This window comes from Escherichia sp. Lx600-2 (genome assembly GCF_036662595.1).
GTDB lineage: Bacteria > Pseudomonadota > Gammaproteobacteria > Enterobacterales > Enterobacteriaceae > Escherichia > Escherichia coli.
This window is the reverse complement of sequence record NZ_JAYQWM010000001.1, coordinates 1-57671: the sequence shown is the minus strand read 5'-3', so window position 1 is coordinate 57671 and position 57671 is coordinate 1. Positions and strand designations below refer to the sequence as shown.

The 57671-nt window shown below is 52.3% G+C and carries 52 protein-coding genes and 2 rRNA genes (1 of these 54 running past the window's edge); 20 read left to right on the top strand and 34 right to left on the bottom strand.

The features are described from left to right. The 6 genes from hcaE to OQV04_RS00250 all read left to right on the top strand — a co-directional run. On the top strand, window positions 1–1254 hold the 3' portion of the coding sequence (gene hcaE / locus OQV04_RS00275) for a 3-phenylpropionate/cinnamic acid dioxygenase subunit alpha (RefSeq protein ID WP_000211172.1). Its footprint begins 108 nt before the window's first position; 1254 of the gene's 1362 nt are visible here — the last part of the coding sequence; its start codon lies beyond the left edge, outside the window; it ends in the stop codon at window positions 1252–1254. Next, window positions 1251–1769, top strand: a complete 519-nt coding sequence (gene hcaF / locus OQV04_RS00270) for a 3-phenylpropionate/cinnamic acid dioxygenase subunit beta (protein ID WP_001276072.1) — start codon at window positions 1251–1253, stop codon at window positions 1767–1769. Before hcaE ends, hcaF begins: the two co-directional genes overlap by 4 nt. Then, window positions 1769–2089 carry a bifunctional 3-phenylpropionate/cinnamic acid dioxygenase ferredoxin subunit gene (locus OQV04_RS00265; protein WP_001080102.1) on the top strand — a complete coding sequence of 107 codons (321 nt, stop codon included), beginning with the start codon at window positions 1769–1771 and terminating at the stop codon, window positions 2087–2089. The genes hcaF and OQV04_RS00265 overlap by 1 nt, the downstream gene beginning before the upstream one ends. Then, the gene (gene hcaB / locus OQV04_RS00260; RefSeq protein ID WP_001281372.1) at window positions 2086–2898 is read left to right on the top strand and encodes a 3-phenylpropionate-dihydrodiol/cinnamic acid-dihydrodiol dehydrogenase; all 813 of its coding nucleotides are present in this window, start codon (window positions 2086–2088) and stop codon (window positions 2896–2898) included. Before OQV04_RS00265 ends, hcaB begins: the two co-directional genes overlap by 4 nt. Window positions 2899–2907: 9 nt before the next feature. Continuing rightward, a complete protein-coding gene (gene hcaD / locus OQV04_RS00255; protein ID WP_032281435.1) occupies window positions 2908–4110 on the top strand; it encodes a phenylpropionate dioxygenase ferredoxin reductase subunit in 1203 nt (400 codons plus the stop codon). Between the two features lie 96 nt (window positions 4111–4206). Next, window positions 4207–4629, top strand: coding sequence for a DoxX family protein (locus OQV04_RS00250; protein WP_001087250.1), 423 nt, complete (start codon window positions 4207–4209; stop codon window positions 4627–4629). A gap of 47 nt (window positions 4630–4676) precedes the next feature. Here OQV04_RS00250 and OQV04_RS00245 read toward each other — a convergent pair whose 3' ends face one another. The 6 genes from OQV04_RS00245 to OQV04_RS00220 form a co-directional block, all read right to left on the bottom strand. Continuing rightward, window positions 4677–5549: an aldose 1-epimerase gene (locus OQV04_RS00245; protein WP_032281436.1), complete on the bottom strand. Its 873-nt coding sequence runs from the start codon at window positions 5547–5549 to the stop codon at window positions 4677–4679. Window positions 5550–5560: 11 nt separating this feature from the next. Beyond that, complete coding sequence (locus tag OQV04_RS00240; RefSeq protein ID WP_000700809.1) at window positions 5561–6655, bottom strand: zinc-dependent alcohol dehydrogenase family protein; 1095 nt, start codon at window positions 6653–6655, stop codon at window positions 5561–5563. Window positions 6656–6687: 32 nt separating this feature from the next. Then, a complete protein-coding gene (locus OQV04_RS00235) occupies window positions 6688–7686 on the bottom strand; it encodes an ABC transporter permease (protein ID WP_001276664.1) in 999 nt (332 codons plus the stop codon). A 24-nt stretch (window positions 7687–7710) separates the two neighbouring features. Then, on the bottom strand, window positions 7711–9222 hold the full coding sequence (locus tag OQV04_RS00230) for a sugar ABC transporter ATP-binding protein (protein ID WP_000493510.1): 1512 nt from the start codon (window positions 9220–9222) through the stop codon (window positions 7711–7713). Between the two features lie 22 nt (window positions 9223–9244). Then, entirely contained in the window at window positions 9245–10228 is a 984-nt protein-coding gene (locus OQV04_RS00225) for a substrate-binding domain-containing protein (protein ID WP_001124894.1), read from the bottom strand. A gap of 96 nt (window positions 10229–10324) precedes the next feature. Next, window positions 10325–13606, bottom strand: coding sequence for a DUF5107 domain-containing protein (locus OQV04_RS00220; protein WP_032281437.1), 3282 nt, complete (start codon window positions 13604–13606; stop codon window positions 10325–10327). Between the two features lie 117 nt (window positions 13607–13723). On the opposite strand from OQV04_RS00220, the gene OQV04_RS00215 reads away from it, so the two are divergent. Beyond that, the gene (locus tag OQV04_RS00215) at window positions 13724–14917 is read left to right on the top strand and encodes an ROK family protein (RefSeq protein WP_032281438.1); all 1194 of its coding nucleotides are present in this window, start codon (window positions 13724–13726) and stop codon (window positions 14915–14917) included. A gap of 62 nt (window positions 14918–14979) precedes the next feature. Here OQV04_RS00215 and glyA read toward each other — a convergent pair whose 3' ends face one another. Further along, the gene (gene glyA, locus OQV04_RS00210) at window positions 14980–16233 is read right to left on the bottom strand and encodes a serine hydroxymethyltransferase (protein ID WP_000919159.1); all 1254 of its coding nucleotides are present in this window, start codon (window positions 16231–16233) and stop codon (window positions 14980–14982) included. Between the two features lie 327 nt (window positions 16234–16560). Here glyA and hmpA point away from each other — a divergent pair, with 327 nt between their 5' ends. Then, window positions 16561–17751: an NO-inducible flavohemoprotein gene (gene hmpA / locus OQV04_RS00205; RefSeq protein WP_000883120.1), complete on the top strand. Its 1191-nt coding sequence runs from the start codon at window positions 16561–16563 to the stop codon at window positions 17749–17751. A gap of 44 nt (window positions 17752–17795) precedes the next feature. Here the strand turns inward: hmpA and glnB are convergent, their stop codons facing one another. The 5 genes from glnB to purL all read right to left on the bottom strand — a co-directional run bounded on the left by glnB (window position 17796) and on the right by purL (window position 26287). Further along, window positions 17796–18134, bottom strand: a complete 339-nt coding sequence (gene glnB, locus OQV04_RS00200; RefSeq protein WP_000717694.1) for a nitrogen regulatory protein P-II — start codon at window positions 18132–18134, stop codon at window positions 17796–17798. Window positions 18135–18194: 60 nt separating this feature from the next. Then, complete coding sequence (gene glrR, locus OQV04_RS00195) at window positions 18195–19529, bottom strand: two-component system response regulator GlrR (RefSeq protein ID WP_274446507.1); 1335 nt, start codon at window positions 19527–19529, stop codon at window positions 18195–18197. Beyond that, window positions 19519–20232, bottom strand: a complete 714-nt coding sequence (qseG, locus tag OQV04_RS00190) for a two-component system QseEF-associated lipoprotein QseG (RefSeq protein WP_032281439.1) — start codon at window positions 20230–20232, stop codon at window positions 19519–19521. The genes glrR and qseG overlap by 11 nt, the downstream gene beginning before the upstream one ends. 164 nt (window positions 20233–20396) lie before the next feature. Next, window positions 20397–21824, bottom strand: a complete 1428-nt coding sequence (qseE, locus tag OQV04_RS00185; protein WP_099145420.1) for a two component system sensor histidine kinase QseE/GlrK — start codon at window positions 21822–21824, stop codon at window positions 20397–20399. A 575-nt stretch (window positions 21825–22399) separates the two neighbouring features. Then, window positions 22400–26287, bottom strand: a complete 3888-nt coding sequence (gene purL, locus OQV04_RS00180) for a phosphoribosylformylglycinamidine synthase (RefSeq protein WP_247806606.1) — start codon at window positions 26285–26287, stop codon at window positions 22400–22402. 257 nt (window positions 26288–26544) lie between these two features. Here purL and mltF point away from each other — a divergent pair, with 257 nt between their 5' ends. Further along, window positions 26545–28101 carry a membrane-bound lytic murein transglycosylase MltF gene (mltF, locus tag OQV04_RS00175; RefSeq protein WP_000734212.1) on the top strand — a complete coding sequence of 519 codons (1557 nt, stop codon included), beginning with the start codon at window positions 26545–26547 and terminating at the stop codon, window positions 28099–28101. Here mltF and tadA read toward each other — a convergent pair. Together tadA and yfhb are read right to left on the bottom strand one after the other, a co-directional pair. Continuing rightward, window positions 28098–28601, bottom strand: coding sequence for a tRNA adenosine(34) deaminase TadA (gene tadA, locus OQV04_RS00170; RefSeq protein ID WP_001301544.1), 504 nt, complete (start codon window positions 28599–28601; stop codon window positions 28098–28100). The two genes, mltF and tadA, sit on opposite strands and share 4 nt — an antisense overlap. A gap of 57 nt (window positions 28602–28658) precedes the next feature. Beyond that, window positions 28659–29294: a phosphatidylglycerophosphatase C gene (yfhb, locus tag OQV04_RS00165; protein WP_032281442.1), complete on the bottom strand. Its 636-nt coding sequence runs from the start codon at window positions 29292–29294 to the stop codon at window positions 28659–28661. Between the two features lie 208 nt (window positions 29295–29502). Here yfhb and OQV04_RS00160 point away from each other — a divergent pair, with 208 nt between their 5' ends. Beyond that, complete coding sequence (locus OQV04_RS00160) at window positions 29503–30351, top strand: MurR/RpiR family transcriptional regulator (RefSeq protein ID WP_001013779.1); 849 nt, start codon at window positions 29503–29505, stop codon at window positions 30349–30351. A 55-nt stretch (window positions 30352–30406) separates the two neighbouring features. Next, on the top strand, window positions 30407–30667 hold the full coding sequence (gene yfhL / locus OQV04_RS00155; RefSeq protein WP_001196285.1) for a 4Fe-4S dicluster ferredoxin YfhL: 261 nt from the start codon (window positions 30407–30409) through the stop codon (window positions 30665–30667). A 193-nt stretch (window positions 30668–30860) separates the two neighbouring features. Here yfhL and shoB read toward each other — a convergent pair whose 3' ends face one another. From shoB to rseD, 13 genes are all read right to left on the bottom strand, one after another. Then, complete coding sequence (gene shoB, locus OQV04_RS00150; protein ID WP_000128776.1) at window positions 30861–30941, bottom strand: type I toxin-antitoxin system toxin ShoB; 81 nt, start codon at window positions 30939–30941, stop codon at window positions 30861–30863. Between the two features lie 421 nt (window positions 30942–31362). Next, complete coding sequence (acpS, locus tag OQV04_RS00145; protein WP_000986024.1) at window positions 31363–31743, bottom strand: holo-ACP synthase; 381 nt, start codon at window positions 31741–31743, stop codon at window positions 31363–31365. Then, window positions 31743–32474 carry a pyridoxine 5'-phosphate synthase gene (gene pdxJ / locus OQV04_RS00140; RefSeq protein ID WP_001295365.1) on the bottom strand — a complete coding sequence of 244 codons (732 nt, stop codon included), beginning with the start codon at window positions 32472–32474 and terminating at the stop codon, window positions 31743–31745. Before pdxJ ends, acpS begins: the two co-directional genes overlap by 1 nt. A gap of 11 nt (window positions 32475–32485) precedes the next feature. Continuing rightward, the gene (gene recO / locus OQV04_RS00135) at window positions 32486–33214 is read right to left on the bottom strand and encodes a DNA repair protein RecO (RefSeq protein ID WP_032281445.1); all 729 of its coding nucleotides are present in this window, start codon (window positions 33212–33214) and stop codon (window positions 32486–32488) included. An 11-nt stretch (window positions 33215–33225) separates the two neighbouring features. Beyond that, window positions 33226–34131 carry a GTPase Era gene (gene era / locus OQV04_RS00130; RefSeq protein ID WP_000020749.1) on the bottom strand — a complete coding sequence of 302 codons (906 nt, stop codon included), beginning with the start codon at window positions 34129–34131 and terminating at the stop codon, window positions 33226–33228. Then, window positions 34128–34808 (bottom strand): ribonuclease III, encoded by a 681-nt coding sequence (rnc, locus tag OQV04_RS00125; protein ID WP_001068343.1) that lies wholly within the window; start codon window positions 34806–34808, stop codon window positions 34128–34130. The genes era and rnc overlap by 4 nt, the downstream gene beginning before the upstream one ends. A gap of 272 nt (window positions 34809–35080) precedes the next feature. Then, on the bottom strand, window positions 35081–36055 hold the full coding sequence (gene lepB / locus OQV04_RS00120; RefSeq protein WP_032281446.1) for a signal peptidase I: 975 nt from the start codon (window positions 36053–36055) through the stop codon (window positions 35081–35083). A gap of 15 nt (window positions 36056–36070) precedes the next feature. Beyond that, the gene (gene lepA / locus OQV04_RS00115; RefSeq protein WP_000790168.1) at window positions 36071–37870 is read right to left on the bottom strand and encodes a translation elongation factor 4; all 1800 of its coding nucleotides are present in this window, start codon (window positions 37868–37870) and stop codon (window positions 36071–36073) included. A gap of 197 nt (window positions 37871–38067) precedes the next feature. Next, window positions 38068–38547, bottom strand: a complete 480-nt coding sequence (gene rseC / locus OQV04_RS00110; protein ID WP_000589070.1) for a SoxR-reducing system protein RseC — start codon at window positions 38545–38547, stop codon at window positions 38068–38070. Next, window positions 38544–39500 carry a sigma-E factor regulatory protein RseB gene (gene rseB, locus OQV04_RS00105; protein ID WP_000812053.1) on the bottom strand — a complete coding sequence of 319 codons (957 nt, stop codon included), beginning with the start codon at window positions 39498–39500 and terminating at the stop codon, window positions 38544–38546. Before rseB ends, rseC begins: the two co-directional genes overlap by 4 nt. After that, complete coding sequence (rseA, locus tag OQV04_RS00100) at window positions 39500–40150, bottom strand: anti-sigma-E factor RseA (protein WP_001168459.1); 651 nt, start codon at window positions 40148–40150, stop codon at window positions 39500–39502. The genes rseB and rseA overlap by 1 nt, the downstream gene beginning before the upstream one ends. 32 nt (window positions 40151–40182) lie before the next feature. Then, window positions 40183–40758 carry an RNA polymerase sigma factor RpoE gene (gene rpoE, locus OQV04_RS00095; protein WP_001295364.1) on the bottom strand — a complete coding sequence of 192 codons (576 nt, stop codon included), beginning with the start codon at window positions 40756–40758 and terminating at the stop codon, window positions 40183–40185. Continuing rightward, complete coding sequence (rseD, locus tag OQV04_RS00090) at window positions 40755–40910, bottom strand: rpoE leader peptide RseD (RefSeq protein ID WP_001303621.1); 156 nt, start codon at window positions 40908–40910, stop codon at window positions 40755–40757. The genes rpoE and rseD overlap by 4 nt, the downstream gene beginning before the upstream one ends. A gap of 255 nt (window positions 40911–41165) precedes the next feature. Here rseD and nadB point away from each other — a divergent pair, with 255 nt between their 5' ends. Next, a complete protein-coding gene (nadB, locus tag OQV04_RS00085; protein WP_032281447.1) occupies window positions 41166–42788 on the top strand; it encodes an L-aspartate oxidase in 1623 nt (540 codons plus the stop codon). On the opposite strand, the gene trmN is transcribed toward nadB, so the two are convergent. Beyond that, window positions 42773–43510 (bottom strand): tRNA(1)(Val) (adenine(37)-N(6))-methyltransferase TrmN, encoded by a 738-nt coding sequence (trmN, locus tag OQV04_RS00080; RefSeq protein WP_032281448.1) that lies wholly within the window; start codon window positions 43508–43510, stop codon window positions 42773–42775. The genes nadB and trmN overlap by 16 nt on opposite strands. 131 nt (window positions 43511–43641) lie before the next feature. Between trmN and srmB the strand changes: the two genes are divergently transcribed. Continuing rightward, window positions 43642–44976 carry an ATP-dependent RNA helicase SrmB gene (gene srmB, locus OQV04_RS00075; RefSeq protein WP_000219193.1) on the top strand — a complete coding sequence of 445 codons (1335 nt, stop codon included), beginning with the start codon at window positions 43642–43644 and terminating at the stop codon, window positions 44974–44976. Window positions 44977–45008: 32 nt separating this feature from the next. Here srmB and OQV04_RS00070 read toward each other — a convergent pair whose 3' ends face one another. Then, window positions 45009–45890 (bottom strand): LysR family transcriptional regulator, encoded by an 882-nt coding sequence (locus tag OQV04_RS00070; protein ID WP_001383425.1) that lies wholly within the window; start codon window positions 45888–45890, stop codon window positions 45009–45011. A gap of 102 nt (window positions 45891–45992) precedes the next feature. Between OQV04_RS00070 and eamB the strand changes: the two genes are divergently transcribed. Further along, window positions 45993–46580 (top strand): cysteine/O-acetylserine transporter, encoded by a 588-nt coding sequence (gene eamB, locus OQV04_RS00065; RefSeq protein WP_032281449.1) that lies wholly within the window; start codon window positions 45993–45995, stop codon window positions 46578–46580. Window positions 46581–46635: 55 nt separating this feature from the next. Here the strand turns inward: eamB and grcA are convergent, their stop codons facing one another. Beyond that, on the bottom strand, window positions 46636–47019 hold the full coding sequence (gene grcA / locus OQV04_RS00060; protein WP_000627804.1) for an autonomous glycyl radical cofactor GrcA: 384 nt from the start codon (window positions 47017–47019) through the stop codon (window positions 46636–46638). 304 nt (window positions 47020–47323) lie between these two features. Between grcA and ung the strand changes: the two genes are divergently transcribed. After that, window positions 47324–48013 carry a uracil-DNA glycosylase gene (gene ung / locus OQV04_RS00055; RefSeq protein WP_001262720.1) on the top strand — a complete coding sequence of 230 codons (690 nt, stop codon included), beginning with the start codon at window positions 47324–47326 and terminating at the stop codon, window positions 48011–48013. 47 nt (window positions 48014–48060) lie between these two features. Here the strand turns inward: ung and OQV04_RS00050 are convergent, their stop codons facing one another. Beyond that, window positions 48061–49098, bottom strand: a complete 1038-nt coding sequence (locus OQV04_RS00050) for a tRNA/rRNA methyltransferase (RefSeq protein ID WP_000997403.1) — start codon at window positions 49096–49098, stop codon at window positions 48061–48063. A gap of 206 nt (window positions 49099–49304) precedes the next feature. Between OQV04_RS00050 and trxC the strand changes: the two genes are divergently transcribed. From trxC to OQV04_RS00020, 5 genes are all read left to right on the top strand, one after another. Further along, window positions 49305–49724 (top strand): thioredoxin TrxC, encoded by a 420-nt coding sequence (trxC, locus tag OQV04_RS00045; protein ID WP_001098726.1) that lies wholly within the window; start codon window positions 49305–49307, stop codon window positions 49722–49724. A 68-nt stretch (window positions 49725–49792) separates the two neighbouring features. Further along, on the top strand, window positions 49793–50491 hold the full coding sequence (gene tapT, locus OQV04_RS00040; RefSeq protein WP_032281451.1) for a tRNA-uridine aminocarboxypropyltransferase: 699 nt from the start codon (window positions 49793–49795) through the stop codon (window positions 50489–50491). A gap of 31 nt (window positions 50492–50522) precedes the next feature. Then, window positions 50523–53183: a peptidyl-lysine N-acetyltransferase PatZ gene (gene patZ, locus OQV04_RS00035; protein WP_000082981.1), complete on the top strand. Its 2661-nt coding sequence runs from the start codon at window positions 50523–50525 to the stop codon at window positions 53181–53183. A 113-nt stretch (window positions 53184–53296) separates the two neighbouring features. Then, a complete protein-coding gene (gene pssA, locus OQV04_RS00025; RefSeq protein ID WP_000949265.1) occupies window positions 53297–54652 on the top strand; it encodes a CDP-diacylglycerol--serine O-phosphatidyltransferase in 1356 nt (451 codons plus the stop codon). Between the two features lie 45 nt (window positions 54653–54697). After that, the gene (locus tag OQV04_RS00020) at window positions 54698–55021 is read left to right on the top strand and encodes a YfiM family lipoprotein (RefSeq protein WP_001300818.1); all 324 of its coding nucleotides are present in this window, start codon (window positions 54698–54700) and stop codon (window positions 55019–55021) included. On the opposite strand, the gene kgtP is transcribed toward OQV04_RS00020, so the two are convergent. From kgtP to OQV04_RS00005, 3 genes are all read right to left on the bottom strand, one after another. Then, window positions 55018–56316 carry an alpha-ketoglutarate permease gene (gene kgtP / locus OQV04_RS00015; protein WP_000841103.1) on the bottom strand — a complete coding sequence of 433 codons (1299 nt, stop codon included), beginning with the start codon at window positions 56314–56316 and terminating at the stop codon, window positions 55018–55020. The two genes, OQV04_RS00020 and kgtP, sit on opposite strands and share 4 nt — an antisense overlap. Window positions 56317–56641: 325 nt before the next feature. Next, window positions 56642–56757 (bottom strand): 5S ribosomal RNA (gene rrf, locus OQV04_RS00010). A 94-nt stretch (window positions 56758–56851) separates the two neighbouring features. Further along, window positions 56852–57671, bottom strand: a 23S ribosomal RNA gene (locus OQV04_RS00005); the annotation flags it as partial.

The following is a 57671-nucleotide window of genomic DNA, read 5'->3' as shown; positions in this document are numbered from 1 at the left end:
CGTATTTTCGGTCGTTGCTGGCTATTTCTCGCCCACGAAAGCCAGATCCCAAAACCCGGTGATTTCTTTAACACCTACATGGGAGAAGATGCAGTTGTCGTGGTGCGTCAGAAAGACGGCAGCATCAAGGCGTTTCTCAACCAATGCCGCCACCGGGCCATGCGTGTGAGTTATGCAGATTGCGGCAACACTCGCGCCTTTACCTGCCCGTATCACGGCTGGTCTTATGGCATTAACGGCGAGTTGATCGATGTACCGCTGGAACCTCGCGCCTACCCACAAGGGTTGTGTAAATCCCACTGGGGGCTAAACGAAGTTCCTTGTGTGGAGAGTTATAAAGGGCTGATTTTTGGCAACTGGGATACCAGCGCACCGGGCCTGCGTGATTACCTGGGTGACATTGCCTGGTATCTGGATGGCATGCTGGATCGTCGCGAAGGCGGCACCGAAATTGTCGGCGGCGTACAAAAGTGGGTGATCAACTGCAACTGGAAATTCCCGGCAGAGCAGTTCGCCAGTGACCAGTATCATGCTCTGTTCAGCCATGCTTCTGCCGTTCAGGTATTAGGGGCGAAAGATGATGGCAGCGATAAGCGCCTCGGTGATGGACAAACCGCCCGCCCGGTGTGGGAAACCGCCAAAGATGCGCTGCAATTTGGTCAGGACGGTCACGGTAGCGGTTTCTTCTTTACTGAAAAACCGGATGCTAATGTCTGGGTCGATGGCGCAGTTTCAAGCTATTACCGCGAAACCTATGCCGAAGCAGAACAACGTTTAGGTGAAGTTCGCGCCCTGCGCCTGGCGGGTCATAACAATATTTTCCCCACGCTTTCATGGCTCAACGGCACTGCCACGCTCCGCGTCTGGCATCCGCGCGGCCCTGATCAAGTCGAAGTGTGGGCGTTCTGTATTACTGACAAAGCCGCCTCCGATGAAGTTAAAGCCGCTTTTGAAAACAGCGCCACTCGTGCTTTTGGTCCTGCTGGTTTTCTCGAGCAGGATGACTCGGAGAACTGGTGTGAAATCCAGAAATTGCTTAAAGGCCACCGCGCCCGCAACAGCAAACTGTGTCTGGAAATGGGGCTTGGTCAGGAAAAGCGCCGCGACGACGGCATTCCTGGCATTACTAACTATATCTTTTCAGAAACTGCCGCTCGTGGAATGTACCAACGCTGGGCCGATCTTCTGAGTAGCGAAAGCTGGCAGGAAGTGCTCGATAAAACCGCCGCTTACCAGCAGGAGGTGATGAAATGAGTGCGCAAGTTTCACTAGAGTTACATCACCGCATTAGCCAGTTTCTCTTTCACGAAGCCAGCTTACTGGACGACTGGAAATTTCGTGACTGGCTGGCGCAGCTCGACGAAGAGATTCGTTACACCATGCGCACCACGGTTAACGCGCAAACACGCGACCGTCGCAAAGGCGTCCAGCCACCGACAACCTGGATTTTTAATGACACCAAAGACCAGCTGGAGCGGCGAATCGCCCGTCTGGAAACGGGCATGGCATGGGCAGAAGAGCCGCCGTCACGCACCCGCCACTTAATCAGCAACTGCCAGATAAGCGAAACCGACATCCCAAACGTATTTGCCGTGAGGGTGAATTATCTGCTTTATCGGGCACAAAAAGAGCGCGATGAAACGTTCTATGTCGGGACTCGTTTTGACAAAGTTCGCCGTCTGGAAGATGACAACTGGCGCTTGCTGGAACGGGATATCGTCCTGGATCAAGCGGTAATCACTTCCCATAACCTGAGTGTACTGTTCTGATGAATCGAATTTATGCGTGTCCCGTTGCGGATGTGCCGGAGGGTGAGGCTCTCCGGATCGATACCTCGCCCGTCATCGCCCTGTTCAACGTTGGCGGCGAGTTTTATGCCATTAACGATCGTTGCAGCCATGGTAATGCGTCGATGTCAGAAGGGTATCTGGAAGATGACGCCACGGTGGAGTGCCCGCTACACGCCGCCAGTTTTTGCCTGAAAACGGGGAAAGCGTTATGCCTGCCCGCCACCGATCCGCTCACCACTTATCCAGTACACGTTGAAGGTGGTGACATTTTCATCGACTTACCGGAGGCGCAGCCATGAGCGATCTGCATAACGAGTCCATTTTTATTACCGGCGGCGGATCGGGATTAGGGCTGGCGCTGGTCGAGCGATTTATCGAAGAAGGCGCGCAGGTTGCCACGCTGGAACTGTCGGCGGCGAAAGTCGCCAGTCTGCGTCAGCGATTTGGTGAACATATTCTGGCGGTGGAAGGCAACGTGACCTGTTATGCCGATTATCAACGCGCGGTCGATCAGATCCTGACTCGTTCCGGCAAGCTGGATTGTTTTATCGGCAATGCGGGCATCTGGGATCACAATGCCTCACTGGTTAATACTCCCGCAGAGACGCTCGAAACCGGCTTCCACGAGCTGTTTAACGTCAACGTACTCGGTTACCTGCTGGGTGCAAAAGCCTGCGCTCCGGCGTTAATCGCCGGTGAAGGCAGCATGATTTTCACACTATCAAATGCCGCCTGGTATCCCGGCGGCGGTGGCCCGCTGTACACCGCCAGTAAACATGCCGCAACCGGACTTATTCGCCAACTGGCTTATGAACTGGCACCGAAAGTGCGGGTGAATGGCGTCGGCCCGTGTGGTATGGCCAGCGACCTGCGCGGCCCACAGGCGCTCGGGCAAAGTGAAACCTCAATAATGCAGTCTCTGACGCCGGAGAAAATTGCCGCCATTTTACCGCTGCAATTTTTCCCGCAACCGGCGGATTTTACGGGTCCGTATGTGATGTTGGCATCGCGGCGCAATAATCGCGCATTAAGCGGTGTGATGATCAACGCTGATGCGGGTTTAGCGATTCGCGGCATTCGCCACGTAGCGGCTGGGCTGGATCTTTAAGGAAGCACGATGAAAGAAAAAACGATCATTATTGTCGGTGGCGGGCAAGCGGCGGCAATGGCTGCGGCCTCGCTACGCCAGCAAGGGTTCACCGGTGAGCTGCATCTGTTTTCCGATGAGCAACATCTTCCTTATGAACGCCCCCCGCTCTCGAAATTCATGTTGCTGGAAGATTCCCCACAGTTGCAGTCTGTGTTACCCGCTCACTGGTGGCAGGAAAACAATGTTCATCTGCATTCCGGTGTAACCATCAAAACATTGGGTCGCGACACACGAGAGTTAGTGTTAGCCAACGGCGAAAGCTGGCACTGGGATCAGCTTTTTATAGCAACCGGCGCGGCAGCTCGACCGCTGCCGTTGCTTGATGCACTGGGAGAACGCTGCTTTACCTTGCGCCATGCCGGTGATGCCGCCAGACTGCGAGAAGTTCTGCAGCCAGAACGGTCAGTCGTAATTGTCGGTGCCGGAACTATTGGTCTGGAACTGGCTGCCAGCGCCACGCAGCGCAGATGTAAGGTGACAGTGATTGAACTGGCGGCAACCGTTATGGGCCGTAATGCACCACCGCCCGTGCAACGCTATCTTTTACAGCGCCATCAACAGGCTGGTGTGCGCATTCTGCTCAATAATGCCATTGAACATGTGGTCGATGGTGAAAAAGTAGAACTGACGCTGCAAAGTGGCGAGACGCTTCAGGCCGATGTGGTGATTTACGGTATTGGTATCAGCGCCAACGAGCAACTGGCTCGCGAGGCCAACCTTGATACTACCAATGGCATTGTCATTGATGAGGCTTGCCGCACCTGCGATCCCGCGATCTTTGCCGGTGGCGATGTGGCAATCACTCGTCTTGATAATGGTGCACTACACCGCTGCGAAAGCTGGGAAAACGCCAATAACCATGCGCAAATTGCCGCTGCCGCAATGTTAGGGCTACCGCTTCCGCTACTGTCGCCGCCGTGGTTCTGGAGCGATCAGTACAGTGATAACTTACAGTTTATTGGCGATATGCGTGGCGATGACTGGCTTTGTCGTGGCAACCCGGAAACTCAGAAGGCGATTTGGTTTAATCTGCAAAACGGCGTGCTTATCGGTGCGGTAACGCTGAATCAGGGACGTGAGATTCGCTCAATCCGCAAATGGATCCAGAGCGGCAAAACGTTTGATGCGAAACAGCTGACAGATGAGAACATCGCGCTTAAATCACTGTAACCAGGATAATTAGCGAATATCTCAACGCCTGGGGCGTGGCGAGGTACCAGAGTGTGTATTACGTTTAAATCACATTATCTTGCAAAGGGATTGGTTATGAACTCACTACGTTATTTTGATTTTGGTGCTGCCCGCCCCGTTTTGTTATTAATTGCCCGTATCGCCGTGGTCCTAATTTTCATTATTTTTGGTTTTCCCAAAATGATGGGCTTTGACGGTACGGTCCAATATATGGCCTCGCTGGGCGCACCGATGCCGATGCTGGCAGCGATTATTGCGGTAGTTATGGAAGTGCCCGCCGCGATATTAATCGTGCTTGGCTTTTTCACCCGTCCGCTGGCGGTACTGTTTATTTTCTACACGCTGGGTACGGCGGTGATTGGTCACCATTACTGGGATATGACCGGCGATGCCGTCGGGCCAAATATGATTAATTTCTGGAAGAATGTCAGTATCGCTGGCGCGTTCTTGCTATTGGCAATTACCGGGCCGGGGGCAATTTCTCTCGATCGCCGTTAGGAAAGATGCCGGATGCGGCGTGAACGCCTTATCCGGCATTTTATAAATTACAGCCACTCTACCCGCAACGACATCTCTGAGGTTGTTGATTCCCCCGGCGCAAGCGCAATGAGGTCCCCCCCTTCCGGGCGATGATGGTCATCCGGCGCATGGCTCATCGGCTCCAGACAGAAGAAATCAAACGCATATCCTTTATCAAACGCCGGGTCGGAAACAAAGATGAAATAACACGGTGCGGGTGGCGTCGTTTCTATGATGATGGCATAACCCTCCTGCGGCTGCTCGATGCGGGCCTGACCATTCCATCCGGCAAAACCATTGTTCACCCACTGGCGCGGCAACGGCGCGAGCTGGTTAAAATCCAATTCTTGCGGTAGCTGCTCGCAAAACTCACCCGCCAGCCACTGCTCCCGCTCCAGCCAGTAACCGCTCGCCTGTGCCTGAATCCGCGTTTGCGGCGACAACGGAAAATAAGGATGCCAGCCGGTACCAAATGGCAGCGTCTCTGCCCCTTGATTGGTGACAGAGAGCGTCACCGTCAGCGTATCCGCCGTTAAATGAAACGCCTGACTTACCTGATAGTGATAGACACCGCTGCGATGTTCATACACCAGACACAAACTATCATCGCTGTGCGAGACACATTGCCACTGCCCCAGCCAGCCGTCGCCGTGCAGATAGTGCTCATCCCATTCAACATTCGGTTGCAGTTGATACTCACGCCCCTGCCAGACAAAACGGTTACCGCTCACCCGGTTTGCAAATGGCACCAGCGGAAAACAAGAGGCATCGGTTGCCACACCGCTTTTTTTACCAGGACGTAAGAGCGGCGTCGTATCGCGCCAGAAGCCTTCGATTACGCCGCCCTGGTCAGAAACGCCCAGCTTTAGCGACCCGTGGGATAAGGTATAGATGGTCATCCGCTAACTCCTTAATCCGGGAAGTTAATCACAACTTTCCCGCATTTGCCGCTCGCCATCAGCGCATAGGCATCACCTGCCTGTTCCAGCGAGAAGCGATGTGTAATGGCGTTACGCGGCCACAGCTTCCAGTCAGTCAAATCGTGGGCGCATTTTTCCATATGGAACAGACTGGTCACCCAGGAGCCAATAATCCGCCGTTGATGGTGCATCAGATCGGCGCTGACCTCGAATTCCACTTTTCCGGTTTCACCAATGTAAACCACCCGCCCCCAGTCAGCAGTGGATTGCAGTGCCAGCAAGCGACCTGCGGCATTACCGGAACAATCGAGCGCAACATCCGCGCCACCGTGGGTAAGTTCAGCAATTATCTGCGGCAGACCTTCGGTGGTCGCTAAATAACCGTGATCCATCACCCCTAACTGTTTTGCCATCGCCAGACGTTCCGGCAGCATATCAACGCCGATGATCCGTTTTGCACCGCGACCTTTCGCCAGCATCATCGCCATCATGCCGACCGGCCCCAGACCGACCACCAGCACGTTATCGCTGCCGGAAACTTCGCCGCGCAAAATCCCTTCATAGGCCGTGCCAACGCCGCAACTGATAAACGCACCATCTTCGTAGCTCAGCGCATCCGGCAGGAGGATCAGATCTTTTTCTTCCGCCAGCAGATATTCGGCATGACCGCCGTCACGCTGCCAGCCGTAAGCCGCTTTTCCTTTGCCAGTACAAGAGATAGGAAAGCCGCGGCGGCAGTTCGGGCAAAAACCACAGCCAGAAATGTGATACACCAGCACGCGATCACCCTCTTTAAAATGGCGGCAGCCTTGCCCCATCGCCACAATCTGCCCGCACGGTTCATGACCGTTGATAAATCCCTGGTACAACGGTTTATCGGGTGCCGCCGCCGTAGCGCGGTGCTGGTGGTAGATATAGTGGACATCGCTTCCGCAAATTCCGGAGGATTTCATTTTGATCAGTACCTGGTTAATCCCCGGCGTCGGCACTGCAACTTCCCGCAGATCGACGGTCGAATTTCCTGGTAAATAAGCTGCCAGCATCGTTTTCATAAATCCCTCATTAACAATACGATTAATTTTCATCCCTGCCGCACCCGCGCCAGGGGCGTTAAGGTTTAGCGTTTCGCTTTACTGCTACGCTGGGTCAGCAAGATATTCGCCAGCACCGCCACCACGATGATGACGCCGCGCACCACCTGCTGGAAAAAGGAGTTAATCCCGAGCAGCACCAGACCGTTACCGATTAGCGTAATCACCAGTACGCCAAGCAGCGTACCGAACAACGAGCCGCGACCACCGGAAAGCGCCGTACCGCCGACCACGACCGCGGCGATGACGTCAAACTCCAGACCGTTTGCGGCACCTGCGTTACCGGAACCGAGGCGCGCCGCCAACAAAATGCCGGTCACCGCCGCTAATAATCCCGAAAGGGTAAAGATAAGAATGCGTACCCGACGAACGTTAATACCGCACAACTGCGCCGCCGTGGCATTACCGCCAACGGCAAAAACCGAGCGCCCGAAGGCGGTTTTGCGGCTAATGAACACAAACAGCGCAAACAGCACCATCATGATCAGCGCGGATACCGGCACACCGAGAAATTGTCCGCCCAGCCAGTCCAGCACCTCGTTTTCGTCAATCGGCACTGGCAGGGCGTTGGTCATAAACAAGCCCATTCCGCGCAGGGCGCTCCACAGCCCCAGCGTGGCCACGAAACTTGGCACGTTAAACACGCCACGCAGCACCCCGGCGAGCGTTCCCATCAGCGCGCCTAACAGCAACACCAGCAGACAAGCAATCGCCAACGGAACTTCAAATTGCAGCAAAAATGCCAGGCACACCGAGACAAAAGCCACCATCGGCCCAACGCTGACATCAATTTCACCGGAGATAATAATCAGCGTCATCGCCCAGGCGGCAATCCCAATGGTGGCGGCATCGCGCAGCACGTTCATCTGGTTATTCAATGAGATAAAGCCAGGCGCGTTCAGGGAGAAGACCAGATAAAGAATGGCAATCACCACCAGCAAACCGATCTCATTAATATGGCGACTGACAAATTGTTTGAGCGAGACGCTCTTGCCCTGCGGCAATGGTAATGACGAAGCAGACATCTTCAGGTTCCTCGGTAAAATTCATCAGTGCACAGACAGAATGGCGGACATCAGCTCATCCACATTGACCGGAGCGTGAAACTCCTGCGAGAACGTGCCGTGCTGTAATAACAGGATGCGGTCACACACCAACGGCAACTCCTCCACTTCACTGGAGATAAACACCACGCTTTTTCCTTCGGCAGCCAGCTCACGGACAATACGGTAAATCTGCTGTTTGGCTTCGATATCGACGCCGCGCGTTGGCTCGTCGAGCAACAAAATCTGGCTGGCGGCATAGACCCAACGACCGATCACTACTTTTTGCTGATTGCCGCCAGAAAGCGTGCCGATGGGCGTTTCGCTACTGGCGGCCTTGACCGTCATCCGCTGCATCACTTCTTCGGTCAGGCGGCGGATGGTGGACCATTGCAGCACTCCGTTGGCGCTGATTTTTTGCCGATTGGTCAGCACTGTATTTTCGTCAACGCCCAACCAGGGAATGATCCCCGCTTCTTTGCGGTTTTCTGGCGTATAGCCAATGCCGCGTTTCAGCATGTCGCCGTAATCGGGGCGCGTGATTTTCTCGCCGTTGATAACAATTTCGCCCTGTTCATACGTCTCCAGCCCAACAATCGCCTTCAGCAATTCACTGCGCCCTGCCCCCAGCAGACCAGCAATGCCGAGCACTTCGCCACGACGTAGCGTAAAGCTGATATCCTCCAGCTTGGGCTTATGGCGTAACGCACGGACTTCCAGCACGGCCTGATCCACAATTTCCTGAGGTGCAACCGGCGCAATATCAACGTGATCGCGCCCTAGCATTAGCGACACAATATGATGCGTGGAAGTGTTTTCGAGCATCACATCGCCAGCCACCTGCCCGTCGCGCATAACGGTGGCACAGGAGGCAATGCGGCGAATTTCTTCCATCCGGTGGCTGACATAAATCACCGCCACGCCCAGTGCTGACATCTTTTTCACCGCTCTGATCACCAGTTCAACTTCCGCACTCGCAAGCGAACTGGTAGGTTCATCAAGAATGACCACGCGCGGCTCGCCCTTCATCACCCGCGCAATTTCCACCAGCTGCTTATGCGCCGGGCTTAGTGTTGAAACAAGTTGTTCAGGACTAACGTCAACGCCCAGCGCCTGTAAGCAACGTTGGGCATCCTGCGCCATTTGCAGGTAATCAATCATGCCGTTGCGGCGGGGCCACTGACCGAGGCAGAGGTTTTCCGCCACCGTCAGCCCTTCCACCAGACTTAACTCCTGATAAACCGCGCGTACCCCCAGTTCAGCGGCACGGCGAGTCAGCGTAGCTTCGTCACCTTCCAGTCGCGTCTCGCCAATCCAGATTTCACCGCTATCCGGACGTTCACTGCCGGTAAGCATTCGAATGAGGGTCGATTTGCCCGCGCCGTTTTTGCCTAACAGCGCACGAACCTCGCCTTTATTGAGCGTGAAGTTAACGTTATCCAACGCAACGACGCCGGGATAACGCTTATTTCCTGCCACCACTTTTGCTACCGGGACTGCCTCTGTTGCCGTGAACATAGGGACCTCTGCGAATCAGCGATTAGGGCAGACCATCAACGTGCGTTGCCAGCCACTGTTTACCGTCTTCCGTTTTGGTATAGAGATCGATAGGCACCTGAATCACTTTTTCACCGTCGGCTTGTTTATTGATAACCTTCAATGTTTGCGCGAAAACAGCATTGCCCATTTTCTTACCGGAAATATCCACTACCGCTTTCAGCACCTGATTGTTTTCCAGCTCCTGAGCAATTTCGGTTGTCATATCCGAACCGAAAACAGCAATTTTTCCGGCCTGATTTTGATTACGTACCGCTTTTACCGCGCCGAGTGTCGCACCGCCCGATTCCCCCATAATGGCGTTGAGATCCGGCGTGGAGATAATCAGTTTTTCACCAACGGAAATCGCTTTATCTAAAACAGTCCCTTCCTGATTAGCGACAATTTGCGCGCCGGGAACGCGGGATTTTAATACTTCTTCAAATCCTTTACGTCGCTGCACACAAACTTCAAAGGCTTCGCAATTGATGACGGCAATTTTCGGCTGGTCAATTTTATTGGCAATAAAATAATCGGCGGCAGCGTTACCCAGTTTTTTACCAAATTCCAGCGGGTCACCCACCAGATACGCCGAGACATATTTATCGACCCCCTTTTGATTAATACAGGTGTTGTAGCAAATCACCGGAATACCCGCTTCACTGGCGCGACGAACGGTACGGCTACTGCCATTTTCAGACACTGCCGATAAAATAATAGCATCGACATTACGCGCCACGAGGGTATCAACAAAGGTACTTTCTTTCGAAATATCACCCTGGGCGTTAGTTTCAATTAACTGTACCTGTACTGAAGAATCTTTTGCCGCATCCTGAACGCCCTGACGCACTCCAGCGTAATATCCCTGAGTATCAAGGTATATTGCGCCAATGGTCATTTCTTTATCCGCAGCTCTGGCAAATAGTGCGCTACCTAATAGCGTAGCCATTAATAATAGATTACGGGTTGTTCTCATTTTTTTAGGCATAGAGCCTCCTGTAGGGTTTTTATTAACAACGGCTTATTCTAATTATTTTGTGATGAGCGGCAGCGCGTGCCGCTCAAATATTACAGTTAATAGGGTTTAGTGAACGTAGTTAAAAATAAAAGGCATCACGGTGGTGAATAATGCCGCTTTCGGCCAGGCCGGATTAATCGCCGTCAATTCAGCGCGAGCAGATTCGTATTGCGCAATCTCGCCTAATCCCGCGGCCGCCAGCATCGCCACCATCAGGCATTTTTCTTTATGCTGCTGTTGTAAATCGCCATACAGCGACAACAAGTCAGGCTGCGAGACGGCAAAGAAATCCGCTTCGATACTGGTTTTCGCCATCTCTTGCGCCCACTGTTTCATTTCACTAAACAGTTGCTGTGCGGTGTGTTGTTCGCCCAGTAATCGCAGCGCCATTCCTTGCCAGAAGAGGTAATCAACCGGCTGATCGTTGTAATAGCTGTGGATGTTAATGGTGCGATCGCCGGTCGCCGCCAGATGTAAACAGCGCGTCGCTTCAGTTTCATCGCCCTGGGCTTTGGCGCATATCGCCTGCCAGAACCAGATGTCGTTATCAGTTTGCCCCGGTAAACGGCCTTCGCTTAAATTCTCCGGATAATGCAGCGCGGCATGAAGCAGTTCGCTGGCCTGCTGCGGCTCTCTGGCATCAAGATGCTGCCAGGCGCGTAATAACTGGTTGAGGATAAACTGACTGGTGACCTTCCCTTCCCCGCCTTCCCACGGGTGGAATTTGCGCGTGGCGAGAATGTCCGCCGCTTTGTCTGCCTGCCCCGTGAGATGCCACAAATTGAGCAGTTCTGCGGTCATGTCGTCGCGTTTCAGCGCAATTTCCAGATTATTTTCCAGACGCGCCAGTCGTTTCTCCGGTGTGGTTCCACTTAGCTTATCAAGCAAATCCCGTTCGAAAAGCAGACGTGCATCCTGCGGCGCAAGCTGATAAGCATTATCAAGATAACGCGCGGCCAGCTCATAATCGTGTTGCTTATTCCACGCATGGATCGCTAACCCGCGCCAGCCGTCGGCAAACTCCGGCGACATCTCTACGCAACGTTGCCATAAGGCAATGGCTTCGTTGTAGCTACGTTTGTTGTAGTAGAAGCAGGCCAGTAAATGGCGAGCAAACCAGCACTCTTCAATACTCTCCAGCGCCGCCACTTCTTCCAGCGTATTCGGGAAACGGACAAACTGCGGGAAGACATCAATGGCTTTTGCGACCAGTTCGCCACGTTCGGCTTTCGGCAGCAAGCTGGCTTGCAGGTAAAGCGGCAGCGTGCGCTGGCAGTCCAGTGCGTTCAGCATCTCTGCCGCGAGGGTGGGCATTCCCCAGTTAATCAGTTGCCCGGCAGTCATCAGGGCGTTAACGTCGCGTCCCTGACACAGACCGCGCCACTGCGCGAGAGCTGATTCGCTACGACCATCGAACCAGTTCAGCCACCACAGAGTGGCGTTCAGCGGATGATCGCGCAGCAGTTTCTCGCGCTGCAAACGCGCGTTGTCCTGACGACCACTTAACACCAGCAGCAGATTATGCAGGCAAAGCACTTCCTGATTGGTTGGGCAGGCGCGAAGACTTTGTTGGCAAAAATCCAGACCCGCGTCGAAGTTACCATTACGCGCCGCCAGTCGTGTCAGACCATAATAGCCTCCGGCTTTACTGTTGCCGCTCCAGACCGCACGCCAGAAATCCTCTTCGGCTTGTTGATATTGTCCCTGACGTTCGTAAGCACTGGCGCGAATCAAACTGGCCTGTCCGCACTGCGGATTTTTGTTCAGCGCATGTGCGCGTTTCAGCGCCTGAGTGGCATACGCCACCGCTTGCGGGAAATCTGCGCGGTTATACTCCAGCATCGCCAGCGCCAGATTACAGCGGTAATCCAGCGGATCCAGCGCCACGCCGCGCAGGTAGTAATCGAACGGTGAACGGCTAGCGTGATGATATTGCTCCAGATGCTGACCGATAAACCAGGCTTCATCTGTACTGGTAATGTCTTGTGCTGCCAGTGGCGCTTTGGCGACGTCCGGCAACGGCAACTCTTGCGGCTGATGTTCCTGATAACTCAGTACAATATTGCCGTCGGCATCGGAGAGCTCAATGGTCAGCCTTTCAGGATTGATACCGTGCAACACGCCCTGGATGGCGGTCGCAGGCATCAGTGCCACGGCATCATCAAGTAACGCGTTGCATTTGCCGATTTCGCGGATCGCCAGGCGGTATCCGTTCAACGGAGAGATGGCATACAACCCCCACTCAATCCCCCGCTCACTACGCTGGAGTTTTATCACCGCATCGCGGGAGGCATTTTGCACCATGCCCAAAGAATGATAAGGCAGGAAATACTGCTCAAAACGCTTCTCTTCGTAAGCATCAAGCCAGGTAAAATCGGGCTGGTTATCGGCAAAAATACCGGTCATCAGTTCGATATACGGGCCGTTATTATCAGTTAGGCTCTTATCCCACGCCTGGCCAAATTCACTGTGTCCCCAGCTCCACTGCTTTTTACCTGGCGCAATATGGTGGTTGGCAACGTGTAGCAAACCGCCATCTTCATCGTGACACCACGCGCCAACAAAATCGTACTGTGATTTTTCAGCCATATATGAGGTTGGAACGGGCACATTTTTATAGCGAGAAATGTCCACTCCAGCGGAGTAGTCCACTTTGTAGTAAGTGCCGGTGGCGATAGGGAAAGCGGAGACGGCCCGTTTGCCGTGATCAAACACCGCCGTTACATCCGGCGGGAAGACGCTCTGATGCCCTTCCCCCCCTTTCACTGCCGGGTTGGCCCACCACAAGAAATGACGCGGCGTGGCGTTGCCGTTATAGACGCGGCTGGCGATTTCCAGCGCCGCCCGGTCAGGGCGCAGGGTGAAACCTGTCATCACCTGTAAACCATGCATCGGCTCCGTTTCGCCTACCCACACCGTCTGTGCGCCGTCTTCATGGGCTTCGAGGGTGAAATCAACGGGCATAAAGGTGGTCGGGCGATGGTGTTGCGGCCAGTTAAACTCAATCCCGCCGGAGATCCACGGTCCCAGCAGCCCCACCAGCGCAGGTTTAATGACTTCATTGTGATAGACAAAATCGCGCTGTTTCACTTTATCCCATGCGCGATGCACCCGACCGCCCAATTCCGGCAGGATCATCACTTTGATGTAGTCGTTTTCCAGCCACACCGCCTGCCAGGATTTCAGGGTTTTCTGCTCGCTCAGCGTATCGGTCACGCCGTAGGGATAAACCGCGCCGGACGATCCCTGATAAACGCGATTTTCCAGGAACATGGGATGTATATCCTGCGGCCCGGTTTCATAGGTCGGGATCTCAACGCGCTCTTGCCACACTTTTACTGGAGTCATGGTGCCCTCAATATTAACAAGACATACTGAATTAAAAGATTTGTGGCAGTGTATTGAACAATCTGGCAATGTTTTCGCGGAATAATCACGCAATTAACTAAACAAGGTTTAGTGAAGATGAGAGCCTGCATTAACAATCAACAGATTCGCCACCATAACAAATGCGTGATTCTGGAACTGCTGTACCGGCAAAAGCGCGCCAATAAATCAACGCTGGCCCGGCTGGCGCAAATTTCGATTCCGGCAGTCAGTAATATTTTGCAGGAACTGGAAAGCGAAAAACGGGTGGTGAATATCGACGATGAAAGCCAGACGCGCGGGCATAGTAGCGGTACATGGCTGATTGCGCCGGAAGGTGACTGGACGCTGTGTCTGAACGTGACGCCCACCAGTATTGAGTGTCAGGTTGCTAATGCTTGTTTAAGTCCGAAAGGTGAATTTGAGTATTTACAGATTGATGCACCGACGCCGCAGGCGCTGCTGTCCGAAATCGAAAAATGCTGGCATCGCCACCGTAAATTGTGGCCGGACCGCACCATCAATCTGGCGCTGGCAATCCACGGTCAGGTTGATCCTGTGACCGGAGTGTCGCAAACCATGCCGCAAGCGCCCTGGACAACGCCGGTTGAGGTGAAGTATCTGCTGGAAGAGAAGCTCGGCATTCGGGTGATGGTCGATAATGACTGCGTGATGCTGGCGCTGGCGGAAAAATGGCAAAATAATTCGCAGGAACGGGATTTCTGCGTGATCAACGTTGATTACGGCATTGGCTCGTCGTTCGTGATTAACGAGCAAATTTATCGCGGCAGTTTGTATGGTAGCGGACAGATTGGTCACACCATCGTTAATCCGGATGGCGTCGTCTGCGACTGTGGACGTTACGGCTGCCTGGAAACCGTCGCCTCGTTAAGTGCATTAAAAAAACAGGCGCGGGTATGGCTAAAATCACAACCGGTTAATACTCAGCTTGATCCTGAAAAACTGACAACCGCGCAGTTAATCGCTGCCTGGCAGAGTGGAGAACCGTGGATCACCAGCTGGGTTGACCGCAGTGCCAATGCCATTGGTTTGAGTCTGTATAACTTCCTCAACATCCTCAATATTAATCAGATTTGGGTGTACGGTCGCAGTTGTGCCTTTGGTGAGAACTGGCTTAATACTATTATTCGCCAGACAGGATTTAACCCGTTCGACCGCGACGAAGGACCGAGCGTGAAAGCGACGCAAATTGGCTTCGGGCAATTAAGCCGCGCACAACAGGTGCTGGGAATTGGCTATTTGTATGTTGAGGCGCAGTTACGACAGATTTGATGGCGCGATAACGTAGAAAGGCTTCCCGAAGGAAGCCTTTTTCAACAGATTAACCGTTTCGCTTATGCGTAAACCGGGTAACGTGCGCAGATGTCGAGAACTTTACCTTTGATACGCTCGATAACGGCTTCATCATTGATGCTGTCCAGCACGTCACACATCCAGCCAGCCAGTTCTTTCGCTTCTGCTTCTTTGAAGCCGCGACGCGTAATCGCCGGAGTACCCACGCGAATACCGGAGGTCACAAACGGGCTCTTCGGATCGTTCGGTACGCTGTTTTTGTTGACGGTGATGTTAGCACGGCCCAGAGCGGCGTCTGCTTCTTTACCGGTCAGGTTTTTATCTACCAGATCAACCAGGAACAGATGGTTATCAGTACCGCCGGAAACCACTTTGTAGCCGCGTTCCAGGAACACTTCTACCATCGCTTTAGCGTTTTTAGCGACCTGCTGCTGGTAAGTTTTGAACTCAGGCTCCATCGCTTCTTTCAGAGCAACCGCTTTACCGGCGATTACGTGCATCAACGGGCCGCCCTGACCACCAGGGAAAACGGCAGAGTTCAGTTTTTTGTACAGCTCTTCGCTACCACCTTTCGCCAGGATCAGGCCGCCGCGCGGACCCGCCAGGGTTTTGTGAGTGGTGGTAGTAACAACGTGAGCATGAGGAACCGGGTTCGGGTAGACGCCAGCAGCAACCAGGCCCGCAACGTGCGCCATATCAACGAACAGGTAAGCGCCGATGCTGTCAGCGATTTCACGCATTTTCGCCCAGTCCACCACGCCGGAATATGCAGAGAAGCCACCGATAATCATTTTCGGTTTGTGTTCTTTGGCTTGTTTTTCCAGATCGGCGTAGTCGATATGACCGGTAGCATCAATACCGTAAGGAACGATGTTGTACAGTTTACCGGAGAAGTTAACCGGAGAACCGTGAGTCAGGTGACCGCCATGCGCCAGGTTCATACCCAGAACGGTATCACCTGGTTCCAGCAGCGCGGTGTAGACCGCAAAGTTAGCCTGGGAGCCGGAGTGCGGCTGGACGTTAGCGTAGTCAGCGCCGAACAGTTCTTTCGCACGATCGATCGCCAGTTGTTCAACGATATCAACATACTCGCAACCGCCGTAGTAGCGTTTGCCCGGATAACCTTCAGCATATTTGTTGGTCAGCTGAGAACCCTGCGCCTGCATTACGCGCGGGCTGGTGTAGTTTTCGGAGGCGATCAGTTCGATGTGCTCTTCCTGACGTACTTTTTCCTGCTCCATAGCCTGCCACAGTTCGGCATCATAATCGGCAATGTTCATTTCACGCTTTAACATCCGCATCTCCTGACTCAGCTAACAATAAAATTTTTGGCCTTTATAGGCGGTCCTGTTGGACAACGGCGAACAGTATAACCGAATCATTGTGCGATAACAGGTCTTGACAAAGGAATTTACGCAAACGATTACCTTCAGGCTACGCAAGGCTTTGGAGAATAAAGAGCTTGCAACCGGAAACGGATTTCTTTTCAGGTTTGTGATGCAAATTTTTCACTTCATCACATTCTTTCTGAAAAACACCAAAGAACCATTTACATTGCAGGGCTATTTTTTATAAGATGCATTTGAGATACATCAATTAAGATGCAAAAAAAGGAAGACCATATGCTTGACGCTCAAACCATCGCTACAGTAAAAGCCACCATCCCTTTACTGGTGGAAACGGGGCCAAAGTTAACCGCCCATTTCTACGACCGTATGTTTACTCATAACCCAGAACTCAAAGAAATTTTTAACATGAGTAACCAGCGTAATGGCGATCAACGTGAAGCCCTGTTTAACGCTATTGCCGCCTACGCCAGTAATATTGAAAACCTGCCTGCGCTGCTGCCAGCGGTAGAAAAAATCGCGCAGAAGCACACCAGTTTCCAGATCAAACCGGAACAGTACAACATCGTCGGTGAACACCTGTTGGCAACGCTGGACGAAATGTTCAGCCCGGGGCAGGAAGTGCTGGACGCGTGGGGTAAAGCCTATGGTGTACTGGCTAATGTATTTATCAATCGCGAGGCGGAAATCTATAACGAAAACGCCAGCAAAGCCGGTGGTTGGGAAGGTACTCGCGATTTCCGCATTGTGGCTAAAACACCGCGCAGCGCGCTTATCACCAGCTTCGAACTGGAGCCGGTCGACGGTGGCGCAGTGGCAGAATACCGTCCGGGGCAATATCTCGGCGTCTGGCTGAAGCCGGAAGGTTTCCCGCATCAGGAAATTCGTCAGTACTCTTTGACTCGCAAACCGGATGGCAAAGGCTATCGTATTGCGGTGAAACGCGAAGAGGGTGGGCAGGTATCCAACTGGTTGCACAATCACGCCAATGTTGGCGATGTCGTGAAACTGGTCGCTCCGGCAGGTGATTTCTTTATGGCTGTCGCAGATGACACACCAGTGACGTTAATCTCTGCCGGTGTTGGTCAAACGCCAATGCTGGCAATGCTCGACACGCTGGCAAAAGCAGGCCACACAGCACAAGTGAACTGGTTCCATGCGGCAGAAAATGGCGATGTTCACGCCTTTGCCGATGAAGTTAAGGAACTGGGGCAGTCACTGCCGCGCTTTACCGCGCACACCTGGTATCGTCAGCCGAGCGAAGCCGATCGCGCTAAAGGTCAGTTTGATAGCGAAGGTCTGATGGATTTGAGCAAACTGGAAGGTGCGTTCAGCGATCCGACAATGCAGTTCTATCTCTGCGGCCCGGTTGGCTTCATGCAGTTTGCCGCGAAACAGTTAGTGGATCTGGGCGTGAAGCAGGAAAACATTCATTACGAATGCTTTGGCCCGCATAAGGTGCTGTGATTTGATGTTGCCGGATGGAAACATCCGGCAACCCTTGACGCGGTTTAAATTGCCGCGTCGTCCTCTTCACCGGTACGGATGCGAATGACCCGTGCCACGTCAAAGACGAAGATTTTACCGTCACCGATTTTGCCGGTTTGCGCCGTGCGAATAATGGTATCGACACAGGTATCGACAATGTCGTCCGGTACGACAATCTCAATTTTCACTTTCGGCAGAAAATCCACCATATACTCCGCGCCGCGGTACAGCTCGGTATGGCCTTTCTGGCGGCCAAAACCTTTCACCTCAGTGACCGTCATGCCGGTAATGCCGACTTCAGCCAGTGCTTCGCGGACATCGTCCAGCTTGAAGGGTTTAATAATCGCATCAATCTTTTTCATGCTATTCCTTGAAAAGGTCGCCTGTCTTTTGATCTGCTAAACGTAACACATAACGCCAATTCATTCCTTGAAATCGTTTGCATCCAGCTCGTGTCGGGAAAGCAGTTTATAAAATTCTGTCCGGTTGCGCCCCGCCATTCTCGCCGCGTGGGTGACGTTGCCTTTGGTAATTTGCAGCAGCTTACGCAAATAGTTGAGTTCAAACTGATTACGTGCCTTAACAAAGGTTGGCAGCGCCGTGTTTTCGCCCTCCAGCGCCTGCTCTACTAATGCATCACTAATCACCGGAGATGAGGTCAGCGCCACGCACTGTTCAATCACGTTGACCAACTGGCGCACATTACCCGGCCAGCTCGCGGTCATCAGGCGTTTCATCGCATCGGTAGAGAACGCGCGGACAAACGGTTTATGTCGCTCTGCCGCCTGGCGCAACAGGTGATTTGCCAGTAGCGGAATGTCTTCTGTGCGCTCCGCCAGTGCCGGAATTTTCAGGCTGACAACGTTGAGGCGGTAATAGAGATCTTCGCGGAATTCCCCGCGCGCCATCGCTTTTGGCAGATCACGGTGAGTGGCAGAAATAATCCGCACATTGATATCAATATCGTGGTTACTGCCCAACGGGCGCACTTTACGCTCCTGCAACACGCGCAACAGTTTGACCTGCAACGGCGCAGGCATATCGCCAATCTCATCGAGAAATAGCGTTCCGCCTTCCGCCGCCTGGAATAAACCTTCGCGATTGCTGACAGCGCCAGTAAACGCGCCACGCGCATGACCAAACAGCTCCGACTCCAGCAATTGCTCGGGCAATGCACCACAGTTAATAGCAATAAATGGTTTGCTATTGCGCGGGCTGGCGTTGTGGATAGCCTGGGCGAAAATCTCTTTCCCGGTGCCGCTCTGGCCATTAATCAAAACGCTGACGTCTGATTGCGCCACCAGCCGCGCCTGTTCCAGCAAACGCAGCATCAGCGGGCTGCGGGTGACAATCGCCTCGCGCCAGCGTTCGTCGGTGGCTGGCGCGGATTGTTCCAGCGCATCATCAATTGCCTGATATAGCGCGTCTTTATCGACAGGCTTGGTGAGGAAACTAAAAACGCCCTGCTGTGTTGCAGCAACGGCATCAGGAATAGAACCATGCGCGGTAAGAATAATTACCGGCATTCCCGGCTGCACTTTCTGGATTTCAGCAAACAGCTGCATACCGTCCATTTCATCCATCCGCAGGTCGCTGATAACTAAATCTACTTTTTCGCGATTCAGTACCCGTAATCCTTCAGCGCCACTTTCCGCCGTGACCACACTGTAGCCTTCGCTGGTCAGGCGCAGGCCAAGCAGTTTCAGCAATCCCGGATCGTCATCGACCAATAATAAATGCGCAGGTTTATGGCTCATCAGGAGTGACCTCATGGGTGGATGGCGCGGGCTTTTCACCCTCGTGCGGCGTATCCGGCGAGAAATTTCCAGCCGGTTTGCGGGTCGAGAGCTGGCGTTCAATATCAGTCAGGTTTTCCAGCTTGCGGGTGGTGAGTTCCAGTTGCTGCTGTAGAACGTGATGTTGCTGGCGCAATATATCCAGCTCGCTGTCGCTGGACTGCTGGAGTTTACTGTAGCGTTGGCGCTCTTCCGCCAGTTGCAGTTGCAGCGCCTGACCGTCGCGCCAGAGTTGATACAGTGGGCGAACCTGTGCCGGGATCTCGGTACTTAACGCTTCAATACGCGCGACCAGCTGGCGGCGCTCATATGGCGTAATTTTGGCGTCGGCGAGCAAAATCCCTTGTTTAAAGGTATTTTGCCAGCTGCCGTCGTCATATTGGCGAGCTTGCTGACGCGACTGCGCAGGCATTAAACGATCAGCACAATCCATCGCCCGCAGCCAGTAAAGCGGATTGGTTTCGGTTGATTTACCTTGCAGCGCCCAGATGTCGCTACATTCAGTAGAAAGATAGTCAGCCAGTTGATAAACCGGAATTTTTTCTTCTGCTGGCGTATCAATGGCTGGCTTATTGTGATTCTGCACGCAACCTAGCAATGCCAGACATGGCAGCCCTGCCAGCCACAGCCGTCGGGGCAATAATCGTTGAAAAATGTGTCGCATATTCACCAGACTTAAAGCCTATCCCAGTGGGCGTAATTGTTGCAGACAGTTTGGACATGGACAGCGCGGAGAAACCGGAGCGTACATGTCGTACGTGAGGATTTCGAGCACTGCCCGGGGCCGAACTGACAAATAAAATAGCCTGATGGGATAGGCTGTTAGCATTATTTCGTGTTTTTCGACGACGGTAATTCAATGCGGAAACAAACGTCTTGCCCGCTCTCGTCGACCAGATACAGTTCCCCTTGCATACGGCGAATACAATCCCTGGCAATGCTTAATCCCAGACCGCTGCCCTTCACCGCCCCTTTTCGCTGGTGGCTTCCCTGAAAAAAGGGTTCGAAGATCATGGCGCGTTCCTCTTGCGGAATGGGCGTGCCTGTATTGATGACATCAATATAAACCCGCGCACCATGTAAACTGCTGCGAAGGCAAATGTTACCGGATTCAGCCCCGTAGTGCACCGCATTGGAGTAAAGATTATCCAGTACGCTCATCAGCAGCATTGGCTCCGCCAGGCAAGCTGTTGCTTTGAGATCGACGTCGGTATGCATCATTTTAGCCCGTGCGGGCAGGCTATGAGCAGAAACTACTGTCTCCACCAGCGGTGCTAACTCAACATTATCTAGTTCCACCGCACTGTCCGCCTGTTTACGGTTGTAATCAAGCAGTTGTTCGATCAGTTTTTGCAAATTGCGGCTGCTGCTATCAAGAATGCTCACCACCTCTTTTTGCTCTGGCGTAAGCGGCCCGACAACCTGATCAGCCAGTAATTCAGTGCCCTCGCGCATACTCGCCAGTGGCGTTTTTAATTCATGAGATAAATGTCTTAAAAATTGATGGCGTTGGGATTCCAGCCATGACAGGCGCTCACTTAACCAAAGAATACGTTGCCCAACCGAGCGTAACTCGCTCGGTCCACTGAACGAAACGCTATTGCCCAGAGAACGCCCTTCCCCCAACCGATTGATCATCCGTTCAATATTTTTCACCGGCCCGATAATCATCCGCGTGAAAAGCAGTACCATTACCAGACTCACCAGAAATAGCACCAGCGATTGCCAACCAAAATATTGCCCACGTTCGGCGATTTCACGCTGAAGTTGCTGCCCACGAGAGAACACTACTGTGCGCGTGGCCTGTACCATTTCGGTATTGGCACTGGCAAAGGCTTCCAGACGCGCGGCAGCAGCAGCATCGGGACCACTGTTGTTGCACTGAAGTTGGGCCAGATTGTTCAAGTCCTGACGCAATGCCTGGTAAAGTTTATTGTCTGGCAGTACGCCTGCGTGGGCATCGAGCATTTCGCTGTAACGCTTGCGCTGGCTTTGATAAACCTTCGCAAGCGTAGGGTCATCCAGCACGCAATACTGACGGTAGCTACGCTCCATCTCCAGCGCCGCGTTGGTCATTGCTTCGCTGCGCCGGGCATCGATAAGCGTGGTGCGGTTGACCAGCGCCGCCTGGTCGCTAAGCGCATTCAGGCTTTGCCAGGCTTGCCATGCCAGCACCAACAGGGGCAGCAGAATCAGCAAAAATGCCAGCATTACCAGTTGTCGTAATGAGCGGGGAAAAACGGGCCAGCGTTTCAAGGTGTTACTCTCGTCAGACGCGAATAGCCTGATGCTAACCGAGGGGAAGTTCAGATACAACAAAGCCGGGAATTACCCGGCTTTGTTATGGAATAAGGCGGTGCCTAACTCGACGTTTCGCCCGATGGTTGATATAGCTACGCTGATATCAGAAGTTGGACGGCAGGCACCTTGTTGTGCGTCATTCGAATTTTATGTAGCACGTCCCGAAGGGGCTGACATAAGTCGGTGAATGAGCCACTGGTTACTATTATGCAGTAACTGTGCCAATAAAGAAAATAGTTTGGTAACGTACTGATTATACGCTGCTTTGAGGGGTTTATGGCTTCTTCGCTATTTGAATGTAAATCAGCCAGTGTGTCGCTAAAAAGAGACAACTTAAGATAAACTTATTAGATAACATTAAAATCAATGAGTTAAATGTCACCAAAAAGCGACACAGCAAACCACCCATTGTCGTGATTTACAGACACAAAAAAGCTCCCTGAGTTGGGAGCTTATAATAGCGGTTGGTATTTAATGCCGGATGCGGCGTGAATGCCTCATCCGGGCTGCAAAACCAATGGGCTGACGACTTACCCCAACTGCTTACGTGCATTGCGGAAAATGCGCATCCATGGACCATCCTCGCCCCAGTTTTCCGGATGCCAGGAGTTGCTGACAGTACGGAAAACACGTTCCGGGTGCGGCATCATAATGGTAACTCGACCACTTTCAGTCGTGACTGCCGTAATACCATTCGGAGAACCGTTCGGGTTAGCCGGGTAGGTTTCAGTGACCTTGCCGAAGTTATCGACATAGCGCAGTGCCACCAGCCCTTTACTTTCCAGCGCCGCCAGATGCGCCGCATCACGCACTTCCACGCGCCCTTCACCATGAGAGACAGCAATCGGCATTTGCGAGCCCACCATCCCCTGCAACAGCAGCGACGGGCTTTGGGTCACTTCAACCAGGCTGAAACGCGCTTCAAAGCGATCGGAGGTATTGCGCACAAAACGTGGCCACAACTCACTACCTGGGATCAGTTCACGCAGATTAGACATCATCTGGCAACCGTTACATACCCCCAGCGCCAGCGTTTGCGGACGGTGGAAGAAGGTTGCAAACTCATCGCGTACACGGTCATTGAACAGGATAGACTTCGCCCAACCTTCACCGGCACCCAGCACATCACCGTAGGAGAAACCACCGCACGCGACCAGGGCGTGGAAATCCTCCAGTCCCGTGCGTCCAGTCAGCAGGTCGCTCATATGCACATCGATAGCATCAAAGCCCGCACGGTGGAAAGCTGCCGCCATTTCAACATGCGAGTTCACGCCCTGCTCACGCAGTACGGCAACTTTCGGACGTGCGCCAGTGGCAATATACGGTGCTGCCACATCTTCGTTGATATCGAACGACAGTTTTACATTCAGGCCCGGATCGGCGTCGTTTGATTTCGCCTGATGCTCCTGATCGGCACACTCCGGGTTGTCACGCAGGCGCTGCATCTGCCAGGTAGTTTCTGCCCACCAGACACGCAACGTAGTGCGGCTTTCGCTGAATACAGTCTGCCCATTGGCGGTAATCACAAAACGGTCACCGGAAACCGCCTGCCCAACATAATGGACGCAATCCGCAAGCCCATGCTGTGCCAGTACGGATTCGACCGCTTCACGGTCAGCGGCACGAACCTGAATCACCGCACCCAGTTCTTCGTTAAACAACGCCGCCAGGCGATCGTCACCCAGAGTGGCTATATCCGCGTCAATGCCGCAATGACCAGCAAAGGCCATTTCCGCCAGCGTTACCAGCAGGCCGCCATCAGAGCGGTCGTGATACGCCAGCAGCTTACGCTGTGCAACCAGCGCCTGAATCGCGTCATAGAAGCCTTTCAGTTGCGCGACATCGCGTACATCTGCCGGTTTGTCGCCAAGCTGACGATAAACCTGCGCCAGCGCCGTTGCGCCCAGCGCGTTATTGCCTTTGCCCAAATCAATCAGCAGCAGTGCGTTATCTTCGGTAGAAAGCTGCGGCGTGATGGTGTGACGTACATCTTCCACGCGGGCAAATGCAGAAATCACCAGCGACAGCGGCGACGTCATTTCGCGCTCTTCGTTACCTTCCTGCCAGCGGGTTTTCATCGACATAGAGTCTTTACCCACCGGGATCGTCAGGCCCAGCGCCGGACAAAGCTCTTCGCCCACGGCTTTAACGGCTTCATACAGGCCCGCATCTTCACCAGGGTGGCCTGCCGCCGCCATCCAGTTGGCGGAAAGTTTAATGCGTTTGATATCGCCAATCTGTGTTGCGGCAATATTGGTTAACGCTTCACCGACCGCCAGACGGGCAGAGGCGGCGAAATCCAGCAGCGCAACCGGCGCACGCTCGCCAATCGCCATCGCTTCACCGTAGTAGCTGTCGAGGCTGGCGGTAGTGACAGCGCAGTTAGCGACCGGCACCTGCCACGGCCCCACCATCTGATCGCGCGCCACCATGCCGGTTACGCTGCGGTCACCGATGGTCACCAGGAAAGTTTTCTCCGCCACGGTCGGCAGATGCAGTACGCGTTTCACCGCGTCTGCAATGGTGATCCCTTCACGGACCAGCGCATCGCCCTTCGCTTTCAGCGTTTGTACATCGCGGGTCATCTTCGGCGTTTTACCAAGCAGGACGTCCAGCGGCAGATCGATCGGCTGATTATCAAAATGACGATCGTGCAGAGAAAGATGCAGTTCTTCGGTCGCTTCACCAATCACCGCGTAGGGTGCGCGCTCACGCTTACACAGTTCGTCAAACAGCGGTAATTGATCGGCAGCAACCGCCAGCACGTAGCGTTCCTGGGATTCGTTACACCAGATTTCCAGCGGGCTCATGCCCGGTTCGTCGCTTAGAATATCGCGCAGTTCAAATTTACCGCCGCGCCCGCCGTCGCTCACCAGTTCCGGCATCGCGTTAGAAAGACCGCCAGCGCCGACGTCGTGGATAAACAGGATTGGGTTGGCATCACCAAGCTGCCAGCAACGGTCGATCACTTCCTGGCAGCGACGCTCCATCTCCGGGTTGTCGCGCTGTACGGAAGCAAAGTCGAGGTCGGCATCAGACTGACCTGACGCCATGGAAGACGCCGCTCCGCCACCAAGACCGATGTTCATTGCCGGGCCGCCGAGAACGACCAGTTTCGCACCGACGTTGATCTCGCCTTTTTGTACGTGATCGGCGCGAATGTTGCCGATCCCGCCCGCCAGCATGATCGGTTTGTGATAACCGCGCAGCTCTTCGCCGTTGTGACTGTTCACTTTTTCTTCATAAGTACGGAAGTAGCCATTCAGTGCCGGACGACCAAATTCGTTGTTAAACGCCGCGCCGCCCAGCGGGCCTTCGGTCATGATGTCCAGCGCGGTGACAATGCGCTCAGGCTTACCGAAATCTTCTTCCCACGGCTGTTCGAAGCCAGGAATTCGCAGGTTGGAAACGGAGAAACCAACCAAACCCGCTTTCGGCTTCGCGCCGCGCCCGGTGGCACCTTCATCGCGGATTTCACCGCCAGAACCGGTCGCCGCGCCCGGCCACGGAGAAATCGCCGTCGGGTGGTTGTGAGTTTCGACTTTCATCAGAATATGCGCCGGTTCCTGATGGAAATCGTAGCGGCCCGTTTCGTGGTCAGCAAAGTAGCGGCCCACTTCAGAACCTTCCATTACGGCGGCGTTATCTTTATAAGCAGAGAGAACGTGATCTGGCGTGGTTTCGAAAGTATTTTTGATCATCCTGAACAGCGATTTCGGCTGCTGTTCACCGTCGATAATCCAGTCGGCATTAAAAATTTTGTGGCGGCAGTGCTCAGAGTTCGCCTGAGCGAACATATACAGCTCGATGTCGTTCGGGTTACGACCAAGCTTTGTGAAAGCATCCTGCAGATAGTCAATTTCATCTTCCGCCAGAGCCAGGCCAAGACGCAGGTTAGCGTCGATCAGCGCCTGACGGCCCTGCCCCAGCAAATCAACGCTGGTAACCGGAGTCGGTTGATGGTGGGCAAACAACTGCTCTGCATCATCTAAAGCAAAAAAGACCGTTTCCATCATGCGGTCGTGCAGTTCAGCGGTAACCTGCTGCCATTGTTCATTGGTCAGCGTACCGGCTTCTATATAGTAAGCAACGCCGCGCTCAAGGCGGTTTACCTGTTGTAGCCCGCAGTTATGGGCAATATCGGTCGCTTTCGAAGACCAGGGAGAGATGGTGCCAGGACGCGGGGTCACCAGCAGGAGTTTGCCTTGCGGGGCGTGGCTGACGAGTGCCGGGCCATATTTCAGCAGGCGTTCAAGTTGTGCGTGCTCATCATCGTTTAACGGCGCATTGAGGTCAGCAAAATGGACATACTCGGCGTAAATATTGTGAACCGGGAGCCTGGCAGCCTGAAAACGTGCCAGCAGTTTGTTGATTCGGAATGCCGACAGTGCAGGCGAACCACGCAGAATTTCCATCATAAGTCTCTCGTCTTCTAAGCTTTCGGTGTACCCAAGGGGGGGAAACGGGCGTCATTATAAAGAATCTGATGCGCTGACGAAACCGTTTGCGTGGAAATAAAATCACCATCGTGAATTAGCAACGCGTGCCGCCAATGGCTGTAATAAGTTGCCATCTGGCGCAGGTTTACGCAAAATGCCGCTCATTTATGAGTAAACCTTTCACTATTATTACGTTTTTTCAAGCTGGGACGCGCACGACACAGAGAATTAACTAATTGAAAAAATTAAAGATTAATTATCTGTTCATCGGCATTCTGGCACTGCTGCTCGCGGTCGCTCTCTGGCCATCCATTCCCTGGTTTGGTAAAGCCGACAACCGTATCGCCGCCATTCAAGCGCGGGGAGAGTTGCGTGTGAGCACCATTCATACTCCCCTGACTTATAACGAAATCAACGGGAAACCTTTTGGCCTGGATTACGAACTGGCGAAACAGTTTGCCGATTACCTCGGTGTAAAACTGAAAGTGACCGTGCGGCAGAATATCAGCCAGCTGTTTGACGACCTCGATAATGGTAACGCCGACCTGCTGGCGGCAGGACTGGTCTATAACAGTGAGCGGGTAAAAAATTATCAGCCTGGCCCTACCTATTATTCCGTGTCACAACAACTGGTTTATAAAGTGGGTCAGTATCGCCCACGTACGCTGGGCAACCTGACGGCGGAGCAACTCACCGTTGCACCGGGTCATGTGGTGGTTAACGATCTCCAGACCCTGAAAGAAACAAAATTCCCGGAATTAAGCTGGAAGGTAGACGACAAAAAAGGCTCTGCGGAATTAATGGAAGATGTCATCGAAGGAAAACTCGATTACACCATTGCTGATTCTGTCGCCATCAGCCTGTTTCAGCGCGTTCACCCGGAGCTCGCCGTAGCGCTCGATATCACCGATGAACAACCGGTGACTTGGTTTAGCCCGTTAGATGGCGATAATACCCTTTCCGCCGCCCTGCTCGACTTCTTCAACGAAATGAATGAAGACGGTACGCTGGCACGCATTGAAGAGAAATACCTGGGGCATGGCGATGATTTTGATTACGTCGATACGCGCACATTTTTACGCGCCGTCGATGCGGTACTGCCGCAGTTAAAGCCCCTGTTTGAGAAATACGCCGAAGAAATTGACTGGCGTTTGCTGGCCGCTATTGCTTATCAGGAATCGCACTGGGATGCACAGGCCACTTCACCGACGGGTGTGCGCGGCATGATGATGTTAACCAAAAATACCGCGCAAAGCCTCGGCATTACGGATCGTACCGATGCCGAACAGAGCATCAGCGGTGGCGTGCGTTATTTGCAGGATATGATGAGTAAAGTGCCGGAAAGTGTGCCGGAGAACGAGCGGATCTGGTTTGCCCTCGCTGCGTACAATATGGGCTATGCGCATATGCTGGATGCCCGCGCCCTGACGGCAAAAACCAAAGGGAATCCTGACAGTTGGGCTGACGTAAAACAGCGTCTGCCTTTACTTAGCCAGAAACCCTATTACAGCAAGCTGACTTACGGCTACGCTCGTGGGCATGAAGCCTACGCTTATGTCGAAAATATTCGTAAGTATCAGATTAGCCTGGTGGGTTATCTGCAAGAGAAAGAGAAGCAGGCTACAGAAGCGGCGATGCAACTGGCGCAGGATTATCCGGCGGTATCGCCTACGGAGTTGGGCAAAGAGAAATTTCCTTTTCTCTCGTTTCTTTCCCAGTCGTCATCAAACTATTTGACCCATTCTCCCTCTCTGCTGTTTTCCAGGAAAGGGAGTGAAGAGAAACAAAATTAATCCGTCGAGGATTGCGCTTTTTTCTGCGCTTTAATTTCCTGGCGGCGCATGCGAAAGAAGTCACTGAGCAACGCCGCGCACTCATCCGCCAGTATTCCTTCCGTAATTTCCACTCGGTGATTCATACCCGGATGATGCAGCACATCCATTAAAGATCCCGCAGCGCCAGTTTTCGCGTCACGCGCACCAAAGACCACGCGACCAATGCGACTGTGGATCATCGCTCCGGCACACATTACACATGGTTCAAGCGTGACATACAACGTGGCGTCGATCAGACGATAATTTTGCATCACCAGACCGCCCTGCCTCAGGGCCATGATTTCTGCATGTGCGGTGGGATCATGTCGACCAATCGGACGGTTCCAGCCTTCGCCAATAACACGATTGTTATGCACTAATACCGCGCCGACCGGTACTTCCCGCTCATCCCAGGCACGCTTCGCCAGCGTCATTGCATGACGCATCCAGTATTCGTGGCTAAATTCGACTTCAGACAAAAAGAAAACTCCGGTTATAAAAGCGCGGCGCATTATACACGGACGCTATGCTTTACTCTATTCCAGTTGCTGGAGTTCACCGCGCGGGGTTACTCGCCAGCGATGCTGGCAAAAGTAAAGCAGCGGGTTGTCCTGATTACTGTCGCTATAGCCACTGTACAGCCGCAGCGGCGTGCCGATTTTGCGCTCCAGTTGCGCGACCTTTTCATGCCCGAGGCAACGCATCGTCAATACCCAACCACCATAGCCACGCTGAATTTGGCTGGCGATAAGATTCACCCGCGGCAGCCAGGGTGTATCGAAATAGACCGCTTCAACCAGCGGCTGTGGAGAACCGGTAATCAACCAGATATCAGCATCGGAACTTAACAGGTAGGTGGTTAATCGCTCCTGAACCAGCGGAAAGGCGGTAACATTGTCACGAAACCAGCGTACGAAATCGGCCTGCAACGCCTGTAAACGTGCTTCGCTGTGACCAAAGGTGCATCCCCACAGAAGCAGACTCATCGGCCAGCGTGCCGCACGACCTTTTATCAATAACGCAATGGCTATAATCGGCAACAACGGCAGGACAAGTAACGCATTCAGCGGTTGGCGACGCAGTAAATAGCGCAGAAAACTGCCGAACATATCCTGCTGATGCAATGTTCCATCTAAGTCAAAAAACACCACACGACACTCGTGAGTTGCCAAACCATACTCCTCTGGACTGAAACATCCTGATTAATTTTCGCTACTACATAGCCTAACAGATAGATCATCACTTTTCCGGCAACAATCGACCGCATCATGGCTAACTGGAATTTTTAATTCATGGCAATTAGCGGCAATGGAATATAAAATTCACTCGCGTGTGTCTCATATTGCCTGTTGTCGCCACTATTTCATCGCGAGGAAAGATATGAACGGCTTACTTCGTATCCGTCAGCGTTACCAGGGGCTTGCCCAGAGTGATAAAAAACTGGCGGATTATCTGCTGCTACAACCTGATACGGCGCGCCATTTAAGCTCTCAGCAACTGGCCAACGAAGCCGGAGTCAGTCAGTCCAGCGTCGTGAAGTTCGCGCAAAAACTCGGCTATAAAGGTTTTCCGGCGCTTAAGTTGGCGTTGAGTGAAGCGCTGGCAAGCCAGCCGGAATCGCCCTCAGTGCCCATTCATAACCAAATCCGCGGTGATGATCCGTTACGGCTGGTCGGCGAAAAACTGATTAAAGAAAATACTGCCGCTATGTACGCAACGCTAAACGTTAATAGTGAAGAGAAACTGCATGAATGCGTAACAATGTTGCGCTCTGCGCGGCGGATAATTCTGACCGGTATTGGCGCTTCGGGTCTGGTGGCGCAAAACTTTGCCTGGAAGCTGATGAAGATTGGCTTCAATGCTGCCGCAGTGCGCGATATGCATGCGCTACTCGCTACCGTACAGGCGTCGTCCCCTGACGATCTGTTATTAGCCATTTCTTACACCGGTGTACGACGCGAGTTAAACCTGGCGGCAGATGAGATGCTGCGAGTGGGCGGAAAAGTGCTGGCGATTACCGGCTTTACTCCCAATGCCCTGCAACAGCGTGCTTCTCATTGCCTGTATACCATTGCCGAAGAACAAGCGACAAACAGTGCTTCAATCTCTGCTTGTCACGCGCAGGGAATGTTAACGGATTTGCTGTTCATTGCGCTGATTCAGCAGGATCTGGAACTGGCACCAGAACGTATTCGTCATAGTGAAGCGCTGGTGAAAAAACTGGTCTGAGTAAAGAATGCGCGTATAATGCCCGCCCGGTTTGTGTTGTTTTGAGAGTTTCCTTATGGCGCTGTTAATCACTAAAAAATGCATCAATTGTGATATGTGTGAACCCGAATGCCCGAATGAGGCGATTTCAATGGGAGATCATATCTATGAGATTAACAGCGATAAGTGTACCGAATGCGTAGGGCACTACGAGACACCAACCTGCCAGAAGGTGTGCCCGATCCCCAATACTATTGTGAAAGATCCGCAACATGTCGAGACAGAAGAACAGTTGTGGGATAAATTTGTGCTGATGCACCACGCGGATAAAATTTAATATTCTACTCTGGAAGTAGAGTATTAATTATTTTACTGGGAAGCCTTAACGCCATTATATTTATTTAATTGATGACATTAGCATAATCATTCACTAAGTTAATTTATATAGTATCTGCCCAGACACTTATTTATAGTTATTAAAGGCGCGTCCGATTGGTTCACCGGACGCACCTTAAGTACGTTTCCTTGTGTTATAAGAACAGAAGGATCAGCTGTAAAACAGCAATGATGATTTTGATGACCCGTTTAATCAGGTATCGGCAATCAGTCATTCGTTTTTCCTTAAACAAGGAATGCAGCCGTTCAGATTAGCCCTTACATCTCCCCAAAACTGAACGTGCGAGTTATTGGAATCGAGTGCTGCACTCCACACCAGAGCTTTGACGACACCACTCGTTTCAATGGGGGAATTCAGTGGCATGGTGTAAAGCACAGCAAAATTGCCAATAACGAAACCGATTTTAATGTACTTATCAAAAAGCGGTCACGTTAATCTTTTCATCAATGTCGATTTCTTCGTAAAGGCTCGCGTTTTTTATGTCAGAGATTGCAAGTTGCTTGTACAGGTCAACGAAATTGATCCATAATCATTTTCGTTGGAATCGTGTGCTGCACAAAATTAAAGTTAAAAAGTAAAACCCCCGTTCCTTACCAGTTCGGGGGTTTTACTTTATAAAGAGAACGGTATTATTTTTAACTTTCAATAATTACCGTGGCACAAGCATAGTGGCGCTCATCGGCAAGCGTTACATGCATATTTATAACGCCGAGCTTTTCCGCCAGTTTTAATGCCTCACCCCATAGCCGTAGCCGTGGTTTGCCGAGCTCATCATTGAATACTTCAAACTGATTAAACGCCAGACCATTGCGGATCCCGGTGCCAAACGCTTTTGCCGCCGCTTCTTTCACAGCAAAACGCTTCGCCAGAAAACGCACCGGCTGGTGGTGCGTTTTCCAGATAGCCCATTCGTTATCGCTTAATACGCGGCGTGCCAGGCGATCACCGGATCGGGCGATCACCGCTTCTATGCGAGCGATCTCCACAATATCCGTGCCTAAACCTAATATTGCCATTAGCCACGCGCTTCCAGCATCAGACGCTTCATTTCTGCCACCGCATCTTTCAGTCCGGTCATCACTGCACGACCAATAATGGCATGACCGATATTCAGTTCATGCATCTCAGGGATGGCGGCAATGGCTTTCACGTTGTGATAGGTCAGACCGTGTCCGGCGTTAACTTTCAGACCGAGACTTGCGGCAAAGGTCGCGGCTTTGGCGATACGCGCCAGCTCTTGCGCCTGTTCGGCGTCAGTTTTGGCATCAGCATAGCAACCGGTGTGGATCTCGATAAACGGTGCGCCAACCTCTGCCGCAGCTTTGATCTGCTCTTCATCGGCGTCGATAAACAGAGAAACCTGGATCCCGGCATCTGCCAGACGTTTGCAGGCATCGCGCATTTTTTCACGCTGCCCTGCGACGTCCAGGCCGCCTTCGGTTGTTACTTCCTGACGCTTTTCCGGTACCAGGCAGCAAAAATGTGGCTTCGTCTCAACGGCGATCGCCAGCATCTCTTCGGTCACTGCCATCTCCAGATTCATGCGGGTATCCAGCGTCTGACGCAAGATGCGCACATCGCGGTCAGTAATGTGGCGGCGATCTTCACGTAAATGCACGGTAATGCCGTCTGCTCCCGCCTGCTCAGCAATAAACGCCGCCTGCACCGGATCCGGGTAAGCAGTACCGCGTGCGTTACGCAGCGTTGCAATATGGTCAATGTTGACGCCTAACAGTAATTCAGCCATGACAATCCTCATCATTCATAATATGTTTTCACCGTTCGCTTAGGCATAAACTGCCGGAACAGTTCCCTGCTCTTTAATGGTTTACCGCCAAGATACGGCTTAAGCGCCATGCGGGTAAAGCGTTTCGCGGCGCGCAGTGTGTCTGCGTCAGGAAATTCCCGCGCGTTTAACGCTTTTAACTGCCTTCCGGTGAACGTTTTATTGTCGATAACGACGCTTGCGATAAACCCTTTTTCTTCGCGATAACGATACGTCATGGTGTCATCTACCGGCTCGCCGCTACCCGCGCAATGGGTAAAATTGACGCCATAGCCCAGATGCCCGAGCAGTGCCAGTTCAAAGCGGCGCAGCGCGGGTTCTGGCGTACCAGTGGCACCTGCAAGAGACTGAATGCAGTGCAAGTAATCGAAAAAGAGTTCAGAGAAGCGCGTCTCGTATTCCAGTACGCGGGAGAGAAGTTCGTTGATGTACAGACCGCTGTAAAGCGTGATACCGCTTAATGGCAGCGCCAGCGAGACAGCTTCAGCACTGCGCAGCGTTTTGACTTCGCCACGCCCGCCGAAACGTAGCAAGAGAGGGGTGAAAGGCTGTAATGCACCTTTCAGGGTAGAGCGTTTAGAGCGTGCGCCTTTCGCAACCAGACGCACGCGACCCGATTCCTCCGTGAAGACGTCCAGCATCAGGCTGGTTTCGCTCCACGGGCGACTATGCAGGACAAATGCGCGCTGCCAGCCTTCCATCGGAGTTACTCTTAAAGATCGTCAACGTAACCGAGACTGCGCAGTGCGCGTTCGTCGTCGGCCCAACCGGATTTCACTTTTACCCACAGTTCAAGGTGGACAGGCGCTTCGAACATTTCCTGCATGTCTTTACGCGCTTCAATCCCGATGGTTTTGATCTTGGCCCCTTTGTTGCCAATAACCATCTTCTTCTGCCCTTCACGCTCAACGAGAATCAAACCGTTGATGTCATAACCACCGCGTTCGTTAGAGACGAAACGTTCGATCTCCACGGTCACGGAGTACGGCAGTTCAGCGCCGAGGAAACGCATCAGTTTTTCGCGGATGATTTCAGACGCCATAAAACGCTGTGAGCGATCGGTGATGTAATCTTCCGGGAAGTGATGAGTCGCTTCAGGTAGATGCTTACGCACGATTGCCGCAATAGTGTCAACATTCAGCCCGGTTTCGGCAGAGATTGGCACGATATCAAGGAAGTTCATCTGGCTTGCCAGGAACTGCAGGTGCGGCAGCAGATCGGCTTTCTCCTGCACGTTGTCCACTTTGTTCACCGCGAGGATTACCGGCGCTTTGCCTTCGCGCAGTTTGTTGAGCACCATTTCGTCGTCCGGCGTCCAGCGGGTGCCTTCAACGACAAAAATCACCAGCTCAACATCGCCAATAGAGCTGCTCGCCGCTTTGTTCATCAGGCGGTTAATGGCGCGTTTTTCTTCCATATGCAGGCCCGGTGTATCGACGTAGATCGCCTGATACGCGCCTTCAGTATGGATCCCCACAATGCGGTGACGAGTTGTCTGCGCCTTGCGGGAGGTGATGGAGATTTTCTGCCCCAGCAGTTTGTTCAACAATGTGGATTTGCCAACGTTCGGACGTCCGACGATGGCAATAAATCCGCAGTAACTTTTATCGATGCTCATTCCAGCTCCAGTTTTTTCAACGCCTGTTCGGCGGCAGCCTGCTCAGCCTTACGACGGCTTGAACCTGTGCCAACCACCGGTTCACTCAGGCCGCTGACCTGGCAGTGGATTGTAAATTCCTGATCGTGCGCTTCGCCACGGACCTGAACAACCAGATAAGTCGGCAGCGGCAGATGACGACCCTGCAAATATTCTTGCAAGCGCGTTTTCGGATCTTTTTGTTTATCGCCTGGGCTAATTTCGTCCAGACGAGTTTGATACCAGTTGAGGATTAATTTCTCGACGGTTTGAATATCACTGTCGAGGAATACGCCACCAATTAATGCTTCGACGGTGTCGGCGAGAATTGACTCACGACGAAATCCACCGCTTTTAAGTTCACCTGGCCCTAAACGTAAGCACTCGCCTAACTCAAATTCGCGCGCCAGTTCCGCCAGCGTATTGCCACGGACCAGCGTGGCGCGCATCCGGCTCATATCGCCTTCATCCACACGAGGGAAACGGTGATAAAGCGCATTGGCGATAACGTAGCTCAGAATAGAGTCGCCTAAAAATTCTAAACGCTCGTTATGTTTGCTGCTGGCACTACGATGAGTTAATGCCTGCTGCAACAGTTCCTGATGATTAAAAGTGTAGCCCAGCTTCCGTTGAAGCCGATTAATTACGATGGGGTTCATGCGATACCAATAAATAAATGCGTCAACAATTCAGCACACGAAACAGACCTGATATACATGGCTCTGCTAACTGCTTCGCTGCAGTTTCAGTTTAGCGGTATATGGGGACCAACGCTGTTTCGTGTGCCGTGGCAACCTGGAGGTGCCAACCTTAAACTTCGGGGGAATATTCTATACACAACGACGGGGGATGTCGTTAGCCACGGGAGATTTATCTCATAAATAATTCACGTTGTCGCCATAACGGCGACAACGTGAACGAAGATGAGCTATTAATGGATGCCGCCAATGCGACTTAAGCGCACACCAGTCGGCCATTCGCCTTCTTGCTTATCGAAGCTCATCCAGATAGCCTTTGCCCGACCGACCAGATTCGCTTCAGGCACAAAACCCCAGTAACGGCTGTCCGCGCTGTTGTCGCGGTTGTCGCCCATCATGAAGTATTGTCCCGGAGGAACAATCCAGGTTGCCAGTTGTTGCCCTGGCTGCTGGTAATACATCCCCACCTGATCCTGCGCAATCGGCACTGTCAGAATGCGGTGCGTCACATCACCCAGTGTCTCTTTACGCTCGGAAAGACGAATTCCATTTTCTTTGGTTTCGTTTTTCGGCACTTCAAAGAATCCGCTGGTCGCTTCCCCACCATTACGGCGTGAGAAGGTCTGAACGAAATCGCTCGGTTCCACGTTTGAGTAGGTGACCGGCAGCGCGTTTTCACACGCCTGGCCGGAACTGCATCCCGGTTGAATCGTCAGCTCTTTTGAGACCGGATCGTAAGTGACTTTATCGCCCGGTAAACCCACCGCGCGCTTGATGTAATCAAGCTTTGGATCTTCCGGATATTTAAAGACCACGATATCGCCGCGTTTCGGATGACCGGTTTCGATCAGCGTTTTCTGGTAGATAGGATCTTTAATGCCATAAGCAAACTTCTCTACCAGAATAAAATCACCGATTAACAGAGTCGGCATCATCGAACCTGACGGGATCTGGAACGGTTCATAAATAAACGAACGCACAATCAATACGATAGCCAGTACCGGAAAAACAGAAGCACCGGTTTCCAGCCAGCCAGGCTTCGGCGCAACCTTTTTCAACGTTGCTTTATCCAGTGAGTCACCGGCAGCCGCCTGCGCCGCTGCCTGACGTTCCCGCCGTTTAGGTGCGAAAAAGAATTTATCCACGCACCATAAAATGCCCGTCACCAGTGTGGCAATCACCAGAATCAGGGCAAACATATTCGCCATGCCAACTCCTAAGGGTTATTTGTTGTCTTTGCCGACGTGCAGAATGGCGAGGAACGCTTCCTGCGGCAGCTCGACGTTACCGATCTGCTTCATGCGTTTCTTACCTTCTTTCTGCTTCTGCAGCAGCTTTTTCTTACGGCTGATATCGCCGCCATAACATTTAGCCAGTACGTTTTTACGCAGCTGTTTCACGGTGGATCGCGCAATAATGTGCGTACCAATCGCTGCCTGAATGGCGATATCAAACTGCTGGCGTGGGATCAGATCTTTCATCTTCTCCACCAACTCGCGACCGCGGTTTTGCGAATTATCACGGTGGGTGATCAACGCCAGCGCATCAACACGTTCACCGTTGATTAATACGTCTACACGTACCATGTCGGACGCCTGGAAGCGTTTGAAGTTGTAATCCAGAGACGCATAACCACGCGAGGTAGATTTCAGGCGATCGAAGAAGTCGAGCACCACTTCCGCCATCGGGATCTCGTACGTCAGCGCCACCTGATTACCGTGGTAAACCATATTGGTCTGCACGCCGCGTTTTTCTACGCACAGCGTAATAACGTTGCCGAGATATGCCTGCGGCAGCAGCATGTGACACTCTGCAATCGGCTCGCGCAGTTCGTAAATGTTATTTACCGCAGGCAGCTTGGATGGGCTGTCGACGTAAATAACTTCCCTTGACGTGGTTTCAACTTCATACACTACGGTCGGCGCAGTGGTGATCAGATCCAGATCGTATTCACGTTCCAGACGCTCCTGGATGATCTCCATGTGCAGCAGGCCAAGGAAGCCGCAGCGGAAACCAAAGCCCAGCGCGCTGGAGCTTTCCGGCTCATAGAACAGTGAGGCATCGTTCAGGCTGAGTTTACCCAGCGCGTCACGGAAGGCTTCATAGTCGTCGGAACTTACCGGGAACAGACCGGCGTATACCTGCGGTTTGACTTTCTTAAAGCCAGGCAGCGCCTTTTCTGCCGGATTACGCGCCAGCGTTAAGGTATCGCCGACTGGAGCGCCGTGGATATCTTTAATCGCACATACGAGCCAGCCGACTTCGCCACATTTCAGTTCAGTGCGGTCAACCTGTTTCGGCGTGAAGATGCCCAGACGGTCGGCGTTATAGGTCTGCCCGGTACTCATGACTTTCACTTTGTCGCCCTTACGCAGGGTGCCGTTTTTAATACGGATAAGTGAAACAACGCCCAGGTAGTTGTCGAACCATGAGTCGATAATTAGTGCCTGCAACGGGCCTTCCGGATCGCCTTCCGGCGGCGGAATGTCGCGCACCAGACGTTCGAGAACGTCCTGCACGCCAACGCCGGTTTTCGCTGAACAGCGCACCGCGTCGGTGGCGTCGATGCCGACGATATCTTCAATTTCTTCCGCCACGCGTTCAGGATCGGCTGCCGGCAGGTCAATCTTGTTCAGTACCGGCACCACTTCGAGATCCATTTCCATGGCGGTGTAGCAGTTTGCCAGGGTTTGCGCTTCCACGCCCTGCCCGGCGTCGACCACCAGCAATGCACCTTCACAGGCAGCCAGCGAACGGGAAACTTCATAGGAGAAGTCTACGTGGCCCGGGGTGTCGATAAAGTTAAGCTGATAGGTTTCGCCGTCAGACGCTTTGTAGTCCAGCGTCACGCTTTGCGCTTTGATGGTAATGCCACGCTCACGCTCAAGATCCATGGAATCGAGAACCTGCGCCTCCATTTCACGGTCAGACAGGCCACCGCAGATCTGGATAATACGGTCAGACAGCGTCGATTTACCGTGGTCAATGTGAGCTATGATCGAAAAGTTACGTATATTCTTCATAAAGTATGATTATTGTGCCTTAATGCCCGGTTAACCAGGCTTTTAGAAGTCGCTGTTCTGAGCTTAACGTCTGTATTAATAGAAACGCCGCATTCTACACTACAACATTGAGGCGAGGAAATGTTCATACCGTATGGATTGTGGTATCTGGAAACGTCCTCGCATTTGTTATGCAAAATGCAACAAAGCCAGTGAAATCACTGGCTCGCGTCTTCCGAAGATGTTTCAAATCGCACAAGGCCAGGCGGCAATGCCACGCTTAAGATGATCGGTTGCCATTCTGCCCGGGCAGCAAACTTACGCGAGTAGCCACGCGCAATCAGGAACCCGCCAATACCGCCGAGGACCGCACCACATAATGCTGCGACGTCAGAAGCAAAGAGTAGCTGAAATAGCGAAGCGATGAGGAATAATCCCACCAGCGGCGACATATAAACCAGTAATGCGGAGCTAAGCAGGCTGCCTTCGGCGATCCCCAATTCCACTTTTTGCCCCGGCACTAACGGCTCATCACAGGGTACGACAATGGTATGCGTGGTTTGCGGGCCAAGTTTATTCAACACGCGGCTACCGCAACCGGCGCGTGAAGCGCAGCTGCTGCATGAGGCTTTAACATCACAACTGACCAGCGCCTGCCCGTTTTGCCAGGAGACGACGGTAGCCCACTCTTTGATCATTGCGCTGCCCCGAACTTAATATTCTCGGCAATGCGTTTCGCCGTTTGCGGCGGCAGTTCACCGACAATGGTGATTTCGGCGTTATCACGTACGCTTGTACTGACGGTTCTGCGTCCGGTGCGCAACATCTGATCGGTGCTCGATGGCGTAGCGCGGTTAACGTTTACCGAGAAGCTGAATAATCCGTCGGAATAGAGACGTGATTCGATAGGCATGTTGTCCATCGTCGGTAGCGGACGTCGACTACTGGAAACTTCGCTAAAACCCTGTGGCAACCAGGTTGGCGTCCAGCTGAATTTAGCTTTTTCACCTACAGGAACAGAAAGCAACGGCGGCAAATTTGCCTTCGCCAGCGTCTGCATACTGCTGCTGATATCCTGATTGACGTTAAAAGCAATCACGCGAAATTGTTCCAGCGTTTCACCATCGCGATCAAGAAGATCAACCCGCATCGGTAATTTCGATTCGGTGTCCATCCACACGATGTAGCTGTAGCGTGTACCATCTCGGGCAACCACGCGAATGACTTCGCAAAGACGATCAGCAATACGCGTGCGCCCGACGGAGATAAAGTCGTAGTAAGGAGAAAGGCGTTTGAAATCGGTATAGATGAGCGATGGCAGAGAATCAACAATGTAATCGCCATTAAGCGTGAACGGTTCAAGTCCCGGTTCAAAATAGCTGATTTCATTGCCGCGCTGTACCACTTCCCGGCGCGGGCCATCCATTTGCAACAATTGTGCAAGAGGACGGTTATCGAGGCGTGCATGTCGATAACGCAGAGACTCAACACCCTGTTTATTGATGCTGATGAATGACAGCTCGTAATTCAGTGACTGACTGGCCAGGTTCATCTGCTGTAATAACGCCCCGGACGCGGGAGTGGCCGAGGCGTTAGCAGAGAATAACAGGCTACCTGTCACTAATGACATGGCAAACCAAAGTTGCTTCATTACTGCGATTGCGTTCCTAAAGTTTGAATTCCTGGCACCTGTACAGCGGCTTGCTGGGTTTGCGCCTGCTCAAACTGAAGCTGTTCAGAGTGGAGTCGGCGTTGCAGTTCGTAATCCTGCAACATTGCATTAATGCGACGACGCTGCTCCTGTACCTGCTGCTGTTGACCATTATTTGCGGTCGCTTCAGAAGGTACTCCCAGGCTAACCGGGCTGGCTTTACCCATCATCGGCAGTGTATTAAATACCGGCGTTTCGGGCTGCTGGGACGTTTCAGATTGTCCATTATAGTGCTGGACGCCAACGATAACTGCAAGCGATACGCATGCGGCTACGCCCATTTGGGTAAGCTGTGCCGCCCACGGACGTACTTTCTGCCAGAATGGCATTTTCTGCCATTGATGCGGCGCAGGCTGGGCTTCCGGGATCAATGTCGCCGGTTGACGTACTGGCTCTTCTTCAATGGCGGCCATCACGCGTGAAGAGATATCGAAATGGAGCACCTCGGGAGTATCACCCCGCATTGAGTCACGGATTAAGTGATAGCTTTCCCAGGTTTTCTGCATTTCTGGGTTATGAGCCAGTTCGTTAAGCAGCTCACTATCCAGCGTTTCGCCATCCATTAAAGCGGAAAGTTGTTCTTTCTGCATGCCTAATACCCTTATCCAGTATCCCGCTATCGTCAACGCCTGATAAGCGGTTGAACTTTGTTATCAATAGCTTCCCTCGCTCGGAAGATACGTGAACGCACCGTACCTACCGGACAATCCATGATAGCGGCTATCTCTTCATAGCTCAGGCCATCCAGCTCCCGCAAGGTTATTGCCATGCGTAAATCTTCCGGGAGGGACTCAATAGTTCGGAAAACTATCTGTCTCAGTTCTTCTGACAACATTAAGTTCTCAGGGTTCGAAATTTCTTTCAACGCGCCGCCACTTTCGAAGTTTTCAGCTTCAATGGCATCCACATCACTGGAAGGTGGACGACGCCCCTGAGCAACCAGGTAATTTTTCGCTGTATTTACAGCAATCCGATACAGCCATGTATAAAAAGCGCTATCTCCCCGGAACGAATCCAGCGCACGATAGGCTTTAATAAAAGCTTCTTGTACCACATCGGGAACATCACCCGACGGCACATAGCGGGAAACCAGACTCGCCACTTTATGCTGATAGCGCACTACCAGTAAGTTAAAGGCTTTCTGATCTCCCTTCTGGACCCGTTCAACCAGGACCTGGTCCGTTAACTGCTCGCTCATCCGAGGTAAAGTCTCCCCAAACCAAATTTCCACGCGCTATCGAAACGCCACTCCATTAGCTGCAATTTGAGCAAGCAAAGGGTTAGAGTGTCTCGTTTTTGTAAAGTTCCGTAACGCATCTGTTTTTGTTTGTCATGCTGTAGACGGATCATTATCTATCATTATAAGTCTACAGAATCTGAACATCGCATTATCTGTGTAGAAATGCCCATTTAACTGCCTGAAGAGTAACCCAACGGCCTTTTTATTTCACCACCTAATCCTCCACCAGCCAGTAACTTCTCTTTTTCTCGCCGCCCTGCGTCAGCGTGTTTAGCCACTGTAACAAATATTAAAATAGCAGGTGTTTATTCGCACAACATGATGCTATGCTGACCAAACCGTGTTTAGTAAATTAAACAAAGAAAATGAATACTCTCCCTGAACATTCATGTGACGTGTTGATTATCGGTAGCGGCGCAGCCGGGCTTTCACTGGCGCTACGCCTGGCTGACCAGCATCAGGTCATCGTTCTAAGTAAAGGCCCGGTAACGGAAGGTTCAACATTTTATGCCCAGGGCGGTATTGCCGCCGTGTTTGATGAAACTGACAGCATTGACTCGCATGTGGAAGACACATTGATTGCCGGGGCTGGTATTTGCGATCGCCATGCAGTTGAATTTGTCGCCAGCAATGCACGATCCTGTGTGCAATGGCTAATCGACCAGGGGGTGTTATTTGATACCCACATTCAACCGAATGGTGAAGAAAGCTACCATCTGACCCGTGAAGGTGGCCATAGTCACCGTCGTATTCTTCATGCCGCCGACGCAACTGGTAGAGAAGTAGAAACCACGCTGGTGAGCAAGGCGCTGAACCATCCGAATATTCGCGTGCTGGAGCGCAGCAACGCGGTTGATCTGATTATTTCTGACAAAATTGGCTTGCCGGGCACGCGACGGGTTGTTGGCGCGTGGGTATGGAACCGAAATAAAGAAACTGTGGAAACCTGCCACGCAAAAGCGGTGGTACTGGCAACCGGCGGTGCGTCGAAGGTTTATCAGTACACCACCAATCCGGATATTTCTTCTGGCGATGGCATTGCTATGGCGTGGCGCGCAGGCTGCCGGGTTGCCAATCTCGAATTTAATCAGTTCCACCCTACCGCGCTGTATCACCCACAGGCACGCAATTTCCTGTTAACGGAAGCACTGCGCGGCGAAGGCGCTTATCTCAAGCGCCCGGATGGCACGCGTTTTATGCCCGATTTTGATGTGCGCGGCGAACTGGCCCCGCGCGATATTGTCGCCCGCGCCATTGACCATGAAATGAAACGCCTCGGCGCAGATTGTATGTTCCTCGACATCAGCCATAAGCCCGCCGATTTTATTCGCCAGCATTTCCCGATGATTTATGAAAAATTGCTCGGGCTGGGGATTGATCTCACACAAGAACCGGTACCGATTGTGCCTGCTGCACATTATACCTGCGGTGGTGTAATGGTTGATGATCATGGGCGTACGGACGTCGAGGGTTTGTATGCCATTGGCGAGGTGAGTTATACCGGCTTACACGGCGCTAACCGCATGGCCTCGAATTCATTGCTGGAGTGTCTGGTCTATGGCTGGTCGGCGGCAGAAGACATCACCAGACGTATGCCTTATGCCCACGGCGTCAGTACGTTACCGCCGTGGGATGAAAGCCGCGTTGAGAACCCTGACGAACGGGTAGTAATTCAGCATAACTGGCACGAGCTACGGCTGTTTATGTGGGATTACGTTGGCATTGTGCGCACAACGAAGCGCCTGGAACGCGCCCTGCGGCGGATAACCATGCTCCAACAAGAAATAGACGAATATTACGCCCATTTCCGCGTCTCAAATAATTTGCTGGAGCTGCGTAATCTGGTACAGGTTGCCGAGTTGATTGTTCGCTGTGCGATGATGCGCAAGGAGAGTCGTGGCCTGCATTTTACGCTGGATTACCCGGAACTGCTCACGCATTCCGGCCCATCGATCCTTTCTCCCGGCAATCATTACATAAACAGATAAAAAGCCTGGGTCAGCGCCGTATACGCTTCGGAATAGTTCTGGTCTGGCCCACGAATGACTAAGCGATCGCTAAAGCATTCTCCCGCCTGCGGGGAGAATGCCAGCAGCACCCGATGCGGCAGTCGCGCTTCGTTTTCCGCCACATCCGTCCGCAAACGTAAATGCCAGCCCATGCTTAATGCCAGCTCCGTAAAACTATTACCAATCTGCTCTGGCAGCACCACGCAGAAAAATCCCTCTTCGGTAATGCACTCCGCCGCACAGGTCAGCAGCGATGGGTGATCAAGCGTAGTGGTATAGCGAGCCTGTTCCCGTTGAGGGGTCGCGCACTCTACTCCCTGCTGATAGTAAGGTGGGTTACTGATGATTAAATCGAAGCGTACTGTCTGCTGTGTGAGCCACTGCTGAATATCCGCCGTATGGACGTTAATCCGCTCTGCCCACGGGGACTGGTTGATATTTTCCTGCGCCTGCGCGGCAGCTTCACTTTCCAGTTCAACTGCATCAATCATCACGCTGTCATCGGTTCGCTGCGCCAGCATTAATGCCAGCAACCCGCTACCAGTGCCGATATCAAGGCAACGTTTTACCCCAGCCACCGGTGCCCATGCGCCCAGCAATATGCCATCCGTTCCCACTTTCATCGCACAGCGTTCATGAGCAACAAAAAACTGTTTAAAAGTAAATCCATTACGACGAAGCACGGATGTAGACTGTGACATGAAAATAAAACCTTGCAGGAAAAACGGCGATAGCACCGGGTGAGAACAATACCCGAGAAGCGATATCCATACAAACAGATGAAGATTGCAGCCGTAACGTCTATAATCAGCGCCCCACACAGAGGTAGAACATGACTGTAACGACTTTTTCCGAACTTGAACTCGACGAAAGCCTGCTGGAAGCCCTCCAGGATAAAGGTTTCACTCGCCCGACCGCCATTCAGGCTGCCGCCATTCCGCCTGCGCTCGATGGCCGTGATGTACTCGGTTCTGCGCCGACAGGCACCGGTAAAACGGCGGCGTATCTGCTGCCAGCGTTGCAGCACCTGCTCGATTTCCCGCGTAAGAAATCCGGTCCGCCGCGTATTTTGATCCTCACCCCAACTCGCGAGCTGGCGATGCAGGTGGCCGATCATGCCCGCGAACTGGCGAAACATACGCATCTGGATATCGCCACCATCACCGGCGGCGTAGCCTATATGAACCACGCGGAAGTGTTCAGCGAAAATCAGGACATCGTGGTCGCCACGACCGGACGTCTGCTGCAATACATAAAAGAAGAGAACTTCGATTGCCGCGCGGTTGAAACGCTGATCCTCGACGAAGCAGACCGTATGCTGGATATGGGCTTCGCTCAGGATATCGAACATATTGCTGGCGAAACGCGCTGGCGTAAACAGACCCTGCTCTTTTCGGCAACTCTGGAAGGCGATGCGATTCAGGACTTTGCCGAGCGTCTGCTGGAAGATCCGGTGGAGGTTTCTGCCAATCCGTCCACCCGTGAGCGCAAAAAAATTCATCAGTGGTATTACCGCGCCGATGACCTGGAACATAAAACCGCATTGCTGGTGCATCTGTTAAAACAGCCGGAAGCGACCCGCTCAATTGTGTTTGTGCGTAAGCGTGAGCGTGTGCATGAGCTGGCAAACTGGCTGCGCGAAGCGGGCATCAACAACTGCTATCTCGAAGGTGAGATGGTACAAGGCAAGCGTAACGAAGCGATCAAGCGTTTGACCGAAGGTCGCGTAAACGTACTGGTTGCAACCGATGTTGCCGCGCGCGGTATCGACATTCCTGACGTCAGCCACGTCTTTAACTTCGATATGCCGCGCAGTGGCGATACTTATTTGCACCGTATCGGACGTACCGCGCGCGCCGGTCGTAAAGGCACCGCAATTTCGCTGGTAGAAGCCCATGACCATCTGCTGCTGGGCAAAGTTGGTCGCTATATTGAAGAGCCAATTAAAGCTCGCGTGATTGATGAGTTACGCCCGAAAACGCGTGCGCCAAGCGAGAAGCAGACCGGCAAGCCATCGAAGAAAGTACTGGCAAAACGCGCCGAGAAGAAAAAAGCTAAAGAGAAAGAGAAGCCGCGGGTGAAAAAACGCCATCGCGATACCAAAAATATTGGTAAGCGCCGTAAACCGAGCGGAACGGGCGTGCCACCGCAAACGACAGAAGAGTAATCTCAATGCCGGGTTTAAGCCCGGCATTATTTTTATCCCGGCAAAAAACAATCTTCAACACACTGAATAAAAGTGTGCATCGCCGGGCTAACTGCTTTTCCGGCATGGTGAGCGCACATTGCCGTAATGGTCTGCGAGTGTTCGCCAAAAGGCAATTCAATTAATTCTCCGCTCTCAAGCTCTTTTTCCACCGCAAAGCGGGGCAAGTAACTGACACCGATATTCGCCGCGACACAACGTTTGATACTTTCAATGCTTAACAGCTCAATGGTGTTTTCCACCGTGATCCGCCGCTGGCGCAGCGTGCTCTCAAATATCTGCCGGAATACACATTGCGGTTCGTTGATAATAAAGCTACAGGCGTTATGTCTTCCCGGCTCAGTAAAATCGACATCTGCAATTTGCGGTGAAGCTACCAGCACCAGCGATTGCTCACCCAATTCTCGTCGGTTCAGGGCATCATCATTCCCTACGCGATAAAAAACCCCGACATCGGCCTCATCATTCAGTAGCGCATCACGGATCACGTAACAGTTCAGAGACTGCAACGATAAACGCACTTTTGGGGCGCGTTGCCGAAAACGCTGCAACACCTGCGGCATTCGGTAAGAGAGCAACGTTTCGCCCGAAACAACGCGTAGTTCCCCGTCCGGATCCGACTCCTTTTTGGCAGCCTCACGAAGGGTATCCATCACTCTGGTGAGTTCATAAATGTGCGGCAGCAGCTTTTTACCTTCGCGAGTGAGGCACATCCGTCGGCCAATTTTCTCAAATAACTGTACCGAGAACTCCTGCTCAAGCTGCTGAATATGAAAAGTCACCGTCGATTGTGTACAGCACAATTTTTGCGAAGCTCGCAAAAAGGAACCCTCTTCCACCACGGTTTTAAGCGTAATAAAACGGCGCAGATCCATAACCCCAAACCTATCGAAAATATCGAATTTAGAATGTAAAAACATTCATTTTTTAAAATGTTCCGTGTCGGGTACTGTCTACCAAAACAGAGGAGATAACAAGTGACACCGACCCTTTTAAGTGCTTTTTGGACTTACACCCTGATTACCGCCATGACGCCAGGACCGAACAATATTCTCGCCCTTAGCTCAGCCACAACGCACGGATTTCGTCAGAGTACCCGCGTGCTGGCAGGGATGAGTCTGGGATTTTTAATCGTCATGTTGCTGTGTGCGGGCATTTCGTTTTCACTGACTGTTATCGACCCGGCAGCAGTGCATCTGTTGAGTTGGGCAGGAGCGGCATATATTGTCTGGCTGGCGTGGAAAATCGCTACCAGTCCAACAAAGGAAGACGGGCTTCAGACAAAACCAATCAGTTTTTGGGCCAGCTTTGCTTTGCAGTTTGTGAACGTCAAAATCATTTTGTACGGTGTTACGGCACTGTCGACATTTGTTCTGCCGCAAACACAGGCGTTAAGCTGGATAGTTGGCGTCAGCGTTTTGCTGGCAATGATTGGGACGTTTGGCAATGTGTGCTGGGCGCTGGCGGGGCATCTATTTCAGCGATTGTTTCGCCAGTATGGTCGCCAGTTAAATATCGTGCTGGCGCTGCTGCTGATCTATTGCGCGGTACGCATTTTCTATTAATGAAAAAAAGCGGAAGAGGTCGCCCTCTTCCGCTTAGTAACTTGCTACTTAAGCCTTACAGGCTTTCAGTAAAGGTACGAGCGATAACGTCGCGCTGCTGTTCCGGAGTCAGAGAGTTAAAGCGAACTGCATAACCGGATACACGGATGGTCAGCTGCGGATATTTTTCCGGATGCTTAACTGCATCTTCCAGAGTTTCACGACGCAGAACGTTAACGTTCAGGTGCTGACCACCTTCAACGCGAACTTCTGGTTTCACTTCTACTGGAACTTCACGGTACTCAATGTCACCCAGTTTGCTTACTGCAACCACTTCGTCTTCTGCAAAACCTGCTTTCGCAACGATGCAACGTGCTTCGCCTTTTTCGCTGTCCAGCAGCCAGAAAGAGTTCAGCAGATCGTCGTTAGCGGCTTTAGTAATCTGGATACCTGTAATCATGTGATGCCTCCCCGGCAAAATTATTTGATTTGTTCAGCCTGTCGCGGCCAATTGGTAAAACCATTGTTGCTTGAGTGTATATATACTCCTCAAACACCCTTGATTCTTTGATTTAAATCAATAAAAACCACACATCAATTGTGGTCGCAAATGGATTTTATTGTTTTACATCAACTTATGCGGGTGTGAAATTTTACCAATTTACATTTTTTTGCACTCGTTTAAGTCTAAAAAATGAGCATGATTTTGTTCTGTAGAAAGAAGCAGTTAAGCTAGGCGGATTGAAGATTCGCAGGAGAGCGAGATGGCTAACGAATTAACCTGGCATGACGTGCTGGCTGAAGAGAAGCAGCAACCCTATTTTCTTAATACCCTTCAGACCGTCGCCAGCGAGCGGCAGTCCGGCGTCACTATCTATCCACCACAAAAAGATGTCTTTAACGCGTTCCGCTTTACCGAGTTGGGTGACGTTAAAGTGGTGATTCTCGGCCAGGATCCTTATCACGGACCGGGACAGGCGCATGGGCTGGCATTTTCCGTTCGCCCCGGAATCGCCACTCCTCCGTCACTGCTGAATATGTATAAAGAGCTGGAAAATACTATTCCGGGCTTCACCCGCCCTAATCATGGTTATCTTGAAAGCTGGGCGCGTCAGGGCGTTCTGCTACTCAATACTGTGTTGACGGTACGCGCAGGTCAGGCGCATTCCCACGCCAGCCTCGGCTGGGAAACCTTCACCGATAAAGTGATCAGCCTGATTAACCAGCATCGCGAAGGCGTGGTGTTTTTGTTGTGGGGATCGCATGCGCAAAAGAAAGGGGCGATTATAGATAAGCAACGCCATCACGTACTGAAAGCACCGCATCCGTCACCGCTTTCTGCGCATCGTGGATTCTTTGGCTGTAACCATTTTGTGCTGGCAAATCAGTGGCTGGAACAACATGGCGAGACGCCGATTGACTGGATGCCAGTATTACCGGCAGAGAGTGAGTAAATTTGCGGGAAAATGCCGGATGGCAGAGTTGCCACCCGGCTGATTTATCAGGCTTTATTCTGACGCCACCATTCACCAAGCAAAACGCCTGTTGCAACAGAGATATTCAGCCCGGCAACGTTGCCCGTACCGTCAATCTTCACGCGCAGATCGTTCGGATCGCGTGCGGCATCCGGTAACCCTTCATATTCCTGACCCAGCACCAGTACCATTTTCGCTGGCAGGCTGGTTTTGAACAGCGGTTTCCCCTGCTCGCTGGAAGTTGTCACTACGGTGTAACCCGCCTGACGGAAATCATCCAGCACGTTAACAATGTTGTCGCCAGTAATCGGCTGAACGTGCTCTGCGCCGCCTTCTGCGGTACGGATAGCCGCACCCGACTCCAGCAGTGCCGCATCCTGCACCACAACGCCTTTCACGCCGAAGTGCGCGCAGCTGCGCATCATGCCACCCAGGTTATGCGGGTTAGATTCGTTTTCCAGTGCCAGAACGCAATCCTGCGCACCTGCCTGGCTTACCCACTGCTGCACGGTTGTGCCATTACGCTTTTTGATCAGGAAGCAAACGCCGCCGTGATGTTCCGTGCCTGACGCTTTTGTCAATTCCGCTTCATCCACCACATGGTACGCTTTGCGGTTTGCCGCCATCCAGCGCAAGGCTTCTTTAAAACGTGGCGTTACGCTCTGGATAAACCAGGCGCGAACAATCGCTTCCGGACGGCTCTGGAACAGTGCCTGACATGCATTTTCGCCGTAGACGCGGGTTTCTTCCGCACGCTGACGACGCAAAACTTCTGGATCAATAAAACTTTTACCACTGATGCCACCGTGATCGGCCTTTTCCGGCGTCTCATCACCCGGCGCGCGGGAAACCGTGCGCCACGGCGAATCTTCCCACTTGCGGTCACGGGGCTGACTCTGTTTGTCATCGCGGGCGGGGCGACGGCCACCGTCAGCACGAGATTTTCCTGGACGCCCGCCCCCTTTCCCGGTACGCGGGTTGTGGGTACGTTTATCAGAATCATCATCACTGCGGACATACATCACTTTGACCTTGCCGCTTTTACCTTTCATTTCATCGTTCATGCTTTTCTCCACCAGCGCTGCGCGAAGCGCGCAGATTACCCGAAGTCCGCGCGGTTCGCCATGATTTCGTACCAAAGCCTGCGACTATCATACCTATTGAATAAAACAGATTGTTGTCTAGAACAATGTCCCCGATAATATGTAACATATTAGAAACATACCGGCGTCGTTGCCGATAAGTCTCCTTACTCATCCCGAGGTTAGTTATGAATACCGTTTGTACCCATTGTCAGGCCATCAATCGCATTCCCGACGATCGGATCGAAGATGCGGCAAAATGCGGACGCTGCGGTCACGACTTGTTTGACGGAGAGGTGATTAATGCGACCGGTGAAACGCTCGACAAATTGCTGAAAGATGATCTACCTGTGGTGATCGACTTCTGGGCACCGTGGTGCGGCCCCTGCCGTAATTTCGCACCAATTTTTGAAGATGTCGCGCAAGAGCGTAGCGGTAAAGTGCGCTTTGTGAAAGTGAATACCGAAGCTGAACGTGAATTGAGCAGTCGCTTTGGAATTCGTAGTATACCGACGATCATGATTTTCAAAAACGGTCAGGTTGTCGACATGCTTAATGGCGCAGTACCGAAAGCGCCGTTCGATAGCTGGCTGAACGAATCTCTTTAATCTTACCGGGGCGCATCTTGTGCCCCGTTTTCTCCTCTGCGACAATGGCGTTTTTTCGACGCTCTCTTATGACCGAAAACGCTGTTCTCCAGTTACGCGCCGAGCGTATTGCGCGCGCAACACGTCCTTTTCTTGCCCGCGGTAATCGCGTTCGTCGCTGCCAGCGCTGTCTTTTGCCAGAGAAATTATGTCTCTGTTCGACAATTACCCCAGCACAAGCAAAAAGTCGCTTCTGTTTGCTGATGTTCGACACCGAGCCAATGAAGCCCAGTAATACCGGGCGTCTGATTGCTGATATTTTGCCTGATACCGTTGCGTTTCAATGGTCGCGTACCGAACCCTCGCAGGATTTGCTGGATCTGGTACAAAACCCGGATTATCAGCCAATGGTGGTCTTTCCCGCCTCGTATGCTGATGAGCAACGGGAAGTGATCTTCACACCACCTGCCAGTAAGCCACCGCTGTTTATCATGCTCGATGGTACCTGGCCGGAAGCTCGCAAGATGTTTCGTAAAAGTCCGTATCTGGATAATCTTCCCGTCATTTCCGTCGATCTTTCCCGGCTTTCTGCCTATCGCCTGCGTGAAGCCCAGGCTGAAGGCCAATATTGTACTGCCGAGGTAGCCATCGCACTGTTAGATATGGCCGGCGATACCGGGGCGGCAGCAGGGTTAGGCGAGCATTTTACCCGCTTTAAAACACGCTATCTGGCAGGAAAAACGCAACATCTGGGTAGCATCACAGCAGAACAGTTAGAAAGCGTTTAAAATCATTCGGTCACTTCTGCGGGAGGCCGGTATGAGTCAGCGAGGACTGGAAGCACTACTGCGACCAAAATCGATAGCGGTAATTGGCGCGTCGATGAAACCCAATCGCGCAGGTTACCTGATGATGCGTAACCTGCTGGCGGGAGGCTTTAACGGACCGGTACTCCCGGTGACGCCAGCCTGGAAAGCGGTGTTGGGTGTGTTGGCCTGGCCGGATATTGCCAGCTTGCCCTTTACACCCGACCTTGCGGTTTTATGTACCAATGCCAGCCGTAATCTTGCTCTTCTGGAAGAGCTCGGCGAGAAAGGCTGTAAAACCTGCATTATTCTTTCCGCCCCGGCATCGCAACACGAAGATCTCCGCGCCTGCGCCCTGCGCCATAACATGCGCCTGCTTGGACCAAACAGTCTGGGTTTACTGGCTCCCTGGCAAGGTCTGAATGCCAGCTTTTCGCCGGTACCTATTAAACGCGGCAAGCTGGCGTTTATTTCACAATCGGCTGCCGTCTCCAACACCATCCTCGACTGGGCGCAACAGCGTGAGATGGGCTTTTCCTACTTTATTGCGCTCGGCGACAGCCTGGATATCGACGTTGATGAATTGCTTGACTATCTGGCACGCGACAGTAAAACCAGCGCCATCCTGCTCTATCTCGAACAGTTAAGCGACGCGCGACGCTTTGTTTCGGCGGCCCGTAGTGCCTCGCGTAATAAACCGATTCTGGTGATTAAAAGCGGACGTAGCCCGGCGGCACAGCGACTGCTCAACACGACGGCAGGAATGGACCCGGCATGGGATGCGGCTATTCAGCGTGCCGGTTTGTTGCGGGTACAGGACACCCACGAACTGTTTTCGGCGGTAGAAACCCTTAGCCATATGCGCCCGCTGCGTGGCGACCGGTTGATGATTATCAGCAACGGTGCTGCGCCTGCCGCGCTGGCGCTGGATGCCTTATGGTCACGCAATGGCAAGCTGGCAACACTAAGCGAAGAAACCTGCCAGAAACTGCGCGATGCACTGCCAGGACATGTGGCAATATCTAACCCGCTCGATCTGCGCGATGACGCCAGCAGCGAGCATTATGTCAAAACGCTGGACATTCTGCTCCACAGCCAGGATTTTGATGCGCTGATGGTTATTCATTCGCCCAGCGCCGCTGCTCCCGCAACAGAAAGTGCGCAAGCATTAATTGAAGCGGTAAAGCATCATCCCCGCAGCAAGTATGTTTCTCTGCTGACGAACTGGTGCGGCGAGCACTCCTCGCAAGAGGCACGACGTTTATTCAGCGAAGCCGGGCTGCCGACCTACCGTACCCCGGAAGGAACCATCACTGCTTTTATGCATATGGTGGAGTACCGGCGTAATCAGAAGCAACTACGCGAAACGCCGGCGTTGCCCAGCAATCTGACTTCCAATACCGCAAAAGCGCATCTTCTGTTGCAACAGGCGATTGCCGAAGGGGCTACGTCGCTCGATACCCATGAAGTTCAGCCCATCCTGCAAGCGTATGGCATGAACACGCTCCCTACCTGGATTGCCAGTGATAGCACCGAAGCGGTGCATATTGCCGAACAGATTGGTTATCCGGTGGCGCTGAAATTGCGTTCGCCGGATATTCCACATAAATCGGAAGTTCAGGGCGTCATGCTGTACCTGCGTACAGCCAATGAAGTCCAGCAAGCGGCAAACGCTATTTTCGATCGCGTAAAAATGACCTGGCCGCAGGCGCGGGTCCACGGCCTGTTGGTGCAAAGTATGGCTAACCGTGCTGGCGCTCAGGAGTTGCGGGTTGTGGTTGAGCACGATCCGGTTTTTGGGCCGTTGATCATGCTGGGTGAAGGCGGTGTGGAGTGGCGTCCTGAAGATCAAGCCGTCGTCGCACTGCCGCCGCTGAATATGAACCTGGCCCGCTATCTGGTTATTCAGGGGATCAAAAGTAAAAAGATTCGTGCGCGCAGTGCGCTACGCCCATTGGATGTTGCAGGCTTGAGCCAGCTTCTGGTGCAGGTTTCCAACTTGATTGTCGATTGCCCGGAAATTCAGCGTCTGGATATTCATCCTTTGCTGGCTTCTGGCAGTGAATTTACCGCGCTGGATGTCACGCTGGATATCGCGCCGTTTGAAGGCGATAACGAGAGTCGGCTGGCAGTGCGCCCTTATCCGCATCAGCTGGAAGAATGGGTAGAATTGAAAAACGGTGAACGCTGCTTGTTCCGCCCGATTTTGCCAGAAGATGAGCCACAACTTCAGCAATTCATTTCGCGAGTCACCAAAGAAGATCTTTATTACCGCTACTTTAGCGAGATCAACGAATTTACCCATGAAGATTTAGCCAACATGACGCAGATCGACTACGATCGGGAAATGGCGTTTGTAGCGGTACGACGTATTGATCAAACGGAAGAGATCCTCGGCGTCACGCGTGCGATCTCCGACCCTGATAACATCGATGCCGAATTTGCCGTGCTGGTTCGCTCGGATCTCAAAGGGTTAGGCTTAGGTCGACGCTTAATGGAAAAGTTGATTACCTATACGCGAGATCACGGACTACAACGTCTGAATGGTATTACGATGCCAAATAATCGTGGCATGGTGGCGCTGGCCCGCAAGCTCGGGTTTAACGTTGATATCCAGCTCGAAGAGGGGATCGTTGGGCTTACGCTAAATCTTGCCCAACGCGAGGAATCATGAGTAAGGTACTGGAAATGTTGACCACTTAATCGGGACTGGTGTTATTATTGCCCGCTTATGTCGTCTGCATTGCACAGAGGACCCTTCAATGAACAGAGAAGAAATGCACTGTGATGTTGTCAAAATTTAAGCGTAATAAACATCAACAACACCTTGCCCAACTACCCAAGATTTCTCAATCAGTTGATGATGTCGATTTCTTTTACGCTCCCGCCGACTTCCGGGAGACGCTGCTGGAAAAAATAGCCAGCGCGAAGCAGCGCATTTGCATTGTCGCCCTGTATCTCGAACAGGATGACGGTGGCAAAGGCATTCTGAACGCGTTGTATGAAGCTAAAAGGCAGCGTCCGGAACTGGATGTGCGGGTGCTGGTCGACTGGCATCGTGCACAACGTGGACGCATTGGCGCTGCGGCATCTAACACTAACGCTGACTGGTACTGCCGCATGGCGCAGGAAAATCCGGGCGTAGATGTTCCGGTTTATGGCGTTCCAATCAATACCCGTGAAGCCCTTGGTGTTCTGCACTTTAAAGGCTTTATCATCGACGATAGCGTACTTTATAGCGGTGCCAGCCTGAACGATGTTTACCTGCATCAGCACGATAAATATCGCTACGACCGTTATCATCTTATCCGTAACCGTAAGATGTCAGACATTATGTTTGAATGGGTTACACAGAATATTATGAATGGCCGCGGCGTTAATCGTCTGGATGATGTTAATCGGCCAAAAAGCCCGGAAATCAAGAATGATATTCGTCTGTTCCGCCAGGAGCTGCGTGATGCCGCTTATCATTTCCAGGGCGATGCCGACAACGATCAGCTTTCCGTAACGCCGCTAGTGGGGCTGGGGAAATCGAGTCTGTTGAACAAGACCATTTTCCATCTTATGCCTTGTGCCGAGCAGAAACTAACCATCTGTACGCCATACTTCAACCTGCCAGCAATCCTTGTGCGCAATATTATCCAGTTGCTGCGCGAAGGGAAAAAGGTCGAAATTATTGTTGGTGATAAAACCGCGAACGACTTCTACATTCCGGAAGATGAACCTTTCAAGATAATTGGCGCATTGCCTTATCTCTATGAGATCAATCTGCGTCGTTTCCTGAGCCGTTTGCAGTATTACGTCAATACTGACCAGCTAGTGGTTCGGTTATGGAAAGATGACGACAACACCTATCACCTAAAAGGGATGTGGGTTGATGATAAGTGGATGTTGATCACTGGTAATAACCTGAACCCGCGCGCCTGGCGTCTGGATCTGGAAAACGCCATTTTGATCCACGATCCACAACTGGAGCTTGCGCCGCAGCGAGAGAAAGAACTGGAGCTGATCCGCGAGCATACCACCATCGTTAAGCACTATCGCGATCTGCAAAGTATTGCCGATTATCCGGTGAAGGTTCGTAAACTCATCCGCCGTTTGCGCCGTATCCGCATCGACCGATTAATTAGCCGCATCCTGTAATCACAACCCCGTCCTGTACGGGGTTTGTTTTTTGGAGGCCATGTTTTGCGTATTCTTTTTGTCTGTTCGCTATTGTTACTTTCTGGATGCAGCCATATGGCTAACGATAGCTGGAGCGGGCAGGATAAAGCTCAACACTTTATCGCCTCGGCGATGCTTTCCGCCGCCGGAAATGAATATTCACAGCATCAGGGGATGAGCCGGGATCGCAGTGCCATGTTTGGATTGATGTTCTCTGTCAGTTTGGGGGCGTCAAAAGAGCTTTGGGATAGCCGCCCCGAAGGGAGCGGCTGGAGCTGGAAGGATTTGGCCTGGGATGTCGCCGGTGCAAGCACCGGCTATACCGTCTGGCAACTGACCCGTCACTAAAGACGCATCCCCTTCCCTTTGCGATGTAGCATCAAAGAAACCAGAAACGCCACCACGGCCATCAAGGTCACATACCAGAAGAAGGCTGTTTCCATTCCTATTGATTTCAGCGACAACGCTACGTACTCCGCCGAACCACCAAATATAGCATTAGCGACCGCATATGACAGACCAACGCCTAATGCGCGAACCTGTGCCGGGAACATCTCAGCCTTCAGTATTCCACTGATTGATGTATAAAAACTCACTATCAGCAGGGCACACATCACCAGACCAAAAGCGGCATAAGGCGAGGAAACGTTTTGCAATGCTGAGAGAATAGGAACGGTAAAAATGGCTGCCAGCGAACCGAAACATAACATTGAGGTACGGCGACCAATCTTATCCGACAGCGCGCCAATGAGTGGTTGAATAAGCATGAATACAAACAATGCGGCAGTCATAATGCCACTCGCCACGTTGGCATGCATTCCCGCAGTATTTACCAGATACTTCTGCATATAAGTGGTGAAGGTATAGAAACAAAGGGAGCCCGCAGCGGTAAAACCGAGAACCATGATGAATGCACGGCGATTGCGCCATAATCCTTTCAGAGATCCAGCTTCTTTTAAAGCGCGCGTTTCTTGTTGCGAAGTTTCATCTAACTGACGACGTAACCACAACGCCACAACAGCTAACACAGCTCCTAACGCGAAAGGAATACGCCATCCCCACTCTCTGAGTGCAGCGTCTTCCATGGTGTGTTGTAAAACCACGACAACCAGTAGGGCTAGCAGTTGTCCGCCGATCAACGTCACATACTGAAATGATGCGTAAAAACCTTTGCGCCCTTCAACGGCAACTTCACTCATATAGGTGGCGCTGGTGCCATATTCTCCGCCAACGGATAATCCCTGAAATAAACGCGCGAGAAGCAATAATGCCGGAGCCCACGTACCGATTGTTTCATAACCAGGCAAACAGGCGATTACCAGTGAGCCGAAACACATCATACACACCGATAGCAGCATCGATTTTTTGCGACCATGTTTATCGGCTATGCGGCCAAATAGCCAACCGCCTATTGGGCGCATCAGGAATCCCGCAGCAAAAACACCTGCTGTTTGTAGTAGTTGAGTCGTCGTGTTCCCGGAAGGGAAGAAGATGTGGGCAAAGTAGAGTGAACAGAACGAGTAGACATAGAAATCGAACCACTCGACCAGATTACCTGAAGAGGCCCCCACAATCGCCCAAATGCGGCGACGAGTATCACTACTTGTCAGTTTGCTGTCTGCCGTTACAGTACTTTCAGCCATGCCATTATGTCTCCTGCCGTAATCCGATGCTTTTGTCGGTCGCTTTTGTTTATTTTTTTTGGTAAAGGAAATGTTATACATTTGTTGCACATCATTATGCAACCTTAACCATGAATTTAGTTAGCAGGAAAATGGTTATTGAGAAGCTTAAGGATAAATTTCTGGTAAGGAGAACACGTATGGAAGTAGGCAAGTTGGGGAAACCGTATCCGTTGCTGAATCTGGCATATGTGGGAGTATAAGACGCGCAGCGTCGCATCAGGCATTTTTTTCTGCGCCAACGCAAAAAGACCATCCGTCAGGATGGCCTTTCGCTTTATTTGATGCCTGGCAGTTCCCTACTCTCGCATGGGGAGACCCCACACTACCATCGGCGCTACGGCGTTTCACTTCTGAGTTCGGCATGGGGTCAGGTGGGACCACCGCGCTACGGCCGCCAGGCAAATTCTGTTTTATCAGACCGCTTCTGCGTTCTGATTTAATCTGTATCAGGCTGAAAATCTTCTCTCATCCGCCAAAACAGCTTCGGCGTTGTAAGGTTAAGCCTCACGGTTCATTAGTACCGGTTAGCTCAACGCATCGCTGCGCTTACACACCCGGCCTATCAACGTCGTCGTCTTCAACGTTCCTTCAGGACCCTTAAAGGGTCAGGGAGAACTCATCTCGGGGCAAGTTTCGTGCTTAGATGCTTTCAGCACTTATCTCTTCCGCATTTAGCTACCGGGCAGTGCCATTGGCATGACAACCCGAACACCAGTGATGCGTCCACTCCGGTCCTCTCGTACTAGGAGCAGCCCCCCTCAGTTCTCCAGCGCCCACGGCAGATAGGGACCGAACTGTCTCACGACGTTCTAAACCCAGCTCGCGTACCACTTTAAATGGCGAACAGCCATACCCTTGGGACCTACTTCAGCCCCAGGATGTGATGAGCCGACATCGAGGTGCCAAACACCGCCGTCGATATGAACTCTTGGGCGGTATCAGCCTGTTATCCCCGGAGTACCTTTTATCCGTTGAGCGATGGCCCTTCCATTCAGAACCACCGGATCACTATGACCTGCTTTCGCACCTGCTCGCGCCGTCACGCTCGCAGTCAAGCTGGCTTATGCCATTGCACTAACCTCCTGATGTCCGACCAGGATTAGCCAACCTTCGTGCTCCTCCGTTACTCTTTAGGAGGAGACCGCCCCAGTCAAACTACCCACCAGACACTGTCCGCAACCCGGATCACGGGTCAACGTTAGAACATCAAACATTAAAGGGTGGTATTTCAAGGTCGGCTCCATGCAGACTGGCGTCCACACTTCAAAGCCTCCCACCTATCCTACACATCAAGGCTCAATGTTCAGTGTCAA

Excerpts from the sequence above, each read along its gene's own strand:
- hcaF (WP_001276072.1), top strand. The coding sequence starts at position 1,251 with ATGAGTGCGCAAGTTTCACTAGAGTTACATCACCGCATTAGCCAGTTT.
- OQV04_RS00265 (WP_001080102.1), top strand. The coding sequence starts at position 1,769 with ATGAATCGAATTTATGCGTGTCCCGTTGCGGATGTGCCGGAGGGTGAG.
- hcaB (WP_001281372.1), top strand. The coding sequence starts at position 2,086 with ATGAGCGATCTGCATAACGAGTCCATTTTTATTACCGGCGGCGGATCG.
- hcaD (WP_032281435.1), top strand. The coding sequence starts at position 2,908 with ATGAAAGAAAAAACGATCATTATTGTCGGTGGCGGGCAAGCGGCGGCA.
- OQV04_RS00250 (WP_001087250.1), top strand. The coding sequence starts at position 4,207 with ATGAACTCACTACGTTATTTTGATTTTGGTGCTGCCCGCCCCGTTTTG.
- OQV04_RS00245 (WP_032281436.1), bottom strand. The coding sequence starts at position 5,549 with ATGACCATCTATACCTTATCCCACGGGTCGCTAAAGCTGGGCGTTTCT.
- OQV04_RS00240 (WP_000700809.1), bottom strand. The coding sequence starts at position 6,655 with ATGAAAATTAATCGTATTGTTAATGAGGGATTTATGAAAACGATGCTG.
- OQV04_RS00235 (WP_001276664.1), bottom strand. The coding sequence starts at position 7,686 with ATGTCTGCTTCGTCATTACCATTGCCGCAGGGCAAGAGCGTCTCGCTC.
- OQV04_RS00230 (WP_000493510.1), bottom strand. The coding sequence starts at position 9,222 with ATGTTCACGGCAACAGAGGCAGTCCCGGTAGCAAAAGTGGTGGCAGGA.
- OQV04_RS00225 (WP_001124894.1), bottom strand. The coding sequence starts at position 10,228 with ATGCCTAAAAAAATGAGAACAACCCGTAATCTATTATTAATGGCTACG.
- OQV04_RS00220 (WP_032281437.1), bottom strand. The coding sequence starts at position 13,606 with ATGACTCCAGTAAAAGTGTGGCAAGAGCGCGTTGAGATCCCGACCTAT.
- OQV04_RS00215 (WP_032281438.1), top strand. The coding sequence starts at position 13,724 with ATGAGAGCCTGCATTAACAATCAACAGATTCGCCACCATAACAAATGC.
- glyA (WP_000919159.1), bottom strand. The coding sequence starts at position 16,233 with ATGTTAAAGCGTGAAATGAACATTGCCGATTATGATGCCGAACTGTGG.
- hmpA (WP_000883120.1), top strand. The coding sequence starts at position 16,561 with ATGCTTGACGCTCAAACCATCGCTACAGTAAAAGCCACCATCCCTTTA.
- glnB (WP_000717694.1), bottom strand. The coding sequence starts at position 18,134 with ATGAAAAAGATTGATGCGATTATTAAACCCTTCAAGCTGGACGATGTC.
- glrR (WP_274446507.1), bottom strand. The coding sequence starts at position 19,529 with ATGAGCCATAAACCTGCGCATTTATTATTGGTCGATGACGATCCGGGA.
- qseG (WP_032281439.1), bottom strand. The coding sequence starts at position 20,232 with ATGCGACACATTTTTCAACGATTATTGCCCCGACGGCTGTGGCTGGCA.
- purL (WP_247806606.1), bottom strand. The coding sequence starts at position 26,287 with ATGATGGAAATTCTGCGTGGTTCGCCTGCACTGTCGGCATTCCGAATC.
- OQV04_RS00160 (WP_001013779.1), top strand. The coding sequence starts at position 29,503 with ATGAACGGCTTACTTCGTATCCGTCAGCGTTACCAGGGGCTTGCCCAG.
- yfhL (WP_001196285.1), top strand. The coding sequence starts at position 30,407 with ATGGCGCTGTTAATCACTAAAAAATGCATCAATTGTGATATGTGTGAA.
- shoB (WP_000128776.1), bottom strand. The coding sequence starts at position 30,941 with ATGACTGATTGCCGATACCTGATTAAACGGGTCATCAAAATCATCATT.
- acpS (WP_000986024.1), bottom strand. The coding sequence starts at position 31,743 with ATGGCAATATTAGGTTTAGGCACGGATATTGTGGAGATCGCTCGCATA.
- pdxJ (WP_001295365.1), bottom strand. The coding sequence starts at position 32,474 with ATGGCTGAATTACTGTTAGGCGTCAACATTGACCATATTGCAACGCTG.
- recO (WP_032281445.1), bottom strand. The coding sequence starts at position 33,214 with ATGGAAGGCTGGCAGCGCGCATTTGTCCTGCATAGTCGCCCGTGGAGC.
- era (WP_000020749.1), bottom strand. The coding sequence starts at position 34,131 with ATGAGCATCGATAAAAGTTACTGCGGATTTATTGCCATCGTCGGACGT.
- rnc (WP_001068343.1), bottom strand. The coding sequence starts at position 34,808 with ATGAACCCCATCGTAATTAATCGGCTTCAACGGAAGCTGGGCTACACT.
- lepB (WP_032281446.1), bottom strand. The coding sequence starts at position 36,055 with ATGGCGAATATGTTTGCCCTGATTCTGGTGATTGCCACACTGGTGACG.
- lepA (WP_000790168.1), bottom strand. The coding sequence starts at position 37,870 with ATGAAGAATATACGTAACTTTTCGATCATAGCTCACATTGACCACGGT.
- rseC (WP_000589070.1), bottom strand. The coding sequence starts at position 38,547 with ATGATCAAAGAGTGGGCTACCGTCGTCTCCTGGCAAAACGGGCAGGCG.
- rseB (WP_000812053.1), bottom strand. The coding sequence starts at position 39,500 with ATGAAGCAACTTTGGTTTGCCATGTCATTAGTGACAGGTAGCCTGTTA.
- rseA (WP_001168459.1), bottom strand. The coding sequence starts at position 40,150 with ATGCAGAAAGAACAACTTTCCGCTTTAATGGATGGCGAAACGCTGGAT.
- rpoE (WP_001295364.1), bottom strand. The coding sequence starts at position 40,758 with ATGAGCGAGCAGTTAACGGACCAGGTCCTGGTTGAACGGGTCCAGAAG.
- rseD (WP_001303621.1), bottom strand. The coding sequence starts at position 40,910 with ATGATCCGTCTACAGCATGACAAACAAAAACAGATGCGTTACGGAACT.
- nadB (WP_032281447.1), top strand. The coding sequence starts at position 41,166 with ATGAATACTCTCCCTGAACATTCATGTGACGTGTTGATTATCGGTAGC.
- trmN (WP_032281448.1), bottom strand. The coding sequence starts at position 43,510 with ATGTCACAGTCTACATCCGTGCTTCGTCGTAATGGATTTACTTTTAAA.
- srmB (WP_000219193.1), top strand. The coding sequence starts at position 43,642 with ATGACTGTAACGACTTTTTCCGAACTTGAACTCGACGAAAGCCTGCTG.
- OQV04_RS00070 (WP_001383425.1), bottom strand. The coding sequence starts at position 45,890 with ATGGATCTGCGCCGTTTTATTACGCTTAAAACCGTGGTGGAAGAGGGT.
- grcA (WP_000627804.1), bottom strand. The coding sequence starts at position 47,019 with ATGATTACAGGTATCCAGATTACTAAAGCCGCTAACGACGATCTGCTG.
- ung (WP_001262720.1), top strand. The coding sequence starts at position 47,324 with ATGGCTAACGAATTAACCTGGCATGACGTGCTGGCTGAAGAGAAGCAG.
- OQV04_RS00050 (WP_000997403.1), bottom strand. The coding sequence starts at position 49,098 with ATGAACGATGAAATGAAAGGTAAAAGCGGCAAGGTCAAAGTGATGTAT.
- trxC (WP_001098726.1), top strand. The coding sequence starts at position 49,305 with ATGAATACCGTTTGTACCCATTGTCAGGCCATCAATCGCATTCCCGAC.
- tapT (WP_032281451.1), top strand. The coding sequence starts at position 49,793 with ATGACCGAAAACGCTGTTCTCCAGTTACGCGCCGAGCGTATTGCGCGC.
- patZ (WP_000082981.1), top strand. The coding sequence starts at position 50,523 with ATGAGTCAGCGAGGACTGGAAGCACTACTGCGACCAAAATCGATAGCG.
- pssA (WP_000949265.1), top strand. The coding sequence starts at position 53,297 with ATGTTGTCAAAATTTAAGCGTAATAAACATCAACAACACCTTGCCCAA.
- kgtP (WP_000841103.1), bottom strand. The coding sequence starts at position 56,316 with ATGGCTGAAAGTACTGTAACGGCAGACAGCAAACTGACAAGTAGTGAT.